Source organism: Syntrophobacterales bacterium, from assembly GCA_019429105.1.
In the GTDB taxonomy this organism is placed as follows: domain Bacteria; phylum Desulfobacterota; class Syntrophia; order Syntrophales; family UBA5619; genus DYTH01.
In genome coordinates this window covers 1-57,671 of sequence record JAHYJE010000022.1, presented here as the reverse complement: position 1 = coordinate 57,671, position 57,671 = coordinate 1, and the positions used below count along the sequence as shown (strand labels likewise).

Sequence of the window (57,671 nt, the reverse complement as noted above, 5' to 3'; positions counted from 1 at the left end):
AGCGGATGCCTATATCGTAAGCCTGAAGCAGCGCCTGCGGAAACGCCCCCGTTTCGAGGAGGAGATCACACAGTGGGCGCTGGATGCGATGGAATCGGACGATCGAGTCATCGAGGCGGAGGCCAATATCCCGAATGAGGATGAAAAGGTGAAGGAACTGATCGGTCTTGTGGACGACGGACCAGACCGGAAATTCAACACCCTTCTTAGGGCCATCGAACAGATCCGCCGGGAAAACCGGGACGAAAAAATGATAATTTTTACCCAGTACCTGGAAACCCTCCGCTTTCTTCAGGATGAGCTGGGGAAATACTATCCGCCAGAAAAGATCGTCGCTGTGAAGGGCGGCCCACTGGAGGATAAGATCGCCTCCTGCGAGAACTTCTGGAATGAAAACGGGGCGCAGTTTCTCATTTCAACTTCCGCAGGCGGCGAGGGGATCAACCTCCAGGTCTGCCGCATCCTCTTCAACTACGACCTGCCGTGGAATCCCATGGCGGTGGAGCAGCGGATCGGCCGCATTCACCGATACGGTCAGACCGATACGGTTCAGGTCTATAACCTGGTCGCCGAGGATACGATTGAAGAGAAGGTTTACACCATTTTAGAGGAAAAACTCTTCGAAATCGCGCAGATCATCGGCAAGACCGATCCGGTGACGGGGGAGGTCTCAGAAGATTTCCGGTCGGAGATTCTCGGCTACTTGGGCTCGTCCGCCAACTACAACGATCTCTACAAGGAAGCCCTCATCAATCGGAATTACCAGAGGACTGAACTGGAGATTGCCGAGGCCATGAAAAAGGCCCAAGAAGCCAGCGAGGCACTCCGACAGCTCACCCAGGACCTGCACGCCTTCAACCTGGAATTTTACCGGGAACTCAAAGGGAAATTCACACTGGAAGACCTTCGCTGCTTTACCGAAAAGGCCATACTTCGCTTGGGGGGGACTTTTATCCCTTCCGGGGATCTCATCAGCATCACCGTGCCGCCGGCCCTCAAGAAATATCCCGACGTCTCCCCCAGCTATACGAATGTAACCTTTTCCCGCAAGCTCGCCACGCGGAAAAAGGGCATGGATCTGCTGGGACTTGGCCATCCTCTCATTGACGCCCTTGTGGATTACTTCGGAAGCGAAGCCGTGAACGGAGACGTCCTGTTGGCTCGGTGTGAAGGAACACCGGCCAAGGTGACGGCGCGCTACCTGTTCACGATGGACTTTGAAGACGGGTCCCGGCGGGAAAGGTATGAAACTCTCGTTCTTGAAGGCGCTGCGCCTGCCGACGACCTGTCATTTCTTCGCCGCATGGGCTGGGAGACAAATAGTACAAAACCTCCCAAAAACATCGAGGATCAATTGCGGATCCTTGTCCAGAATCAGGATGCCAAAATCCGCTCGATCTCCGACGGCGTCCTCAACGTAAGGGCGCGCTGCGTAGGAATCGAAGCGATCAATTGATTTTATGTCAGGAGGCCGGATAATGGCTCGTGTCGTGCCAAGCCAGGTCGTGGAAATGATTGATCAGATGTTTCTGTAGGCTAAAGACGAAAAGTGGAACAGTATTTTATGACCCTTATGCACCGATGCTATATTTTCAACAAACCCTTCCCCATGAGATAATTGCCGTTCCCGTTGACTGAATACAACAAGGTAACCATTCTCTTCAGAACATCGTCAGTGCTTTTGCCCGCTTCAAACTGGATCAGAAATTCCCTCGTCAACTCTGATAGTCTGCTGATCTGTTCTTCATTGATTACAAAAACCAGATCTCCCATCTTCATGGCTGCCAGTTTCTGCTGGAAAGCCTTCAAGGCTTCATTGAAAATGAAATGAGCAAAGAGAAACTCCTGACTGAATTCGATATTGAACACGCGGTGTAATATCCCTTGTACCGCACTAAAATAATACAGTTTTTCCTCGATGCTGGAGACTTCCTCCATTTTTTTTACGGCATATTTGATCTCATTGACGACGATATCTTTCATTTTTCTGCCGGCAGCCATCTTCGATCTCCTTCCTTAACAGCTTAAAAATCCGCCATATCGGGGGATTGTTGTTGAATCATCACTATTCCAAGAGAGCGGAATCTTGGGTTGTTCCTTACTCGGATAAATATCATCGTTAGCAGTTGGAACAATTGAGTTTTGTATTTTTACTGCTTCACGGAATGGATAAACGAGCACCGGCTTGCTGATAGATTTTACGGTGCTGAAAAAGGCGTTGAATTTCAAATCCAAGGCATCCGCCACTTTCAGGAGGGTCTTCAGGGTAAAATTGGGATTCCCGTTCAATAGTTTTGTGACGGCAGCCGGGGTCACACCCAGCAACTCGGCCAGTTTGGCCCGTGTCATTCTTTTTTCTTTCATCCTTAGACTGATTTGCTCGGTCAAATCGAGAATGACTTCCTCCAGACGGAAATCGGGGTCATCTTCCAATGCCGTCAGTTTTTCATTGAACCACTTTTCCGTATCCATGATGGCGCTTACCTCTTTTCCTTGCTTTGAATCTTTAGGCTTTGCTGATACGCTTTTTCCCATTCTGCTGCCTTGCCAATTTCTATCTTGAGTTTTTTCTGTGATGGTTTAGAGAAACCATGCGTTAAAATGAGCGACTGACCCTTGCCAAAAAAACTTAAGATTCGGACCCCTGTCCTCGTTTTCAGTTCGTATATTTTGCCTTCAAGATGCTTAAACTTTTCTTCATTGACTGGCGGTCCTGATGCACCAATATGTTTGAATAAGGCGAAGATCTGTTTTTCTGACTGCTTATCAAGAACGGAAAGAAACTCGACCACCAAACAACGTTAATCCAAATCCAACGCATACAGGGTATATAATTTACCTTTGCTGAGCGTCTTGAGGATCATTATTAACCTATAGGTAAATATTTGTAAAGGAAAATTTTAGCCTCTATTCTCAGAAAAATCTCCTGTCGACTGTTCCTAATATATTGCCTGACAAGGCCACCTGTAACTTTCGTCGGACGGTTCTTTGTATTTGCGTGTATTTGTGCCGCCTTTACTTGAGACCATCATAGGAAATGCCCGGAATATTTCCCATGATGGAGGCGACTATAGGTCAATAACTGCAATTTTTCAACAGTTTTCGCTAATCTGAATTGCCTCAAATAAACAGTAACCCGAAAGGCATTTGAGGGTGGAATTGCTTTATTGTTGTGCTTTCTCAACTTTCAAACCGAAGTTAATGCAATCATCAAAATCGTTGTGGTGTGGACTTGTATTTGTTGTCTTGCAGTTCCGTTTAATCAAGCCCGTCAAAACTTTCAGGAAGCTGTCCTTGCACCCGACCCCTTGAAAAATTGACTTCCGAAAATTGCACGTTTCAACCCGGAGGACACAGGGATAATAAACCTGTAGGAGTTTATTTACTGCCAAACAAAAAACAATCCTATTTACGGAATCATGCCGCTCTCATGAGGAGCGTTCACCCTTTAATTTGACTTATTTTCTCCAAGCCTGACATCCCGGCGTTTACTGCTGCCCGGAATCTTTTTAAGCTGTATTACTAAACGAAGCGCTTCGTTCACCGCTTCATCATTCGGGAAATCTCTTGCCACATCAGGTGATAGCAAAACCAGGTTTGTCCCCTGCTCATAACGCTTGGTGTATTTTCCGCGCACCCCTTCCTTGAGCAGGGATGAAAGATCGTATTCGGGACGAAGTTCGTCATTTTTTTCGTCTATGGATTTAGTTTTCATAAGCTTCACGCTCCTTTCGAGTCAGTTCCCTTGTGCTGATAATACGGGTTCGATCTCCTCTGTCTGTGTGGGGAACCATCAAAAGCCGGTTGGCAATAGATGCCCCAATTGTTATATAGCGGTCTTAATCAAAAGAGTGATCCGGATCGTGGATCGTAATGCTCAGTTTGTTCCTTAAAACGGTAGTTGCCTCGCTGAAGGCAACACGATGTTTTCGGATGTTCGCTTTGGCTTTGGCAATATCCTATTCGAAGTCAATCATGGCATCAATATTCTCTTTTAACTTCCGTAGTTTGGCAGGTATTTTAAAGCATTTCGATTGGAAACTTCAGGAAACTGTCCACTTTTCACGGCGTCCTTCTTTGCAAAAAGGAGTACGCTCTATTTCCAGTAGAAATCAAGCATTATTTTAAAGGGTAATGTTTTGTTACGTATAGCAGGAAGTTATGCAATAACCGGATGAACCCCTTTTTCCAAGAAATGATGATTATTGTGCCCGTTTTTGAGTGGGGACCATTTTTACGACAGGCAGAGGTGTTTTTCTAAAGCAGGCTGGCGGGCTGGTGGTTTGAGGGAAAATATCGGTTGCGGTTTGACCGCTTGGCATGCTAAACCGCCAGATAAATTCAGAGGGTTTACCTGAAGGATGAACCATTATAAATAAGCGATTTATGCACGCATTTTTGAGTGAAAGGTAAAATTCAGGCAGCAGGAGGGCGCCGTGGCCAAAATAGTTAAAGAACTGCAGGGGAATATCGCGATCCTGACCTTGACGAACGGGGTTACAAACGCGATAAATCTCGAACTCGTGGAGGAGTTGTCAAAAAACATTCAGGAAAGCAGCAAGGAAGCGCGTGGCCTGCTTTTGTGCGGTGGGGAAAAGTTTTTCTCCATCGGCTTTGACCTTCCGGCCCTGATAACAATGAGCAGAGCGGAATTGTCTGATTTCTTTTATAAATTCAATGACCTTGCGCTTGCTTTATACACCCTGCCTTTTCCGTCTGTCTGCGCCCTGGCCGGTCATGCGATTGCCGGCGGAAACATCCTTGCGCTTGTCTGCGATTTCCGGTTTGCCTGCTCCGAAGCAAGAAAAACAGGGTTAAATGAAATCAGGCTGGGGCTTCCGGTTCCCTACCTCGCCGATATGATTTTGCGTCAGCTCGTTGGTGATCGGGCGGCAACCGAAATGCTGTACGGCGGGGAGTTCATCTCTTTAACCGACGCAGCCGAGATTGGACTGATCGATGAGACATATCCGAAGGAGCGGTTGAAAGCGGCCGCGCTGGAGAAAATCGCCGGACTTGCAACCCTCGATGCTCATGCGTTTTCCGCAGTAAAAACGAATCGGACAGAAGGGATCAAGAACAATTACGAAAAAAACGCTCGGGTTAAAAACGAGTTTTTCATCGATTGCTGGTTTAGTGAAGCGACCCGGAAAACGCTTCTTGCTGCCGCCCGGAAATTTTGAAAATCGCAAATGCTGAATCTGCCCCGGTAGAGCGTTAATATTTATATTGAAACAAATACAGACACATAACTATGAAAAAGCAAAAAGTTGTTATCCTCGTAAGCGGGGGAATGGATTCGGTAACAGCGCTCTATGACGCCTCCAAGAAATATCGCGTCATCTGCGGTATGAGCTTCGATTATGGCGCGAAACACAACGCCCGGGAGATTACGTTTGCCGCATTTCACTGTCAGAAACTGCGAATACCCCATTTCGTCATTCCCCTTGATTTCATTGGCGATCTGTTTACTTCCGATCTCCTGACCTCGGGTGGGGAGATTCCCGAGGGGCATTACGAAGAGGCAACGATGAAACAGACCGTGGTTCCGTTTCGCAACGGCATCATGATGGCGATTGCGGCGGGATATGCCGAAAGCGTCGGGGCCGAGGGGATTGTAATTGCCGCGCACCAGGGGGACCATGCAATCTATCCGGACTGCCGGGAGGAGTTTATGGCTTCCATGGGGGAGGCGATTCGGCTGGGCACTTACAGGCAAATCGAGGTGATCCGTCCGTTCATTGCCATGAACAAGGCCCAGATCGCAAAACGTGGTGAAGAGCTGCGCGTGGACTTTTCTTATACCTGGTCATGCTACAAGGGGGGAGATATCCATTGCGGTCGCTGCGGAACCTGCGTGGAGCGCCGGGAGGCGTTCATCATTGCGGGGGTTAAGGATTTAACTGTTTATGCCCACGAGGGGCCGCTTCCCGCCAAACCCGGCAATTAACGAAAGAAGCCATGCGCATCTCAGAGACCTTTTATTCCCTGCAGGGCGAGGGAATTTTGACCGGCCAGCCTTCCGTTTTTATCCGCACGGCAGGCTGCAATCTTCACTGTCGCTGGTGCGACTCGGCATATGCGGCCGGGCAGGCCCGGGGAGAGGAGCGAACCATTGACTGTCTCGTTCAGGAGGTTTGTCGTTATCCGACCAGATTCTGCGTAATTACGGGCGGCGAACCAATGCTGGCCGAAGGCATCCACGAGCTTACCAAACGACTGGTTGCCTGCGGCCGGCATGTGACAATCGAAACGGCCGCCACGCGTGCCCCGGACGGAATTGCCTGTTCGCTTGCGTCTTTGAGCCCCAAACTTTCCAACTCGACGCCGGACGTGGGTGTTGCGGAGGCCGTCCGCATCCGCCAAGAAGCGCAGCGCCTGCAGCCTGATGCGCTCAGAGACTGGATTGACCATTATAATTATCAACTTAAATTCGTAGTCTGTTCACCTGCGGATATAGATGAAATACTGGATTTGCTGGAAAAACTGGGGAGAAACATTCCGCCGGAGCGGGTGCTGCTGATGCCGGAAGGCGTCGAGCCAGCCTCCCTGACAAGGGCTGCCGAAAATATAATTCCGGCCTGCAAGGAGCATGGTTTCCGTTTCTGCGACCGATTGCAGATTCGGCTTTACGGAAACAAGAGGGGAACGTAATAATTATGACTTATCGCATTTGCAAGACCATCGAGATCGAGAGCGGACATATGCTCACCAAGCATCATGACAACTGCAGGTATCCGCACGGCCATTCCCGCCAGGTCGAACTTATTCTGGAAGCCGACGAGCTCGATGCAAACGACATGGTGTGTGATTTTTCGGTTTTGAAGATTGCCCTGAAGGGGTTTCTCGATTCTTTCGATCACGCCATGTGCATGAATACAAAGGATCCGCTGTATGAAACCTTCAAAAAAGCATACGGCGACAGGGTGATCGGCTTTGACGACACCGACCCCACGACGGAGGTGATCGCCGGGATGATATTTGCTCAAGCCCGGGAGGGTCTCGAAAAGTACGCCCGAAAAAAGAGGCAGCCCTATTTTCTGGCCAAGGGGGTAAGACTGGTGCGGGTGAGAGTCTGGGAAACATCGACCAGTTGGGCGGAGTTTGAACAATAAATCATTGAAAGACAGTCAGCCGTATATTTTTTGGAGATTTTCATGTCGGAAGAGATGATGAGCACCAAAGAGCTTTCCAGTTATTTGAATATCCACGAGAAACAGATTTACGCGCTGATCCGTGCCGGCAGAATTCCGGCAACCAGGCTCACCGGGAAATGGCTGTTTCCGAAAAAGGTAATCGATCAGTGGATAGAGGATAATTCGAAGGATGGATTGGCGCAGGTAAAAAAGAAAGGGGAAAGGATTGCCGGCGCCCTTTTGGCATCGGGCAGCAATGACCCTGTGCTTGACATCCTCCAGACCTGCCTCAAAAAGTCTCACCCGGAGTTCTACATATTTTCAGCGAATACCGGCAGTACGGAAGGAATGGAATCGCTGGACAGGGGTTTTACAGACATAGCCTGGTCGCATCTGTTTGATCCGGAAACCGGGGAATACAACATCCCGTACCTTGCCAAACTGCTTCCCCATATCAAGGCGGTGGTTGTCAATCTGTTCTACCGGGAGCTGGGATTCTTGACGGTGTCCGGGAATCCCCTCAACATAAGGGGCTTTGAGGACTTGACAAAGCCCGGCCTCCGTTTTCTGAATCGGCAGGAGGGTTCCGGCACCCGCCTGCTCACAGATTTTCATCTGGCAAGATTGAATATCTCTCCAGGGTCCATCGTCGGGTATTATGATGATGTCTATACCCATATGGAAACGGGACTGGGGGTTTTTTCCGGCGAGGTGGATACCGGCATTGCCACAAAAGCGGTGGCCAGCATTTTTAATCTCGATTTTATCCCGGTTGTCAAGGAACGTTTTGATCTGATCTGCGACCAGACGGTATTCTTTCAGAAGGGTGTTCAGGCGCTGGTCGCGGAATTGGGCGGCGACGTTTTCCGCAGGCGCGTCTCGCATTTGGGGAGCTATGATTTTAGCGATGCCGGGAAAATACTGTATGCAATGTCTTGAAAAACGCCTTTTGTTAGCGTAAGGGGCGGTGTGTTCTGGCCATTGCTCCGCGGGCGGGCATCCATAGAGGAAGCTTGACAAAAAAGAGTTGGTATAATCAGCGCAATTGTTATATCAGTCAAACCCGCATTGAGAAGAAGCATCGAGAATGTTTATTGCGGTTGCCCGTATTTACGATTTTTTGGGCGCCTTGACCTGAAGTTTGTCGGCGATAATAAATAGAAGAGGGGGAGCGTGGATGGCAACAAAAAAGGTAGTGAAAAAACAGGAGAAGTCATCCTTTGGGCGCCGCATGAAAGACGCCCGCGAAAAAATGGGGATCAGCATCGAGGATCTTGCCCTGGAGACGGGATATGTGCATGAGAATCTGAGCGCGGTTGAAGAGGGAAGAAGTGTGCCGCCCGTTTCGCTTGTCCTCCAGTTGAGCCGTGCGTTGAAAATGAACATGGATGAGCCGGAGTCCAATGGACAGGGAACCACCTCCAAAAGGCGCACCAAGGGTCACAAGATGCGGGTTGATTCCTATGCCTATACGGTGCTGAGCAAGCCGGGGACGGACAAACACCTGCGCGGCTATCTGGTGAACGTCGATGCCAACACCGAGCATAAGGGGGTCGAGTACCACCATGAAGGCGAGGAGTTCGAATATGTGCTGAGTGGCGCCGTGACCGTTCAGGTCGGAGAAAATATAACAAAGCTTTCCAAGGGGGAAAGCATCCACTTCAATTCCGGGTTGCGCCACAAACTGAGTAACCCGAATTCAGAGCCAGCCGAGCTTCTTGTTATCATTTACGTTCCCTGAATTGGAGGAGAAAAAAGATGGCTTTTGAACTGACCCAGGAACAGGAAATGATTCGGCTGATGGCGCGGGATTTCGCCAAAAAAGAACTTGAGCCGTTTGCCGGAAAGTGGTCGCAGGAAAAGATTTTTCCGGAAGCGGCAATCAAAAAAATGGGGGAGTTGGGACTTTTGGGAATGATGATCCCCGCCGAGTACGATGGCGCCGGCGCCGGAGCGGTCAGTTATTGTCTTGCCCTTCAGGAGATTTCCTATGCCTGTGCCTCAACGGGAGTCACCATGTCGGTGACAAACCTCTCTTCCGATCCCGTTTTTAAATATGGCAGCGAAGAGCAAAAGCGGCGTTACCTGATGCCGCTGGCAAGTGGAAAAACGATTGGGGCATTCGCCGTTACCGAGCCGGATGCCGGTTCGGACCCCGGTTCAATGACAACCCGCGCCGAGGACAGGGGGGATCACTACATAGTAAACGGTTCCAAGGTATTTATAACAAATGCCGGTTATGCCGGGGTTATTAACCTTATCGCCCGGACCGGCGCTGATAAATCGAACCGCGGGCTTTCGGCTTTCATCGTGACCCCGGATATGCCCGGTTTCAAAATCGGCCGCAAGGAAGACAAGATGGGGCTGTGCGCCTCCAATACCGTCGAGCTCCTTTTTGACGACTGTATTGTGCCAAAGGATAATCTCATCGGCAAGGAGGGATTGGGATTCAAGATTGCGATGGTGGCCCTGGACAGCGGGCGCATTGGCATCGCCTCGCAATCCCTGGGGATTGCCCGGGCCTGTCTCCATGAGGCTATCGAATACGCAAAGACCAGGAAGCAATTTGGCAAAAGTATCGGTTCTTTTCAGGCAATTCAGTGGATGATTGCCGATACTGCCGCGGAAATCGAGGCGGCCCACTGGCTGACGCTGGCAGCGGCGGAAAGGAAGGATCGGGGAATTCCTTTTACACGGGAAGCGTCGATAGCAAAACTGTTCTCCTCGGAGATGGCCAACAGGGCGGCATACCGGGCCCTGCAAATCCACGGCGGGTATGGATACATGAAGGAGTACAAGGTAGAGAGGCTTTACCGCGACGCCAGGGTAACCGCCATTTATGAGGGGACTTCCGAGGTGCAGCGGCTTGTGATCGCCCGCGAGGTCATGGCGGACTAACGCTTGTGGATAATGAAGTCAAGATGATAAATGCTGATTGATCCTTTAGATACGAGCAGGATTGCCATAATTGGACCGGGACGTCTCGGAACGTCCTTTGCGTACAAGTTTGGCAGAGACGGCAAGCGTGTTGCCATCTACTACAAGGACGTTGACTTCTGCCGGGCCATTAACCGGGAGCATATCAACCCGAGGCATCTCACCGAGGACATCGCCCGGCGCCTCGGCGGCATGGATCTGGTGCCCCGCCTCGCTAAGACTGTCAAGGCGACGAATGATCTCGGCCGTATCGTAGATGAGAGCGACTTTATCTTTCTTTCTGTCACGATGGACCGTCTGCCCGAGATACTCGATCAGATCGAACCGATTTTGCAGCGCAAGATAACCAATACATGCTTTATTTCACCGATAAAGGGGCTTTCCGCCGTAGAAAAGGTCTGCCAGCTTATAACCCCCTCGCAGCTTATCGCCAACCGTTTCTACCGAATGAGCGAAAAGATCTCGATTGTTTCTTTGGGGGGGCCTTTTTTCGACATGGATGTCGCGCTGGGGAATCCCGTCTGTCTTACCGTGGCGGGGCCGAAGCAGATCTGCGCCACCATCCGCAAGGAGTTTCTCGGCGCCAATCGCCGGGAGCTGACCTCTCTGTATAATTTTGACATAGTCGGGGCGGAGGCCTGCGGGGCGCTCAAAAATATCGTGGCAAATTTAAAAGGGGTTACCGATTGCCTTGGGTTGGGCGATTCGATCCCGGGGACCATTTTCTCCCGTTCCGGAGTGGAGATTCGCGCTTTGTCAAAGATTCTGGGGGGCAGCTTTCAGGCCTTTCAAAGCCAGGCCGGCGTCGGCGACATGTATGTAACCCTTGCGTCCGAAGCGAGCAAAAATCATCGTTACGGGAGCTATTTCTACGAGATGTTCAACGGCAATCCGGTTGATACCCACTTAAGCGTACTAAGAAGGATAGACGGCAAACCGGAAGGCCCCAATACGATCTTGAACGTTCACAAGTTTCTGGAAAAGCGCAATATGTACAGCCCGATTTTTCACTGTGCGTACAAGATTTTCAACGAGGAGCGCAGCCGGGAGGCGATAAAGGAGCAGATCATTAATGCCACCCAGTTTGACCGCCGGACCAGGGAGTACATCGGTCCCGTTTCCCGCTTGCTTTATCGCCTTTTCCCGAATCTTTGGTACCGGCGGCACCGGGGGTTGCTTTCCAAACCGTAACTTGAAGTTTCTCTGTATTTTTTACTGATCGCCGAACCAGTTCCATTTTTAGGCAAAAAATTTTGCCATAAAAAAAATGTTGACAGAAATTGTTTGATTGTGTTAGGCGAGAACCGCATATCGAATTAATAATGTTCGGGGATAGACGCATGGATTCAAAAAATGTAATGCTTTTCTGGTGGTGGCAGACGATAAGCGTCTGCCCTTAATCCTTTAAAAAGGGGTGTGGGCAGGGGGAGACCCTACCCATTGCTCTTGATAAGTCACAAAACAAAAGGCCATGGGAGGATCCCGTGGCCTTTTGTTTTGTCTTGTCAGGAGCTTTTATCAACCAACTTTAAAAAGGAAAGGAGAAAATTGTTATGCAGACCAAAGTCGTTCTTGAGGATTACGAAATCCCGAAACAGTGGTACAACATCCAGGCGGATTTGCCGAAACCGATGAGTCCCCCCCTCCATCCGGGAACCGGAAAGCCGGTAACCGCGGAGGATCTGGCGCCGATCTTTCCGATGAACCTGATCGAGCAGGAGGTCAGTCAGCAGCGCTGGATCGATATTCCCGGCGAGGTGCTCGACAAGTATCTGCTTTGGAGACCGAGCCCGCTTTACCGGGCGCGCAATTTCGAAAAACTCCTCGATGCCCCGGTGAAGATTTATTACAAAAACGAGGGAGTCAGCCCTGCCGGTTCCCACAAACCGAATACGGCGATAGCCCAGGCATATTACAATAAGGCCTTCGGCATTAAGCGCCTTTCGACGGAAACAGGCGCCGGCCAGTGGGGAAGCGCCCTTGCCATGGCCTGCCAGATGTTTGGTCTGGAATGCCGGGTATTTATGGTTAAAGTCAGCTACGAGCAGAAACCTTACCGGCGTTTGATGATGAACACATGGGGGGCGAATTGTTTCGCGAGTCCGAGCAACCTGACTGAGGCGGGGCGGCAGGTATTAGCCGAGCATCCCGATTCCCCCGGAAGTCTCGGAATTGCAATCAGTGAGGCGGTGGAAGATGCAGTCTCTCATGAAAATTCTCGCTATGCCCTGGGCAGCGTTTTGAATCATGTCCTGCTCCATCAGACAATCATCGGTCTCGAGGCGCAAAAGCAGTTTGAGAAGATCGGCGAGTATCCCGATGTCGTCATCGGCTGCGCGGGCGGCGGCAGCAATTTTGCCGGGATTGCCCTGCCTTTTGTTTGTGACGAGATACACGGCAAGCAGTTGCGGATACTTGCCGCGGAGCCTGCCCTCTGTCCGACGATGACGCGGGGGCCGTTCGCCTATGATTTCGGCGATCTTGCCAAAAAAACGCCGCTTTTGCCGATGCACACTCTGGGCCACGATTACGTGCCTGCCCCCATTCATGCCGGCGGACTCCGCTATCATGGGATGGCGCCGATCGTCAGCCACCTGTTGAACCTGGGACTCATTGAAGCGCAGGCGTACAACCAGCTCGATACCTTCGATGCCGGCGTTAAATGGGCGAGAACGGAAGGGTTTATCCCGGCGCCGGAGACGACCCACGCCATTGCCGCCGTTGTTGCGGAGGCCCGGCGGGCAAAGGAAGAGGGAAAAGAGCGAACGATTCTTTTCAACTGGAGCGGTCACGGGCTGGTCGATCTGGCGGCCTATGACGCCTATCTCAATGGCCGACTTGATGCCTATGAGTTTTCTGACGATGAGATGAAAAGGGCGCTCAAGGCGATCGAAGGCCTTCCCAAGCCTTAGAAAAAGGTAGAAATTCCGGGACCAGCTACAAACAGTCGGTCCCGGAATTTTTTTGCCATTTATCTTTTGTAAATGCCCTTGTGAATGGACTGCCGGCTTTCGGGAAAGCGCTTCTTTAGTGGCAGCTTTACCCAATAATGTGATAAGGAAGAAAAAACAGGGGGGCGCGATGGAACGTAAGGATGAAAAAACAAGCGATTATAAAACCCTGATAATCAGATGTCCGCGCCTCGGCGGGGAAGTTCCCTTTGCCTATTGTGAAAAGGAGGGGGGCGATCTTCCCTGCCGAATGGTTGTGGGCTGCTGGGAGGGAATATTTTTGGTCGAGAATCATCTGCGGGAAACACTGTCAGAGGAAGCGTGGATAAGACTTAACAGTCAGCCGCCCAAGGATAAACTGACAAATATCCTCGATATTGTTGAGAAGGCAAAAAAACGGATAAAATAAATTAATTATCAACAGGATTGGGAGTGGAAACGGAGCTGTTCGATAAAAAAACCCCGGGAACAGACAACCGACCGCTGGCCGATCGGATGCGCCCGCGGAGTCTTGATGAATACCTTGGCCAGGGGCATCTCCTTGCTGGCGATACCCTTTTGAAAAGGGCCATTGCGGAGGATCGCCTTTTTTCGATAATATTTTGGGGGCCGCCCGGTTCAGGAAAGACAACCCTGGCCCGAATATTGGCCAAAGAGACCAAATCCCATTTCATCAGTTTTTCCGCTGTGCTCTCCGGAGTAAAGGAAATACGCTCTGTCGTTGAGGAGGCATCCGGGCTGCTTCGTCTCAGCGGCCGCCGGACGATTCTCTTTGTGGACGAGATTCACCGCTTCAACAAGGCCCAGCAGGACGCCTTTTTGCCCCATGTCGAAAGCGGCCTGATAACCCTGATCGGCGCGACCACGGAGAACCCGTCGTTTGAGGTTATCTCGGCGCTATTGTCCCGGATGCGGGTTCTTACCCTCAAGCCGTTTACCGTCGAGGAACTTTCCGGGATCATCAGGAACGCCCTGACTGACGCCGAGCGCGGGCTGGGCGCCCTCAATCTGGAGATCGAGCCGGACGCCCTCCTGCAAATTGCCGATTATGCCGATGGCGATGCCCGAACTGCGTTGAACAATCTCGAAGCGGCAGCTTCGCTTGTGGACAAAGGCTTGGAAAGTAACGGCCTGATCACCCGTGCAGTTGTCGAGCGGGCGATTCAAAAAAAGGCGCTCCTTTATGATAAAGATGGCGAAGAACACTACAATCTGATCTCGGCGCTGCACAAAAGCCTCCGGGGCAGCGACCCGGACGCGGCAGTTTACTGGCTGCGGCGGATGCTCATGGCGGGCGAAGATCCCCTTTATCTCGTCAGACGGATGATCCGCTTTGCCTCGGAGGATATCGGGAATGCCGATCCCCGGGCGCTGGGCGTGGCAATCGATGCGATGCAGGCGTACCATTTTCTCGGTTCGCCGGAGGGGGAACTGGCGCTTTTCCAGGCGGCCGTTTATCTTGCCACGGCAACGAAGAGCAACGCCCTTTATGAGTGCTACGGCAGAACTGGACATGCCATAGAGAAAACCGGCGCTCTTCCCGTGCCGCTGCATATCCGCAACGCCCCCACTGGTTTGATGAAGGAGTTGGGCTACGGGAAGGGATATCTCTACGCCCATGATTTTTCGGATGCATTTGTTGCCCAGGAATATCTGCCCGACGAACTCCGCGGCGAAAAGGGGCGCTTCTATAAGCCGACAGACCGGGGTTATGAGAAGATCATCCGGGAACGAATCGAACAATGGCGGCTGATGAAGAATTCCGATGCCGCAAGACGAGAAAAAGGTAAAAGGTGAAAGGTAAAAAGTGAAAAGTGAAAAGTGAAAAGTGAAAGGGATGTCCCTTTTTTCGGGAATTGTCTGGCAGCGGAGACTTTTTTATCGGAGTTGGCATATTTATTGGTTAAGTGGAAGTTAAAATGGACAAAGGGACACGGGTTAATAACAAAAGGGGAGGTTCAAAGAACCCCCCCTCATTCAGGAGTTGGAAAGCTTGTTGGCCTTCCTTTTCTATTTCAGCGCTGTTTGATCGTGCCCGCGATCAGTCAGCATGTATCTTTGTAGATTTATACAGCATTAAGTGTGCCATAGATAGGTAATGCCGATAAGGCAATGAAATAATTTATAATTATAGTATGGCGATCGATACTGTCTTTCCCTGCTTTCCCAAAAGGGAGGCAATAAATGTCGCCCCGGATGATTTTAATAATAATTAAAGTGAATGATAACAGTTACTTTTAGAAGGAGGGCCTTTTTGTCAGCAATCGACAAAAATGTCGAAACGTCTTTATTCCGACCGCTGTTCGGTGAACCGTCAACCAATTAAGGGGGTTTCTAACTTTTATGGAAAGTTTTTATGAATTCTGAAGAAAATATCACCCGTCTGCGGGGCGCTCATCGGTTCAAGTTCCGGTTTATCCAACCTTTCGCTGTCATCCTGGTCAGCGCCATTTTCATTATTCTTATCTTGACCATGGGCTTGAGCGATATGCGGCGCAGTGAACGAATGCTGAGCGGCTTTATCGAAGATCAGGGCCGGCGGATAATTGGGGTAGTGGAAAAGCTGACCGAGGAAAATCTGAAAAACATGATTGCGGCCTCTCAGAAAACTCCGGGAAGCGTCGCCATCTCCCTGAAAGAGCAGATATTTTCTCCCGATACGCTGCTAACCGAAAAGATCATCGCGATGGGCAGGGAAATAGACAATCACTGGAAAAAGGAGCATATCAGCGGTTCATATATAGATGAATTTGCACGCAAAAAGAACATCTGGCTGGTAGCCGTCCTTAATGCCGCTGGTGACGTCATTTTCCAGAGCCGGCTGGTCGCCGAAAACCTGCGTGCCGACGTTCAGGAGAAAAAAAACATAAAACAAAGCGCCGCGGAGCTTATCAAGGGGTTAAACACCCTGAACCGGCAAAAGAAAATCGGCTTTATTGCCATGAGCCGCAAGGATGAAAGCGGAACCATTGTTCTTGCCCTTGACCGGGAGAGTATGCGTTATTGGGGAATGAGGGTTTCCGTGGAACGGGCGATAGAGAAACTGGGGAAGGGTCAGGGGCTACTTTACCTCGCCATAAGCGATGCCAAGGGGCTTGATCTCGGTAGTATCGGGTTCATGTCGGGTGAGGGAAGGCTGGATGATTCGCTGAGAAGCAGCATCCTTTCCGGCGCCATGAGGTTCAAAAGCGCGAAAACAAGCCGTGGAGAAAACAGCGTTCAGGAAATAACAGCCCCTTTTTACCTCGGGAAAGAGACTCTGGGTGTTATTATTCTGGGCCTCGACCGGGGGAACACCGACAAAATATTGATGGAAAACAGGAGGAACGTCTATCTGTTTCTTGTTTTTGTGATCGCGATTACCCTGCTTTCGCTGTGGCTTCTTTACCATAATCAGAACCGGCACCTGGGGCGGGTAGTGGAGATGACCAGACAACTGGAAAAGGCTGAAAGGCTCTCCTCTCTGGGGATGCTTGCCGCCGGCGTTGCCCACGAGATTCGCAATCCGCTAAACGCGATCAGCATGGCCAGCCAACGCCTGAAGAGGGAATTCCCTCCCTCTGAACTGGGAAAGAAAGAAGAATTTGATACGATAACAACGGTCATTCGCGACGAGATCAGACGTTTGAACGGAATCATCGAGGAGTTTCTGACCTTTTCCAAAAGCAGGCGCCTGGAGCTGCGGGAAAGCGCCGTCCAGGATGTTTTGCGGAAGATTGTGAATCTGGCTTCCGCAGAGGCCTCCGCGAAGGGCGTCAGCATCAGGGCCGATTGGCCCGAAGAACCGATCGTGATCCCGATGGATATGGACAAGCTCCAGCAGGCCCTGCTGAATTTTGTCAAGAACGCCGTGGAGTCGATCAGCGGCACAGGCGACGTGACCCTTGCCATCATCAATGAGGAAAAGGGTCTGGTTAAAATCATAATCACCGATACGGGATGCGGATTGACCCCGGAAGAGGTGGAACGGATTTTCAATCCGGAATACACGACAAAGGAAAAGGGCTTTGGCCTTGGTCTTTCGCTGGCCCACGAAATAATCCGCGGACATGGGGGAGAGATACGGGTGAAAAGCCAAAAGGGTGAGGGGACGGTATTCGAGATATTTATGCCGACAGAAAGGCTCAAGGAAAAGGCGGCGGCAAAATAATGAAAAAACTAAATATACTGGTTGTTGATGACGGGCGTTCGCAGCGAGAGATGTTGAGGGATTTCCTGAAAAAGGAGGGGCACTCGGTCGGTGAAGCGGAAAACGGGCCACTGGCCATTCAGCAGGTCAGGGATAGACACTTCGATCTGCTGCTGCTCGACTATAAAATGCCCGGGATGGACGGAATGGAGGTTCTTCAGTCGGTAAAAAAGATAAATCCCGAGATTGATGTGGTTATTATTACCGCGTTCGGGACGATCGAGACGGCCGTGGAGGCGATGAAGGCGGGCGCACTGGATTATATCACGAAGCCGGTTGAATTCGATGAGCTGCTCCTTTTGGTGGGGCGCGTCTCGGAACGGAGGACGCTGATCAGGGAAAATGAAATTCTCCGCGATCACCTCGGTCAGAAAGGCGTCTCCACGGATAAAATAGTCTTCCGCAACGAAAAGATGGGCGCCCTGATCAATATGGCGGGAAGGGTTGCGGCAAGCCGGGCGACGATCCTGCTGCAGGGGGAAAGCGGGACGGGCAAGGAGCTTTTTGCCCGCCTGATCCACAATCTGAGCCCGCGGTCGGAAGGAAGAATTATTGCCGTTAATTGCGGTGCCTTGAACGAGAATCTGTTGGAGAGCGAGCTTTTCGGCCACGAAAAGGGGGCGTTTACCGGCGCTGCTGCGCGGCGGATCGGCCGGTTCGAGGAGGCGGACGGGGGGACGCTTTTTCTCGACGAGATCGGCGAGCTTTCGCCGCAGGTGCAGGTGAAGCTGCTGCGATTTTTGCAGGAGCGGGAGTTTCAGCGTCTCGGCGGCAATCAGACCCTGCATGCCGATGTCCGGGTGATCAGCGCGACCAACCGCGATCTGGAAAGGATGGCGAAGGGAGGAGGGTTTCGGGAAGACCTCTTCTACCGGCTCAATGTCGTTACAATGCAGTTGCCGCCGCTTCGGGAGCGCAAGGAGGACATCCCGCCGCTCATCGACCATTTTCTTGTGCGCTATGCCAGGGAAAACTCCAGAGAAATTGAGGGGACAAGCAGCGAGGCGCTGGATATGCTGCTCAAATACGACTATCCCGGAAACGTCCGGGAACTGGAAAACATCATAGAAAGAGCGGTCGTTATTGCCCGGGAAGATATTATCTCCGTTGCCGATCTACCTTTTGGCGAGGGAATCGAAGAAACGGACGGGGGAAAAAAGACGGAGGATGGGGTTCTGCGTCAATCGGTTGAGGAGCTGGAAAGAAAGTTGATTGCCGAGGCGATGGAAAAAACCGGCGATCATCAAAGCCGCGCGGCCGCGCTTTTGGGCATCAGCGAAAGGATGCTCCGCTATAAGCTAAAAAAATACGGTCTGAAGGCGGGGCAGTGATAAGAGGGCGCGGATTTTTTCCAAACGGCGTTCCTCCTCCCGGTAGAGGCGATGCGCCTCCTCGATGGAGGTCTGCGCGAATATTACGATGTTGCCGGGCAGGGCTTGGGCCACTTTCTTGAGATCTGCCGTGATGACGGTGGCGATTTTGGAATAGCCCCCGGTTGTCTGTTCCACCAGAAGAATGATAGGTTGGCCGTCGGCGGGAATCTGAATGTTTCCCGGCACAACAGGTTCGGTTATAATGCTTTGGGGCGCATCCGGGTCATGCTCGATGAGGGGTCCCCTAAGTCTGTACCCCATCCGGTCGCTTTGCGCCGTTACTTCATAGCGGGCTGTAAAAAACAGGTCGAGAGCTCCCTTGAAGGAGCCTTCCTGTGGTCCCGGGATTGCCGCCAATACAAGCTCTTTTGGATATTCAGGAATAAATTCAGAAGGTAGGAGGAGAGGCTGTTCCAGCAGGGCGGCTTTTCCCTTTTTCAATATATCCCCCTTCACCAGCGCCCGTCCCTGGAAGCCGCCGAAGCCGGCCCGGACGAAAGTGGAGCGGCTTCCCATGACAACCGGCGCAGCAAACCCGCCGTTCACCGCAAGATAGGCCCGGCATCCCTTTTCCGCCAGGGGAATCCTGATGACATCCCCTTTTTTTATCCGTAGGGAACGCCACGCCGGGACTGGAGTTTTGTTGATTGTCATTCCCATTTCCGCGCCGGCGATCGCGATATCGGCCGCCTCCATCGCCTCAAGAATGGGTCCCATGACCGTTATTTCCAAAACGCCCATATTTTCCTGATTTCCGACAAGCAGATTGGCAATGCGACAGGCAGAGGAGTCAAGCGCCCCGGAAGGGGGAACTCCCCTGTCGAGAAAGCCGAAACGGCCGAGATCCTGGATGGTCGTGAGCGCTCCCGGGTTTTTGACGATAAAAATATCCATCAGGAGTGCTCCTTTTTGTATATTCTATCGAATTCATTCGCGGATATGGGTTCAAAGCGGATACGGTCCCCCGCCTTGTAAAGAAAGGGGTTTTCTCTCTCCGGGGCGAACAGCCTGAGCGGCGTTTTGCCGATTATCTGCCAGCCACCGGGACTTTCGACGGGATACATGCCGGTCTGCATCTCCGCTATTCCCACGGAGCCGGCGGGAATACTGACGCGCGGCGTTTCCCGGCGGGGAGTTTTCAGCCTTTCGTCCATCCCTCCGAGGTAACAGAACCCCGGTGTGAAGCCGATCATGTAAACGGGATATTCGCGGGAGGAGTGGAGCTGGATGATTTCTTCGGTTTTGAGCCCCGTATGCGCTGAGACGATGGCGATGTCTGGCCCCCATTCGTCGCCATAGCGGACGGGAATGGAAACAAGCTGCGCCTCCGGCCGGAGCGCGTGGTTGTGGTAATTTTCGATGCTGCTTATTTCCCTTTTCAATATATCCGGTTCTGTCAGGAGGGGGTCGTAAATAATCGCGAAAGAGCGGTAGGCGGGCACAACGGCTTGCACGCCCTGCGGCGGATTATGGCGAAGCAGCGAAGAGATTGCGAGCACTTTTTCGTTTACGGAAAGAGCGATGCCCTCGCCGTAATCAACCAGCAGCGCCCGGTCCCCGCTCATTCTGAAGTGCGGTTCTTCAAAAAGATGAGGCATAGTTTTCAAAACACTTAATTTAAAGACCTGACCCCAATCCCTTCGGCTTCCAGCGCCTGTCTGATGGCGCGGGTATGCTGGACAGCGGAGGGGTTGTCGCCATGCAGACAGAGGGTGTGGATTTCCATCTGGAGCCGGGAGCCGTCAACGGCGATTACCTCGCCGTCAATGGCCATCCGCAGGGCCTGCTCGACGCTCCGTTTAGGATCCTCGATCACGGCGCCGGGACGTTTGCGCGAAGTGAGTTTACCGTCCGGGTCGTAGGTGCGATCGGGAAACGCTTCGAAGGCGACCCTGATCCCCGTTTCAGCGGCGATTTTTTGCGCCAGTGCAGCCTGGGCGCCGCCGAGGACTACCCAGATAAGATTGCAATCGACCGCGGCGATTGCCTCCGCGATTGCCCGGGATAGATTTTCATTGCCGACGCTCATGTTGTAGAGATTGCCGTGCGGCTTTACATGCTGCATCTTTGCCCTGTGCAGACTGCAAAAACCTTTTAACGCGGCAACCTGGTAGATGACAAAATCGCGAACCTCAGCGGAGGTGCAATCCATGTTGCGCCGTCCGAATCCGACCAGATCGGGGTATCCGGGATGCGCGCCTACGGCAACGCCGTTTTCCCGGGCAAGCTTGACTGTTTTGTTCATGACCTGCGGATCGCCGGCATGGTACCCGCAGGCGATATTCGCGGAACTTATGTGCTTTATCACCTCGCCGTCCATGCCAAGGGTGTAGGCGCCGAAGCTCTCGCCCATGTCGCAGTTGATGTCAATTTTTTTCATTGCCGACTCCTTTGCTGAATCAGGAAATGTCGCTTGTCCTCATCCATTGTTCCAGCCGCGCTTAAAGTTACAACCCAAAGGCGCTACTTGCCGATCATCCGGTTCGGTAGATAAAGGGCGATTTCCGGAAAGACCGTAAGCAGAACGGCGGCCAGCAGCATGATCAGAAAAAAGGGAAGAGCCGCCTTGGCGATCGTTCCCAGGTCGTCATTGTTCAGCCCGCTGATGACGAACAGGTTGAAGCCGACCGGCGGCGTTATCTGGGCGAGCTCGATCATCAGGACAAGATAGATGCCGAACCAGACCGTGTCGAATTTTGCGGCCTGTATCAACGGAACGACGATTGGCGTCGTCATGACGATCATCGAAAAGCCGTCGATGAGGCAGCCGAGAACGAGATAAAGGGCTGTCAGAATGACGATCAGCATGTAGGGGGAAAGCCCCATTTCGGTAACCAGCGTTGTCAGCGCCCGGGTAATTCCCATGTAGCCGATAACGTTGGAAAGGTACGCCGCCCCCATGACGATCAGCATGATCATGGAGCTTGTTTTTACCGTGCCGATGAGACTCGTTTTGAAAACCCCCCAGTCCAGGCTGCTGGTGATCAGGGCAAAAAACAGGGCGCCGATGACGCCGATTGCCCCGGCTTCCGTCGGCGTCGCCCAGCCCATGTAGATGCTGCCAAGGACGAAGAGAACAAGAATGACAACCGGCAGAATGGCCGGAATGGCGAGAAAACGCTCCTTCCAGGTGTTTTTCTCAGCGCTGCGCGGCGCCAGCTCGGGCGAGATCAGGCAGCGCAGGATGATATAACCGCTGAACAGGGAGGCGATCAGGAAGCCGGGGATAAAACCGGCAATGAATAGCTTGCCGATGCTGACATCCCCGATTATCCCGTAAACAAGCATCATCATGCTGGGCGGGATCATGAACCCCAGTGTTCCCGCTCCGGCCAGCGAGCCCATCGACAGGCTGTGGTTGTACCCCCGTTTTTCCAGCTCGGGGATGGTTATCTTGCCGACGGTTGCGGTAGTGGCGGCGGACGAGCCGCTGACGGCGGCAAAGAACGTGGAGGCAAAAATATTCACGTGGATGAGTCGTCCCGGAATGGAGTCCATCCACGGAGACAGCCCCCGAAAAAGGTTTTCCGAAATACTGCTGCGGAAGAGGATCTCCCCCATCCAGATAAAAAACGGCAGTGCCATCATTGCCGAGCCGCTGGTGTTGTTCCAGGCGATATTGGCCAGAATGGAGCCGAAGGAAACGTCGGTGAAGATAAAAAAGCTCCCCATGCCGACCAGAAACAGGGCTATCCCTATCCAGAGCGATCCGCCCAGGAAAACGATCAGCAGGGCTACAATGACTGCGGAAACTGTTCCTATATCAACGTTCACCGGGGTATCTCCTTTTGACCGAAAACAAAGAGTTTTTTTCGCTGTTTGGTTTATCGCCCCAGTTCATCGGTTTCCTCCAGGATGACGAGACCCTCCGTGTCATTTCTTAAAATTGCGATTCCCTTGAGAAATTCCGATAAAAACTGCAGCATGAACAAAAAGGAACCGAGGGGAAGGAAAATCTGCGGGATTGCCAGATAGCTTTCGGTAATCTGCATGGACTGTGTTTTATTGACGACGGAATCCCAAAAGAAAACAAATGTATAGCGCGTAAGCGCCGTGCAGAAGAGAAAGCCGGCGAGCGAACAGGCCATGTTGTAAATTACCCGCCGTTTGCCCCGCAAAAGGTGCGTCATTACCAAGACCCGGATATGCCCACGTTCGCGCAAGGTATAGGCAAGGCCCATGAAGGTAAGCATCGACATCAGATATCCCGAATACTCGTCGGAAATATAGATGGTTTTGCCGAGAACGGACCTCGTGACGATTTCCGCAACCACAATGATTAGAGCAAGGGCGACCAAAAAGCCGGAAATTCCGCCGCTTAAGCCGGAAATCCGATCAATGGCGGTGATAATTTTTTTCATGGATAATCTTTCGTTACTTCGTGTTTCGCCGTCCTGACAAGCCGGCGACAGCTCATCCCGGGGTTTTCACTATGGAAGGCAAGACCGACAAGCCTGTAAAATTTTCCAGGCTTGCCGATCTTGCATTTGAAGAAAAACAATTAATTAATGTTATCAGCGCTTTACCTTCTTCATGAACTCGTCGTAAATCTTTTTGCCATCCGCCGGTGCGCCTTTGAGCCAATCGGCGCGGATGCCTTCGGTAATTTTTTCCAGCTCGCCCACCATTTTGGTGGAGGGCTTCACCGTTTCAATGCCATTTTTGTTGCTGATGGCTTCCTGTTCTTTGTCCCAGGTCTTGACGTTTGCCCACATTGTGCCTTCCATCTCGCGTCCGATCTTTACGAGCAAGTCCTGCTGGGCCTTGGGAAGCTTGTTGAACGCCTTAAGATTGACGGTAACCATGTTGGTCGCGATGGTGATATTCAGGGGTTCAAAGTACTTGAGCACCTCCCAGAACTTGCCGTCAACGGCGGTCGGCGTCGAGGTCATGACGGAATCGATGAGGCCGGTTTGCAAAGAAGTATATACCTCGCTGAACGGAAGCGCGAAGGGGGTTGCGCCGACTGCCTCCATCACCAGGGCGCCGTTCTTGTCGTAGGTTCTGGTCTTCAACCCTTTGAGTTCCTGAAGGGTGGTAATCTTTTTCTTGGTCCAGAGACCGGCGCCTGGCCAAGGGGCGACGTAGAGGATTTTCTGCCCCCATTTCTGGGCGCTTTTGTCAAAGTAAGGACGGGAGATGTCGAGCAGAAGCCGCAGTTCGTCGAAATTCCGCACGAGGAACGGGAGGGTGACGATCTGGAAGGACTTCTCGTCCCCCGCGACGCCGCTGATGAGCATGTCGGAGACGGGAACAAGTCCGTCGCGCACGGCCTTCAGCAGATCCGGGCCCTTGTAGCCCAGGGCGCCGCCGGTGCTGACCACCATTTCCAAGTCGCCGTTTGTCGCCGTTTTCACTTTTTCAGCGAAATCCGTGAGGCCGACGCTGTGGAGATTTTTGGGAGGCCATACCGAATTGGCGTTCCAAACCGTTTTGGCGAGGGCGGGAGTAACAGTCACCCCCAAGATAAAGGCACATACCAACAAGACGCGAACAGCTTTTTTCATACAATTTTCCCCTTTCTTTTATGGTTTTACAAGGTTTTTATTTACAGCTCCAAGTAATTTTGAAGGCTGACCGAAACTTGATTCGTAACATTTATGCCGGCAATCGCCGCCAAACGGCAAAGCCCCAATGGCCGTTTCACCGACTGGTTTCCGGTGCAACGTGCCTGGTTTTGATAACCACCCGGACCACGGGAGGTTTGCCGCTTACGAAACGGATCTCCTTGGGGTAGCGAAGCGAGGGGGTGAAAGCCCGCTGGACATCCAGTTGCGACAAATCAACCGGCTCGGTGATGATTCGGACCCGTTTGCCGCTGAGAGTTTTGGGAATTAGCACCCGCGTCTCCCTGGGCGTCACCGTAATCGACTCTACCTCAATGCCGGCAGGAGGTTTGTTATCGGTAATGGCCTCGATTGGCACACTCACCGGGAGGAGACGCGAGGTTGACACGATGACCTTCTCCGGTCTTATGCTGGTCACGCTCAGATTCGGCGCATTTTTTACCATTTTCCCCGTCAGTAATATTTCCTGCTTGCCCGGACGGATTTTTTCAAGATCAAGCGATATTTTCAGGTCGGCAGGATTAAGGAGCTGCAGTGCCTGGGCTTGTCCCATCAGCATTACATTGGCTTCCGCAATTTTTGGTTCTTCTATAACCAGCTCCATGGGCGCGTTTAAGTACTCGATCGGCACTGCGAATTCCCGCCGGATTATCTCCCGCTGATAGCCGAAAACAACCCACAAGATGCAGGCCAGAACGATGGCGAGAACCTTCTCGCGGGTATTCTCCTTGAGCCAGCGGAGGAAGGGTTTCTGACGGGAAAGGGCGCCGTTCTTCTCGAAAAAAGCTTCCAACTCGACTCGCAGGGCAGACGCATTGGCAATTTTTCTAATTTTTTCTCCGCTGGCGAGGGAAATATCGCCGCTTTCTTCGGAGACCACGATGCAGATGGCATCCGATCTTTCCGAGAGTCCCAGTGCTGCGGTATGCCTGAGACCAAGGTTGCCTTGAGTGGAGGCATTGGCGGAAAGGGGAAGGTGGCATCCGAAACGCATGACCCGATTGCCTTCGACAAGGACGGCGCCGTCATGACCCGAGGAATGGGGATCGAAGACGCTGTCGAGCAGAGCTTTGCTGATTACTCCCGCTAATTCGTTGCCACCGGTAAGGTGACGATCCAGCGGATCCTTCCCCTGAATGACGATCAAGGCGCCTATTTTCTTGCGTGCAAAATCGGCCGCTGTTTCCGCCAGGATATCGGCGCTTTCGTTGAAGGAGGCTGCCGGCGAGAACATCTTGCGGAAGCGCCCGAGCATGGCGAGCCGCTCAAAAAATCGGCGCAGATCCTCCTGAAAAATAACGACAAGAACGAAAAGCAGGATGGCAAAGAAGGACTGGAGAAAGACGGTGGTCAGATAGAGTTCGAAGAAACGGGCGATGATATAAATAGCGCCTAATAGCGTGATTCCCAAAAAAACAAAACGCGACGCCCGATCCTTGAACCAGATGAGGATTGCCGAGATCATGAACGAGATGATCGCGATATCAAGTATATCCAATAAACGGATCATTTTTATAATCTTCAGGGTATATTCGAGCATGGCGAATCCCGTTTGGGTTCCCTTCATGTGAAAGATGGCATTTCCCCGGGTAAGGCAGTTCCTTCCCGTTCTTTTCTCACATGCATATAACCAAAAGCCCTTATAAGTGTCAAGAAATTATCCGTTGCGGGGAAGAATATCTGTTTCAGGAGGCTATTTGTCCTGCGATAACGCCTCTGGATTTACGCATGCATGTTTTTATTGTATTTTTTATGCGGTCTCGGATATATTCAGCGGCAAGGGCGAAAGGTCGCCGCTGCTATAAGGGGAAGAGGCTATGCTCGATCAGGTGCAGGGAAAAATGCTGGACAGCGTCGCGCAGATGATCGTGAACGCGAAACGCGTTGTCTGCTTTACCGGAGCGGGAGTCAGCACGGAATCGGGGATTCCTGATTTCCGCAGCCCAGGCGGCATCTGGACGAAGTTTGATCCGGATGATTTTACGATCGACAAGTTTATGAAAAGCCCGCAAACCAGACAAAAGCAATGGGAGCTGCTGCTGGCGGGCGGTTTGCTGACGGATGCTTCGCCCAATAGGGCGCATCGGGCCATTGCCGAACTGGAGAAGAGCGGCAAACTGGCCTGTATCATAACCCAGAATATTGATGGTCTCCACCAGAAGGCGGGCAACGACCCTGCCCGGGTTTTTGAACTCCACGGAAATGCCCGTACAGCGCGTTGTGTTGGCTGTCGTACCCGCTACCCCATTGAAGAAATTCTCTCTATGAATCCTGATAGAAAAGAAGCGCCCGTCTGTAAACAATGTGGCGGCATTTTGAAGCCGGACGTCATTTTTTTCGGAGAGGCGCTGCCCGAAGAAGCGTTGCGGCAGGCGGCATTTCACGCCGGCTGCTGTGATCTTTTCATCGTTGTCGGTTCTTCCCTTGTCGTTTATCCCGCCGCTTCCCTGCCCCAGCATGCAAAAGCGGGAGGGGCAAAAATGGTCATCATTAATTTTACTCCCACCCCGCTGGACGAACTGGCCGATCTGGTGATCCATTGCGCGGCAGGAGAAGCGCTGGAGAGGATCATTGCCGCAAGCGGGCTGTCTTCCTTCGCAAACAACCAATGATAATGATTTAGCCATGTGTCTTTTGCTTTTTGCCTGGAGGGTTCACGCCGATTATCCGCTGGTGCTTGCCGCCAACCGCGATGAGTTCTACGAGAGACCCTCCGCTCCGGCCGATTTCTGGGACGCCGAGCCGGAGATTCTTGCCGGGCGCGATCTAAAAGAAGGGGGAACCTGGCTCGGGATTACGCGAACCGGCAGGATTGCCGCCTTGACTAACTACCGCGATCCCGCCTCGTTCAAGGCAAGCGCCCCTTCGCGCGGCGGGCTGGTAAGCGGGTATCTTCGCGGCGATGAAAATGCAAGGAACTATCTGGAGGGGCTGGCACTGGATGCCTGTAAATACAACGCTTTCAATCTGCTGCTCGGGGATTGTTCCAGTCTTTATTATTTTTCGAACCGAGGAGCGCAGAAGTGTTTGGAACCGGGAATCTACGGCATTAGCAATACTCTGATCGATGTTCCCTGGCCGAAGGTTCTGCTGGGGAAAAGGAAACTCGCAAAGCTGCTCGCCGGCAAGGGGAAGCCGACGTCAGAGCGGCTCTTCGAGCTTTTGTCCGACCGCACCCGACCGCCCGATGACCAGCTTCCCGAAACGGGGGTCGGGCTGGAATGGGAGAGGGTTCTCTCTTCCCTTTTCATTCAGAGCCCCTTCTATGGGACGCGCTCATCGACGGTTTTGCTGGTCGATAATAACGGGAGGATGACATTTGCCGAGCGGGTGTTTAACGAACACGGCGCCCCGTGGATGACGACGAAAACGGCGTTCAGTTCCGCATAACGACTGCAAGGTAGTTGCTGCCCGTAATGCTATTTTCCAATGCAGAATTTGGAAAATATTCTGTTCAGGATATCTTCGTTTGAGGTTTTTCCGACTATTTCTCCGATGAAGTCCAGTGCTTCCCGGATTTCCAGGGCGACGATTTCGGCGGGCATGCCGTTGACAAGGCCAGAGGCGGCTCTGCCAAGGCATACTTTCGCATTCTCCAGAGAGGTTTTTTGGTGTGAGTGGGCAATAGTCGCAGAAGGAACTTCCCCTGCCTCCGTGTTGACCGCGAGTTTGCGGATGGCGGCGGAGAGAATATCGATTCCTTCGCCATACTTTGCCGAAATTCTCAGAGCCGGCGACAACCCTTCCGGTAAAAGGCCTGTCAGTGATTTTTCATCCGCCCGGGGGGGCAGATCGGATTTGTTGAAAACCAGCAGAACCTTTTTCCCGGATATCTTTTTTAACAGCTCCCGGTCGTCGGTCGTTATCTCCCTGCTTGCGTCAAGCAGAAAGATAATGGCATCGGCGCTCTCAGCTTTCTCCCAGAGAAAGGCGATGCCCTCCTTTTCAATGTCATCCTGAGGGACGCGCAGCCCGGCGGTGTCGGTCAACCGCACGGGAATTCCCTCCATATCCGCGGTTTCTTCGATAAAATCCCGTGTCGTTCCCGGGGTGGAGGAAACGATGGACCTTTTTCCTCCCAGGAGTCTGTTCAGCAGACTCGATTTACCGACATTGGGAGCTCCTGCAATCACGACGCCGAACCCCAACCGCTCTATTTTACCCCATTTGTAGGTAGCGACGAGAGACTCTATCTTATCGATGACGCGATTTATTTTCAAAACATGATCGTCCGCTGCTCCCTCCATTCCCTCCTCGGCGGTGAAATCGAGCGCGGCCTCGATGGCGGCGACCATGTCCAGTAGTTCTTCTCTTATTTCCTGTATTTGACTGGAAAGGCCCCCTTGCAGACGGTTAAAGGCGGCCTTGAAGCTCCTGCCTGTCTGCGCTTTTATCAGGTCATCAACAGCCTCGGCTTGCGCAAGATCCAGACGGTTGTTCAGAAAGGCCCGTTTTGTGAACTCACCGGGGGCTGCCGGCCGGGCTCCTGCCCGTAAAACCGTCTCTAACAGGGATTGGGTGATAAAGGGGCCGCCGTGACAGTTTATTTCCAGGGTGTCTTCGCCGGTAAATGAATGCGGTCCCCGAAAGAGGGTTAGCAAAACCTCGTCGAGCACCTCCTTTGTCTCCGGGGACACTATTTGGCCGTGGTAAAGATGATGAGAGTGAAAATTATGCGGTGGCAAGGGTCTGAAAATCCGGAGGGCAATGTTCTCCGCGTCCGGTCCGCTTATCCGGATTACGCTGATGCCGCCAATACCGGGGGGGGTCGCAATGGCGGCAATGGTGTCGCTGAACATCATGATTTTATTTGCCGTTGTGCATATTGATAAACAGGGAAATTTGCCTGCGCGCAATTTTCTGGATTGTTTCGCAACCCAAGCCTCTGTGCCCTTGAATATTTATTCCTCATCGCGCAGGTTGGCCGCAACGTCGTTTACAGCGGCTTGTTCCTGCCTGGCCGGGACGATGACGATCTTGCGATACTCTCCCTCGCCGCGACTGATGGTCGTAAGCGCCTTGTCATTTTTCAAGGCGATATGGATGATGCGGCGGTCGTGGGGGTTCATGGGGCCAAGCGTTACCGGCTTGCGTGTTTTTTTGACCTTTTTTGCGGTTTGCAGGGCCGTTGTCAGCAGGGATTCTTCCCTCCTTTTTCGGTACTCCTCGGTGTCTATGACAATCCGTTTGCCGTCGTTTATGGAGTGGTGAACAGCCTTGTTCACTATATACTGAATGGCGTCGAGATTCTGCCCCCCCTTGCCGATCAGCAGGCCATCCCCATCTCCCTGAATCTTGAGGATCACCATATCCGCTGCTTCCTGCAACTTTACCCGGGCAGGGATATTCATTCTTGACAATATTCCTTCGACAAGTTCCAGCGCCTTTTTCGCTTCCGGTTGGGCGGGGGTGGGGGCATCCGCAAGGTCTGCGAAAGCAATTTCTTGTGTGGCCGACCGTTTTTGGTTACAACCTTCCTCAGAACTATCTGACGGGGAATTCCTTTCCGGATTACGTTTCTTTTTTGCAGCCCTGACTTCGGTTTTATTTTCCATTCTCTTTTCCCGCATTGTCGGGGAAGGGAAGGGCGCCAATGCTGGATTTGCGTATGCTGCGGGCAAAAAAACAGGCGCAAGCGGAGGGGCGTCATTTATCAGATCATCGAGCTCCCGGTCGATATGCAGAACGCCGGCCCTGATCAGGGCCTTTTTGGAGCCAAATCCTAAAAAGCCTGGATTTCCCTCGGCAATGATCTCTATCTTCAGTTTTTCCCGTGTTGTCTGAAATTCCCTGCAAGCCTTTTCTATTGCTTCGTCTATGGTTTTGGCTTCAATATCAATCGCTTCCATCTTGTGACTCTATCTCCATTTTGAACATTAGCCACGCTTTTGAACCATCTTTCTCACGCCAGTTTTTTGTTGGTGTACATCTGCTGGCCGATGCTGATTACGTTATTGAGAAGCCAGTAGATAACCAGTCCCGATGGGAAATTTAGAAACATGAAGGTGAAAATAATCGGCATAAACATCATTATTTTTGCCTGCATGGGGTCGGCGCCCGTCGGGGTCATCTTCTGCTGCATGAACATCGTTGCGCCCATAATCAGAGGCGTTAAGTAGTAGGGATCCTTTGCGGAGAGATCCTGAATCCACCAGAAAAACGGGGCATGACGCAACTCGATCGCGTACAGCAACCCCTTGTAGAGGCCGAAGAAAACGGGTATCTGCACGACCATCGGCAGGCAGCCGCCCATCGGGTTCACTTTGTGGGTTTTGTAGAGAGCCATTGATTCCTGGCTGAGCCGGGCCTTGTCATTCTTGTATTTTTCACGCAATTCCGCCATTTTGGGCTGTAGCTTCTGCATCTCCTTCATCGAGCGGTAGCTCTTGTTGCCCAGCGGCCAGAAGATCAGCTTGATCAGGATCGTCAGCAGGATAATCGCGATTCCGTAATTGTGAATATAGCCGTAGATGAACTTGAGGGTAAGCAGCATTGGAATGGCAAGCCATTTCAGCCAGTCTCCAAAATCGATGGCGTTCTCCAGCTTGATGCCCTGTGCCTTCAAAACATTGAAATCCTTGGGCCCAAGAAACAATTTGTACTTGAAGACGGAGGGCTGCCCTGGTGGAACCACGTTCTTTGGCCCCAGCATACTTACAGAAACCAGATCGCCTTGAGTTTTAACCAGCCTCATGCTTGTCAAGGAAGGGTTTTGCGGGATCATCGCGGCAATGAAGTATTTGCTTTCGAAGCCCCCCCAGGAGACATAGGGTCCCATTGTTTTGTCCGCATCCATCTTCTTGACCGCGGGACGATCTATTTTATCGGCCACATAGGAAACCGGTCCATCGTGGCCGTAACTGTCGGTCGGCGCCTCCGGATCCACAAACTGGTGCCAGGTCAGGGCCGCGTTTTGATTGATTGGAGCATCCCGGAGGTTGTGCACCTTAACTTCCAGATCAAAGGAGTAACTTTCGCGATTGAAGGTGAATATCTTGTCGATGCGCAGATCGCCGGGATAGGATTGGGTGAAGACGAGACTGCGGTTTGCTTCCCCTTTAGTCAGATCGAGCAGACTGCCCTGCGCCTCAAAGAAGGCGTTATCCGGAATATTGATCGTTGAGTCCGGAAAGGTTACGGTAAAGGGCAGGGGCATTCCTTCAGTTACATGAACCAGCTCGATTGGCTGGGGCGCTTCGTGAACCGGTTTTGTTTTGCCGATCAGCCCATAGAAGGTTTCGGCAATGTCTTTGGTGCCGGGAATGGATGTTTTGTACTGCTTCAACTGAAAGGATTTCAACGCCGCGCCCCGGGTGGTGAAGATCGCCCGGTAAAGGGGGGTTTCCACGACAACGTCCCGTTCGGAGCCGATGATTGCTGTTGCAGATATTATAGTACCCGGCGCGGTGGTGGCGGCGTTGTTGGTTGCGACTGACGGCAGCACGTTCTGCGGGACCGCAGCGGGGGCCTTTTTATCGGCGCCGGATACGGCGGCGGACTGCTGCTGCACAGGCGGTTTGACCGGGGGCTTGGCGAAAAAATATTGATATCCCATCAAGACAATAACCGATAAAACGACGGCAAGAATTGTTTTCTTGTCCATTAAAACCTCCAAATTTGTAGCGTTATTTTCATTTTACCGGGTCATACCCACCGGGGTTCCAGGGGTTGCAGCGGAGGATGCGCCTGATGCCCATAAACATCCCCTTGAAAGGGCCGTAATGCTGCAAAGCAGTGATCGTGTATTCGGAACAGGTAGGGTAAAATCGGCAGTTGGAACCGATAAGCGGCGAAATGGCTATCTGGTAGATACGCACCAGTATCACCAGCAGTTTTCCGAATGTCACTGAAAAAATGTTTTTTTTAGACATCTGTTCTCGTTAGCAGCCGACTTTCAAGCTCGGCGTAAACATCCTTATATGTCAATTGTGAAATGCCCCTTTTGGCGATTACCACGATATCGTGCGCTGCCGGAAGCCTTTCCTTGTTCAGTCGGAAAAACTCCCGTAAAAGACGTTTGATTCGGTTTCTTTTGACGGCGTTTCCAACTTTCTTGCTTACCGTGGTTCCCAGCCTTCTTGCATTGGTCTGATTAGGGCAGGTGATGATGGTGAAGTTTCTGGTGTAAACCCTTTTACCCTGATCATAGATTCGCAGGTAGTCCTGCCTTTTTCTGATCCGCTCTTCTTGTTGAAACGATTGAGATTCCATTCAAGTTGCCCCCTGTGAAAGGGGCTGGTTATCCCCGCCTGAAACTGTAAATCCCTTAAACCGCCAGCCGTTTGCGGCCCTTTGCCCGCCTTCGGCTGAGGACATTCCGACCGCCCTTGGTGGCCATGCGCACCAGAAACCCATGGGTGCGTTTTCTTTTGGTATTGCTGAATGTGGTCAATGTCTTCTTCATTTTAAATTCTCCCAATCCGATGTTTATTGATTGGGCTCTAAACCATAGTCACGATAATTTGTCAAGCAATATGAAGGCCTGCAACAGGGGATGGAGAAAGGCAGTTGCCAATTTACGGGGGAAGCGTGTTTATTTTTTTCTTGCTTTCGGAACGGGGGATATAATAATCAGCATCCGTCAATGATTCAATTGACAAAATGGTTCGCCGGACATGCAGCGGGTGCCGATGCAGTCAGGAAACAGGATTGAAAACGAAGGAATAGTTGGTGAACAACCGGAAAGGAGAAAAAATGAGGAAAAAGATGGCATTGGGGGTAATTCTATCCGTCCTCACGGCTGTGGCTGCGTTTGCGGCGGAGCCGTCGGGGGCGCTGGTCGAAAAGGCTAAGGCGGAGGGCAAGGTCGCCTTTTACGCGAACATGACCGCCATTGAGCCGATCATCGCTGATTTCGGGAAAAAATATGGCGTCAAGGCTGAGTACACGCGGCTTTCCACAACCAAGTTTGTCGCGACGATCATGACGGAACATGCCGCCGGAAAACTCACTGCCGATGTTCTGCAGGCCCCGGTTCCGGTTCTTGAATTCCTGAAGGAGAAGGGGGTGATTGCCTCCTACGTCTCCCCGGCCGCGGCCGGGTATCCGAAGTGGGCGAATACCGACGGCAAGATCCAGCTCTTCGGGATCGAATACGCCGCCCTCATCTACAACAAGGAACTGGTAAAACCGGCAGATGTTCCCAAAACATATCAGGATTTGACCGATCCCAAATGGAAGGGGAAGATCGTCATGGCCGATCCCGCCACCCATCCGACGACCATTTCCTGGCTGGTGGGTCTGAAGGAAAATGTCATTAAATCCGATGCCGAGTGGATGAAATTTCTCAAGGGACTGGCCGCGAACGACCCCATGTTCGTCGCGTCGTTCGGCCCAACCCCCGCCCCGATTGAAAGCGGCGAGAAGCTGATCGGCATCTCCATGCCGAAATATATTGTTACCAAGGCCCCGGCGCCGCTGGATTGGGCGCATGTTTCGCAGCCGATGATGGGAACGCCGCGCGGGATTGCGATTGCCGCCAAGGCCCCGCACCCGAATGCGGCCCGCCTGTTTGTGGACTACTGGCTCTCCCGGGACGCTATGACCATCATGGCCGCCAAGGTCGGCGAATATGTTCTTACCCCGGGCGTTTACCCGCCGATCGCCGGGATCGACAAGGCGAAGGTCATCCCGATCCGGGAGCTTTCCGATGCGGAGATCAAGAGCTGGGGCAAGGAATTCAAAAAGATTTTTGCGAGGCCGTAAGCGGTTGTCTCGACCTGTTTTTATCTTTCGATGTTCCGGGAGTTTGTGCAACGCTTCCGGAACATTTCTGGAAATGCAATCATGGAAATAACGATCAGAAATCTCTGTAAAAACTACACCGTGGAGAAAAAGAGCTTTGCGGCACTCGACCACATTGATCTGACCATCCCCGCCAACCGAATCTTCACGCTTTTGGGACCCAGCGGTTGCGGCAAGACCACGCTTTTGCGGTGCATCGTTGGTTTGGAGATGCCCGACGCCGGGGAAATTGTCATCGGCGACGAGGTGGTTTTTTCATCGCAGAAGGGCATTTCGCTGGCCCCGGAGAAACGGGGCTTGGGGATGGTCTTTCAAAGCTACGCCATCTGGCCGCACATGAATGTATTCGATAACGTCGCCTATCCGTTGCAGACGCAGAAAGTTCCAAAGGAGGAAATAGCCGAACGGGTGGAAAAGACGCTCCATTTTGTCCAGTTGGACGGATTCGGGAATCGTCCGGCAACGAAACTCAGCGGTGGGCAGCAGCAGCGGGTAGCCCTTGCGCGGGCGCTGGCAGCCGAGCCCAAGGTAATTCTTTTCGATGAGCCGCTTAGCAACCTGGACGCCAAACTGCGGGAGGAAACGCGCAAGGAGTTGCGGAGGTTTCTGACGGAGCTTGCGATTACCGCTGTTTACGTGACCCACGACCGGCTGGAGGCCCTTTCCCTGTCCGACAATGTGGCGGTTATGAAAAGCGGGCAGATTGTCGAGATCGGCACCCCCTGGGAGATCTATTTTGACTCCGACCGCCGTTTTGTCGCCGATTTCATCGGGCGCGTCAATTTCATCGAAGGCAGCATCGCGGAGGCCGGGCGGGACTTCACGGTTGTAAATTCATCAATTGGCCCGATTGTCTGCGAAAAGAAAAAGGACTACCCCGTGGGGGAAAAAGTGACGGTCGGCATCCGCCCCGAGTTCATTAAAACCTTTCGCGATGATCCCGGGGAAGGGGAAAATACCTTCCGGGGAAAAATCGAATCCCTTGTTTTTGTCGGGGATGTCTGGGAGGCGGAGGCGCGGATTGCCGATACGCGGCTTGTGCTGCGCATCGACCCGACCCTGCCCATCGCCGTGGACGAAGAGATTTTTCTGCACCTGAATCGGCGTTACTGCTCGCTTTTGTTCCATTGAATGCCCAGTATTAGGAACCGGCAATAAGGCAGAACATTATGAAAAAACAAGGGGCGATCCTCTCGCCGACGCTGATTGCAATAGTGGGTTTCCTGACGGTTTGCCCGATTCTAATGCTTGCCCTCGGGAGCTTCAGCGAGGGGCTCGGCGCCTTTGGAACCTTGACGACGGCGAAGTATGTCAGCGCCTATACAGACCCTGAATTTGCAAAAATAATAATCAATACGGTCATCTTTACCCTTGGCTCGGCCTTTGTCGCGACGGCGCTCGCGCTCTTTCTGGCCTATCTGAACACCCGGACCAATGTTCCGTTCAAGTTTCTTTTCCAGATCATCTCGCTTGTGCCGATGATGGTTCCCCATATCCTGTTTGCCGTGAGCTGGGCGCTGCTGCTTAACCCGACCAACGGGATGCTCAATATCTTTCTCCGCCAGATATTGGGGTTTGATGCGATATCGTTGAACATTTACACCTTGAAGGGGATGATTCTTGTGGAGGGACTCCTCGATCTGCCGATTGCCTACCTGGTCATCGCCCCGGCGATGTCGTCTTTTGACGTCTCGCTGGAGGAATCGTCCCGGGTCTGCGGCGCTTCGAACTGGCGGACGCTCTTTCGGATTACCCTCCCGGTGCTGCGTCCGGCGATCCTGGCCGCCGCGACGCTGGTTATTGTCCGCAGCATGGCCTCGTTTGCCGTTCCTTCCGTAATCGGCATGCCGGGGAGGATATACGTGCTGGCGACGCACATTTATCGTGTTGTGGCAACTGGTTACGCGACAGATTACGGTTTGGCGGCGGCAGTCGGGATGAGCGCCCTGGTCGCGTCGATTACGCTGATTTTTGTATATCGGCGCTTAACGAAAGAGGGAGAAAAATACGTGACGGTCACCAGCCGCGGCTACCGTCCGAGCACGATCTACCTCAAAGGGGCGCGCTATCCGCTTTTCGGGATTGTTGGAATTCTTTCATTTATTCTGATAGTTTTGCCAGTTGCGGTGCTCTTCTACACATCCTTGATCCCCTATTCAATGGCGCCGAGCGCGAAGGCGTTTGCCAGCATGAGCTGGAGGCACTACTTGGCGGTGCTGAACGATCCGGTTTCGCTTCTTTCCCTGAAAAACAGCCTGCTGCTCGGGGTCGGAGGGGCGACCCTCGGCATGGTACTTTCGTTTTTTGTCGCCTATACAATCGTTAAAATAAGGTCAAAAGCCTCCGGATTTCTTGAATCGCTGAGTTTTCTCTCCTTTTCGTTTCCCGGTATAGTCGTCGGAATCGGCTTCATGTGGTTTTTTGTGCAGACGCCCCTCTATTCGACGATCTGGGCGCTTTTGATCGGCTATATCGCGACGTATCTTCCCTACGGAATCAGGCCGCTTACCAGCGCCTTTGTCCAGATCCACGGAAACCTCGAGGAATCATCACGCGTCTGCGGCGGCGGCCCGCTCTACACGATGCGGAGAATCGTTCTGCCGCTTCTGGTTCCGGGAATTGTTTCGGGATGGATTTTGATGGCAACGATGTTTGTCCGGGAACTGAGTCTTTCCGTTGTCCTGTCCCGCCCCGGCACGGAGGTGCTTGCCGTTCAGATACTGCGATTTGCCGAAGACGGCCTCTGGGGAAGATTGTCAGCCCTGGGCATACTGATGATCTTCATTTCGACGACGCTGGTGCTCACTGCCTCGCTGATTGGCAAGCGGCTGACAAAGATTTGATTAGTTTTATTTTTATCTCGTATTATCAGATAATTATATGAAATGATATTCATGCCACTTTAGCCCTGAAAAAAACATTGACATGATATCATATTGTGTTATCATCTGGCCATGAATGGCAAACACAGGAAAACCCTTGAAGCCATATTTACCAACCCCGTCGACGGAAACATTAAATGGTCGAGGATAGAGGCGTTGTTCGTTGCCGTTGGATGTGTTGTTGAGGAGGGTTCCGGTTCTTCCGTTACCTTTGAGAAAAGCGGAAGACGGGCATACTTCCATCGCCCTCATCCTCAAAAAGAGTCGTTGCGATACCGGGTGACAGACGCCAGGCATTTTCTTGAATCTATCGGAGTAAAGCCATGAACGCTATGAAATACAAAGGATATGCAGCTCGTATCGAGTATGATGCCTATGACCGCATATTTGTAGGTCATCTGGTCGGTATACGTGACATCGTGGGGTTTCACGGAGCGTCTGTTGAAGAGCTTGAAACCGCATTCCATGAGGCAGTTGACAATTATCTTGCTGCTTGCACCAGACTGGGACAACAACCCAATAAACCGGTTTCCGGCAAGATATTGCTGCGAGTGCCGTCTGAAATTCATTCTGCAGCTATAATGGCGGCCGAAAGCGAGGGCAAAAGCCTCAACCAGTGGGCCGCTCATGTTTTGGCCGAGGCTGCGAACTGCAGTTGAATAAGTTCCATTCCATATAACCATGCTGGAGGGAAGTATGCACTGGTTGATAATACCCCCGTTTCCTAGGGTACTGTCTTTGGCGAGGCATTCAATTCCCGGAAAACAGCCACGCTCAGTTCCAGCGCCTGTAGTTGCTTCGCCGCAGTTTAATCGGGACATTCCCCAAAAAGCTTGACACCCCACTTAGGTGCGTATATCCTCCCTCAAATTTTTCAAGGGGAATATGTACGGGGATGGACAGGGAGACGTTAAAATACTGGCTCGCGCTCAGGGCTGTTGAGGATGTCGGCTGCGTGGGTTTTCGCACGCTGCTTAAAGCCTTTCACGCGCCGCGGGGGGTGTTTTCGGCCTCCGGGCAGACGCTCAGGGTAATCCCCGGCATTGGCCCCAAAACGGCCGATAATATCCGCTCGTTTTCATCCTGGGGAAAGATTGAACAGGAGCTGGACCTCGCCGAAAAAGCGGGCGTAGAAATAATCGTCTGCACGGACCCCCGCTATCCCCATAACCTTTTAAATATATACGATTACCCGCCTTTTCTCTACGTCAAGGGTTCGCTCATTCCGGATGATGTCTGCGTGGCGGTTGTCGGCTCCCGGGTCGCCTCTGTTTACGGCCGCTACACGACGGAAAAACTGAGCCGCGAGTTGGCCATGAAAGGGGTTACGGTGGTAAGCGGTCTGGCGCGCGGGATAGACGCCGCCGCGCACCGGGGCGCCCTCGCCGGCAAGGGTCGGACAATTGCCGTTCTCGGTACGGGAATCGACACGATATATCCGCCGGAAAACGTCAAGCTTGCCGAGCAGATCAGCGAAAACGGGGTGCTTGTTACCGAATTTTCGCTGGGTACGCCGCCCAATGCCCCCAATTTTCCCTCCCGGAACAGGATCATCAGCGGGATTTCGTACGGAGTTGTTGTTGTGGAGGCCGGGGAGAAAAGCGGCTCGCTGATTACGGCCAGAATCGCCTCCGAACAGGGGCGTTCTGTTTTTGCCGTGCCGGGGGAATTCGGGGCCTCGGGTTCGCGGGGGACGAATCATCTGATCAAGCAGGGGGCGACGCTGCTCGAGGGCATCGATGACATTCTTGAGGAAATCATGCCCCAGGCCGGGTTTTTCCGGCCGGATACGGGTGAATTGCCTCCCTCGCTGCCGGCGCAACAACCGCTCGCCGGGTCTGACAAAGCCATGAGCCAGGGAGCGAAAGAAAGGCTCGCTTCGCCTGCGGAAAATCCGACCATCACCGATGGCGAAAGCCGGCTGCTCTCATTGCTTTCTTCAAGGCCGCTTGACATCAATACGCTTATTGAAAAATCCGGTCTGTCCGCCCGGGCCGTACAAAATTCACTACTTACTCTCGAGCTGTCCGGTTTGATCAAGCAGCTTCCCGGCAAGAATTATTCACTTAAGGAGTCATAAATTTGAAAGAAAAAAATCCGGTTAATTCGTTAATTATCGTTGAGTCCCCCACCAAGGTGAAAACCATCGGCAAATATCTCGGCAAGGGGTTTGAAATAAGGGCCTCCGTCGGCCATATAAAGAACCTTCCCAAAAACAAGCTCGGGATCGATACCGAAAATGGATTCGAGCCGACCTACACGGTTATGGAAACTAAAAAAAAGGTGGTGGCCGAGCTCAAGAGGGCCGCGGCGCATGCGGATCGCATCCTGCTTGCCCCCGACCCGGATCGCGAGGGGGAGGCGATCGCCTGGCACGTCGCCGAGGAAATCGGCAGCAAGAAGGTTGTCCAGCGCGTGCTTTTCAACGACCTGACCAAGGAGACGATTCTCCACGCCATAGCGCACCCTCGCGAACTCAATTTCGATTTGTACGAGGCTCAGCAAACAAGGCGCACCCTCGATCGGCTGGTCGGCTATCAGATAAGCCCGATTCTGTGGGAAAAGGTGAGGCGGGGCTTGAGCGCCGGCCGGGTGCAGTCCGTTGCCGTCCGGATTATCTGCGACCGGGAAGCGGAAATTAAAAAGTTCAAGCCGGAGGAATTCTGGAATCTTACCGCTGTTCTCGAAGGGGAAAATCCTCCCCCGTTTGAGGCGAAGCTGCTGAAGGTGGATGGGAAAAAGGCCAAGGTTCCGGATGGGGCAACTTCCGCAAAAATCGCCGCCACCGTAAAAGAGGCGGCTTTTATTGTTGCCGCTGTCGAAAAAAAGGAGGTCAAGCGGCAGGCGCCGGCCCCTTTTACGACGAGCAAACTGCAACAGGAGGCCGCCCGCTGGCTGCATTTTACCGCCAAAAAGACGATGTCAACTGCCCAGAAACTCTACGAGGGGATCGAACTGGGCCGGGATGGTCAGGTTGGACTTATCACCTATATGAGGACCGATTCCGTCCGCGTCGCCGCCGAGGCAGTCAGTGAAGCGCGGGATTACATAAAATCATTTTATGGCGATTCTTACCTGCCGGCAAAGGCCAAGGCCTTCAAGGTCAAGGATGCGGCCCAGGATGCCCACGAGGCAATCCGGCCGACGGCGGTTTCCCGCTCGCCAAAAGAGATCAAGGAATTCCTCAGCCCCGATCAGTTCAAATTGTACCAGCTCATCTGGAACCGCTTCGTCGCCTCCCAGATGAACCCCGCCCTGCTCGACCAGACTACCGTTGACATCGAGGCCGCGAATTGCCTCTTCCGGGCGCAGGGGGCGATCATGAAATTCCCCGGTTTTACCGTTCTTTACACGGAAGGCAAGGATGACAACGGGGAGGACAAAGAATTCGGGAAGCTGCTGCCGGAGGTTCGCAAGGGGGAAACCCTCAAGCTTCTTGCTCTCAATCAGGAACAGAAATTTACTCAGCCGCCGCCCCGTTTTTCGGAGGCGACGCTTGTCCGGGAACTTGAAGAGAAGGGCATTGGCCGCCCCAGCACCTACGCGGCGATTATCAGCACGATTCAGGACAGGGAATACGTCAAGCTGGAAAAGAGCAAGTTTTTTCCTACTGATCTGGGGGTGCTCGTTACGGAACTGCTCGTGAAGAATTTCCCCCGGATTCTCGATGTTGCCTTTACCGCGTCGTTGGAAACCCAGCTTGACCAGATTGCGGAGGGTCAGACCAAGCGTCTCGAGATGCTGAACAGTTTTTATGCCCCTTTTCTGGACGAGCTGAAAAAGGCCAGTGCGGGGATGCGCAACATAAAGCGGGAGGAGATTCCGACCGATATCGTCTGCGAAAAATGCGGGAGCCCGATGGTGATAAAGTGGGGGAAAAACGGCAAATTCCTTGCCTGTTCCAATTACCCGACCTGCAAGAACACGACGAATTTCACCCAGGATGAAAGTGGGAAGATTATCCCGGAGACAATGGTTGCCACAGAGGCTCAGGCAGAGATAAACTGTGAAAAATGCGGGAGTCCGATGGTCGTAAAGATGGGGAAAAACGGCAAATTCCTTGCCTGTTCCAATTACCCGACCTGCAAGAACACGACGAATTTCACTGAAGACGCCGACGGGAAGATCATCCCGGAAAAGGCGCCCACGACGGACGAGACCTGCCCGCTATGCGGCAAGCCGCTGGCGGCCAAACGGGGACGTTATGGAGCATTCTTTGGCTGTTCGGGATATCCTGAGTGCAAATTTATCCTTAAAACCACTTCCCGGGCAATACCGGGAGGGGAGACGGAGGCGGGGGAGGAAACCGCTCAGGTTTGCGAAAAATGCGGCAAGCCGATGGTTGCAAAACGGGGGCGTTTTGGGACATTTCTCGGGTGTTCCGGATATCCCGAGTGCAAAAATATTGTCAGGACGCCCCGGGGCGCGGCAAAAGAAAAGGCTCCCGTCGAGCTTACCGATGTCCTCTGTGAGAAATGCGGCAAGCCGATGGCGGTGCGGAAGGGACGCTACGGTAAATTTCTCGCCTGCACCGGCTACCCGGACTGTAAAAATATCCAGAAATACAAGGCGCCGGAGGCGTCAGAGGTCAGCAGTGACGAATGACAAGCTGGGCAAGGACGCACCAGTCGCTGTAATCGGCGGGGGACTGGCCGGTTGCGAGGCGGCATGGCAACTGCTGCGGCGGGGATGCCGGGTGCGCCTTTACGAAATGAAGCCGGAGCGTTTTTCTCCGGCGCACAAGTCGCCGCTTTTGGCCGAACTTGTCTGCAGCAATTCGCTCCGCTCCGACGACCCGCACAATGCCGTAGGCCTCCTGAAAGAGGAGATGCGGCAGATGGATTCGTTGCTTCTTGCCGCGGCCGCCGTAACTGCCGTCCCGGCGGGAAAGGCGCTCGCCGTAGACCGAACCGCCTTTTCCCGCTATATTGAGGAAAAACTTTCTGAAAATCAAAATTTGGAGATAATCCGCGGTGAAATAACCGAGATTCCGCCTGCGGGGATAGTCGTCATCGCCTCCGGGCCGCTTACCTCCGATAGCCTTGCCGCGGCGCTCTCCCGCCTGACCAATGCCGGCAGCCTCTCTTTTTATGACGCCATTTCGCCGATTGTCGAAGCGGAATCAATCGACATGACGAAGGTATTCGCCGCTTCCCGTTACGGTCACGGCACGGCTGACTACCTGAACTGTCCCCTGTCTCGCGCCGAGTACGAGACATTCTGGAAGGCGCTGACCGAGGCCGAAAATGTACCCCTTCGGGAGTTCGAGGAGAAAAAGTTTTTTGAGGGCTGTCTGCCGATCGAGGTCATTGCCAAGCGCGGGATTGAAACCCTTGCCTACGGCCCGATGAAGCCCGTCGGTCTGCTTGACCCCCGCACCGGCCGCCAGCCTTACGCGGCGGTGCAACTGCGCCGGGAGGACAGGGAGGGCATCCTCTACAACATCGTCGGGTTTCAGACGAAAATGACCTGGCCGGAACAGCAGCGGGTGCTGCGCATGATCCCCGGTCTGGAAAATGCCGAGTTCGCCCGTTACGGAAGCATCCATCGCAACACCTTTATTGACTCCCCCCGCCTGCTTTTGCCGACGCTCCAACTGGGCGCCGACCAGCGGATATTTTTCGCCGGGCAGATTACAGGCGTCGAAGGGTATGTCGAATCGGCGGCGATGGGGCTTGTGGCCGGGATTAATGTCTCCCGCCTGCTGGCCGAAAAGGAATTGCTCCTGCCCCCGCCGGAAACGGCCCTGGGCGCGCTCATCGGTCATCTGACAAATCGGGAAAGCAAAATTTTCCAGCCGATGAATGTTACCTTCGGCCTCTTCCCGCCGCTGCCGGGCCGAATCCCCAAAAAAGAACGGGGCGCGCTCTACTCCCAACGGGCCCTCGCCGCGCTTGCCTCGTGGCAGGAAAGCCTTGGGCCGCTTTCCCTGTTGACTTAAAAGGGACATTCGGGTAGTAACACAACGCCAGTGCAATCCGTTCATAAACACACAGCTTGATTTTATGGGGCACGGTAAGCTTATGTTTCGATCCGCGATACTTGTAGCATTTTCGGTTATGGTAACTGCCTTCATGGCCGTATCTGCCACTATTTTACCATTTATTTCCCCCGGAGAAGAGAAGGTCCACCTGATTGCCAATATCTGGGCAAGGATGCTGCTTAGGCTCTCGGCCGTCCGGGTTGAGGTGGAAGGGGTGGAGAACGTCTCTTTGGACAAACCACAGATATTTATGTCCAACCACCAGAGCGATTTCGACATCCTGATCGTTTTGGCGCATATCCCTGGACAGTTTCGCTGGATTGCCAAGAAAGAGCTTTTCAAAATTCCCATTTTCGGCAAGGCGATGAGAAATGCCGGCTATATCGAGATTGATCGGCAGCACCACGAAAACGCGATGAAAAGCCTTGACGAGGCGGCAAAAAAGATTCGGGATGGCAAATCGGTGGTCACCTTTCCCGAGGGGACGAGAAGCCGGAACGGTGAGATAAAGAATTTCAAACAGGGGATGTTTTACCTCGCCATCCAGTCGGGCGTGCCCATCGTTCCCATCTCGATTATCGGCGCCAGCGAGATCATGCCGAAGCGGAGTCTTCTGATAAAACCGGGAACAATTAAAATGATTATCGGTAAGCCTGTCAATGTGTCTCCATATAAGATTGAAACACGGGGGAAACTGATTGACCTGGTTCGCGGCATCATAATCAGAAATTTTGAAAAGGGGGCATTGTCGGAGAAAACTGATGAATAGTGACTCTCCATTTTCAAAAAGATGGGCGGAAATAGCCGGGTTGGTCTGCATCGCCTGCGCCCTTTTTCTTTTTATAACCCTCCTTTCCTACTATCCACTCGATCCCTCGCTCCGCCATTTTTACGGCCCGGAGGAGATCGCGGTTCGCAATTGGGCAGGAACCGTCGGCGCTTATGCTGCCGATGCGGCGATCTGGCTGATCGGGTTCGGCATCCTCTGGCTGCCGGTTGCCTTAATGTTTTTCGCCGTCCGCTTCCTGCAAATTCCCCAGTTCAGTATTGGGATTGATGCTGTATCCGCTGTCATTGGCCTCATCTTCGCCACCTCCGGGATCTTGGAAATGACGGCAGGGGACATCTCGTTTTATGGCAATTCCGTGGATACGGGAGGTCTGCTCGGTTCAAGAACATACGAATTGTTTAAGTTATCGCTGCATCCGGCCGGATCGGCGATTCTTTTTTTCCTTGTTTTTCTGGTGGCCCTGATCGTCCTGTTCGACTTTTCTTTTGTCGCTTTTGTGAAGAAGTCGGCAGCTTCGCTTTTGAATCTGAAAAATGCAGGCGCCTTTTTCTTTCTGCTTAAGGGTAAACTATGGGGAGATGGGGAAAAGGCGGCAAGGGCGGATTCGAAAACAGACCCCCGGATTGCCGAGATCAAGAGCGAAAAGATAAAAGAGAAACTGGCCAAGGCTGAACAGACGCATCTTGATTTTACAGCTCCCGGCAAATCAAGCGGGAAATACAAACTGCCGCCGTTAACCCTTCTCGAACAACTGCAAAAGAAAGATACCCGGGTGAAGAAAGAAACCCTGCTGGAAAACTCCCGCTTGCTGGAAAAGAAACTTTTTGACTTCGGGGTTGAGGGAAGGGTGATTGAGGTAAAGCCGGGGCCGGTTGTGACGATGTACGAACTGGAGCCGGCGCCGGGCGTCAAGATAAACAAAATAACCAATCTTTCCGATGATCTGGCGTTGGCGCTGCGTGCCCAGAGCATCAGAATAATTGCTCCCATCCCAGGCAAAGGGGCAATCGGCGTCGAGATTCCCAATCAGGAGAGGAACCCCGTCAGCCTGCGGGATGTACTTGACCACCCGGCTTTTCAGGGCTCCACCTATAAGCTGCCGATCGCTCTCGGCGAGGATATATTGGGAACGCCGGTTATTGCCGATCTGCTTCGCATGCCCCATTTGATGATCGCCGGGACGACCGGTTCCGGAAAAAGCGTCTCGCTCAATGCGATGATCTGCAGCATCCTCTTCAAGGCTTCGCCCGAAGAGGTAAAGTTCATCATGATCGATCCCAAGCGTCTGGAAATGTCCGGCTACGAGGGAATTCCCCATCTGCTCCACCCGGTTGTCGTCGATCCGAAAAAGGCCTCGCTGGTTTTGCGCTGGGCGGTCGAAGAGATGGAGCGCCGCTATCAGGCTATCAGTGAGGTGGGGGCAAAAAGCATAGATACGTACAACCTGATGCAAACGACAAAACAGCCGGCAGCGAAGCCTTCAAACATGGATGCTGAGGGGGAAGGAAAGGGGGCCGAAAAAAAAGATTCCCTTCCCGAGCAGCTTCCCTACATTGTTATTATAATTGATGAACTGGCCGATCTGATGATGGTGGCCCAGCGAAATGTAGAGGAGTCGCTGGCCCGCCTGGCCCAGATGGCGCGGGCTGCGGGCATCCACATTATCCTTGCCACCCAGCGGCCCTCTGTTGACGTGATAACGGGCGTCATCAAGGCCAACTTCCCGACGCGCATCTCCTTCAAGGTATCATCGAAGGTTGATTCCCGCACCATCCTCGATCAGCTCGGCGCCGAAAAGCTGCTTGGCGCCGGGGACATGCTCTTCATCCCGCCGGGAAGCTCCGTGCCGATGAGAATCCACGGCGCCTATGTGTCTGATCAGGAGATTGAGCGGATCGTTGATTTCGTAAAGCAGCAGGGGAAGCCGGCTTATGACGAGTCTCTCGTCGAATTGAAGTCGGTTGAGGCAGAGGAAAAGGCGGAGGGAGAATTCGACGAGAAGTACGACGAGGCGGTGGAACTGGTTACGAAGCAGGGACAGGCGTCGATCTCGCTGGTGCAGCGTTATCTGAAAATCGGCTACAACCGCGCCGCCGGCATCATCGAAAAGATGGAAGCGGAGGGGGTTGTAGGCCCCGCCGACGGCGCGAAACCGCGGAAGGTTTTGGCGAGGAAGCTGCCTTGAGCAAGGGGGCTTCAAATGTGAGGGGTGAGAAGCCAGGCGTGAAGGGAAAAAGGGTTCAGATAATCAGTCTCGGCTGTCCCAAGAACCAGGTGGATTCCGAGGTGATGGCATCTCTCCTGGAAAAAGGCGGGTTCCGGCTGACGGAACGGCGGGAGGATGCCGCCGTCATCCTGATCAACACCTGCGCCTTTATCCTGCCCGCAAAAGAAGAGGCGATCGAGGAAATTCTCTCAGCCGCTCTCTGGAAAAAGGGCGCTGCGGGCAGAAGGATTGTCGTTGCCGGCTGTCTGCCGCAGCGCTACGGAAGCGAGCTTGCGGAGTCGTTGCCCGAGGTTGATCTGTTTCTCGGCATCTCGGATGTTCCCGAGATCGCCCGCCGCCTGAGGATGCTTTTTGCCGGGGAAAAAGGGAAAAACGGCTGCGCCGTTATCGGCAAGCCTACCTTTTTAATGAACGCGGCCCATAAACGAATTATTTCCACTCCGGCGGGGAGCGCCTACCTGAAAATCGCCGAGGGATGTTCAAACAGTTGTTCGTACTGCGTTATTCCGTCCATCCGCGGCAAGGCGCGCAGTCGCGGGATTGACGATCTCGTCCAAGAGGCGGAGGAACTCGCTTCCCAGGGGGTGCGCGAGCTGATCCTGATTGCCCAGGACACCACCGCCTACGGAAGGGATCTGCGGGACAAGACGTCCCTGAGCCGACTGCTTCGCGCGCTTGCCGAAATCGCCGGCATTTCCTGGATACGGCTTCTCTACCTCTACCCGGGCCGGATCACGCCGGAGCTTCTGCGTACTATTGCCGATGAGAAAAAGATCTGTAAATACATTGACATCCCGATACAGCACAGCGATGATTCGATCCTCGCGGCGATGCAGCGCGGGGGCAACAGCGCCCAGCTCCGCAGTGTTATTGCCCGGGCCCGGGAGATTATCCCCGGCGTTGCGCTGCGTACCTCGCTGATCGTCGGATTTCCTGGCGAAACCCCCCGCCGTTTTGAAAATTTGCTCTCGTTCGTCCGGGAAATTCGTTTTGACCATCTGGGCGCCTTTCCCTACTGCCGGGAAGAGGGCAGCAAGGCGGCAGGCCTTCCCGTCCGGATTTCAGAACGTGAGAAGCGGCGGCGGCGGGATATCCTGATGGAAGAACAGGCATTTATCTCGCGGGAGATCAACAGCCGTCTGATCGGCTCCGTGCAGGAGGTTCTTGTGGAAGGGAAAAGCGAGCGGGACGACTTCCCGATGACCGGCAGGTGCCGACGTCAGGCCCCCGAGATTGACGGCATTACCTACCTCAGGGGAGGCAAGGCCAAAATAGGCCAGATCATCCCCTGCCGGATAACCGCCGCTGACGATTACGACCTTTTTGCTGAAATCATTGCCTGAGACGGCCACAAAAAAGGCGCGCAGCCTATTTAAGGCGCGCGCCCTGACGATCAATTTCCGGCAACTGCAATAAATTACCGTCGGATAAATGTCTTCTCTACTCGATGACCATCATGAGCTGGTCCGTATCGACCGAATCATTGGCTTTTACCTTGATTTCCTTGACGGTTCCGCCAACCGGGGCGTAAATCGGATTTTCCATCTTCATTGCCTCGAGAATGATCAGCTCATCGTCTTCATTCACCTGATCTCCAACATTGACAAGAACCTCGAGTATTTTGCCCGGCATCGGGGCCTTTACTTCTTCACTCATTGACTTACCTCCATGTTAAAATTATTTTCGAGTTATTACGAATATCTTGCGTCGCATATCCACTGCAATCTAAACTTCTCCAGCGCTCTGAGAATGTTTTCCCGAGTACTCGAATATTTAATTCTTATACGCACTCATCGCTCAAGTCAAGGCGAAAATCATATCGGCGTCAAACCTGCACTGCTTCCAACAGAGGATTGCCCGCAGGGATGATATTGACGAAGAAGCCGTCATTACAGGCATTTCGGAAAAAGAAAAAATCTTGAGCAGCAGTGAAATGAGCCGGTTTGAGGTCTGCGCAAAATTACATTGACAAAGACGCCCAGAGGTTATAAAGAGACGCCCGCTATGAATAATCCATTCACCATTCAGACAACGGTACCGGCGATCGCCGCCGTGATTGCCGGAAAAATGGCCGCCCTTCTTCGGGAAGGCATAATTAGGCCCCCCACATAGGGGGTCTGACGGCGATGTAGTTTTATAGCAAGAACAAATTGAAACTTAATGCGATCCGTTATCAGGCCTCGGGCTGGTAACGGATTTTTTTATCCGGGGATTTTCTCAAAGGGGGAGGCAAACAGTCATGGCAACAGCAGAAATGTTGCTCTACGATACAACATTGAGGGATGGAACCCAGGGAGAGCAGATCAACTTCACGGCCGAAGAAAAATTGCGCATTGCCCAACGTCTGGACGCTAATGGCTTTCACTATATCGAAGGGGGTTGGCCCGGCTCAAATCCGAAGGACATGCGTTTTTTTGAACTGGCAAAAGGGGTTGAATTCAAGCAGACCAGGCTTGTCGCCTTCGGCAGTACGCGCAAACCTGCCAGCAAACCGGAAGATTGCCCCAATCTGCAGGCGCTTCTGGCCGCAGCAACGCCCACGGTAACGATTTTCGGCAAGTCATGGGATCTGCATGTGAAGGAGATTTTGCAGACATCCCTTGCGGAAAACATTGCCATGGTCCGCGACTCCATCATTTTTCTTAAATCCGTGGGAAAGGAAACGATTTTCGACGCCGAGCATTTCTTCGACGGCTATAAAAATAATCCCCGGTACGCCTTGCAGGTTATCGAGGCGGCTGCCGCAGCGGGCGCTGACATGATCGTTCTGTGCGACACCAATGGCGGCGCCATGCCCCAGGAAATAACGGAAATAATTCACTCTGTGGGCGAAGTGATTCCTTCGGAGCGGCTGGGCATTCATGCCCATAACGACAGCGGCGTGGCTGTAGCCAATTCGCTGGCTGCAGTTTTATGCGGCGTAAGGATGGTGCAGGGAACGGTGAACGGTTTCGGCGAACGGTGCGGCAACGCAAACCTGATTACCATTATTTCCAACTTGCAGCTCAAAATGGGCAAACAGTGCATGACGGAGGAGCAGCTTCGCCAATTGTCCAAGTTGGCCCATTATGTCAGCGACTTGGCAAATATCCCTCCCGTTCCTTACAGCCCCTACGTCGGGCGCAGCGCCTTCGCCCACAAGGGGGGTGTCCACGTGAGCGCTGTCGTGAAAAATGCCAGCGCCTATGAGCACATCAAGCCGGAGCTGGTAGGCAACCATCAGCGAGTTCTGGTTTCCGATCTGGCCGGAAAAAGCAATATCGAATACAAGGCGCGGGAGATGGGCATCGATCTGGGAACCGACGAGCTGACGAGTCGGAGGATCGTGACGGAAGTAAAAAGGATGGAAGATGAGGGATATCGGTTTGATGCAGCCGAAGGATCGCTTTCGCTGCTGATAAAAAAGGCAACCGGGGAATTCAAGGCGCCCTTTGCGCTCGAAAGTTTTCAGGTCATCAACTCCAAGACGAAGGAGGCGCCCTCCCAGTGTCACGCCACCGTCAAGATAACGGTCGGCGCTGAAGAAGAGCTGACGGCGGCGGAAGGCAACGGCCCCATCAACGCCCTCGACCACGCCTTAAGGAAGGCATTGACAAAATTTTACCCTCAGATTGCCGAGATGCATCTGGTGGATTTCAAGGTAAGGATTATCGAGAGCAGCGAAGGCACCGGCGCCAAGGTAAGGGTTTTGCTGGATTCCCGTGATGGCCATGATCTCTGGAGCACGATCGGCGTCTCAACCAATGTAATCGATGCCAGTTGGCATGCCCTGGTGGACAGCATCCAATACAAATTGAGCAAGGACAAGCTGAACAAACATAATCCGACCAGCAAAAAAGCTCGTAAAAGCCAGAAGCTGGCGTGAAATGTTGATTGCCGGGTGGTTGTGAATATGTCCGGATATCTTTCCTATGGTGAGCGGATGAATGAAATCATAAATGAAGGGGACACTGTCCATATAATGACAGTGGGCTGTTGAGGGTAGTTTCATACGCAGTCTGGATGACTGCAAAAAACAGCAAGGCAAAGTCAAACCTTTGGAATCTTGAGCTCTTTGCTTCTGTGGGATGATGCTCCGTCCACCGCCATGACGATGAACTGATCTGGGTGTCAATAAAATATCAACCTTGAAAAAATGCTTGCTTCCTGGTTGTGATAACCAATCGCTTTCCATACGGTGTTCTATACAGCATTGAGTCCGATCGCATCTACATCCTTGCGGTCATGCATCTTCATCGGCACCCGGACTACTGGAAGTCCAGACGATAGATATGAAGAACCAGCGGAAATAGAGATTATTCATCTACATGCTTAATTTTTTAGCGGAGATTGTTTTTTCATGGAGCAGGCCGGAGCGTTGAAGTAAGGACAACTTCCTGAAAGTGTGGACAAGCTGGATTAAGCGGGACTGCAAGACTTCAAATACAAGCCGACGATTTAAACCAAACATATAATTCAATGACTTCCGTTTGAAAAGTGTGATGCTTTGAGGGCCTATTTTACCTTCGTATAGAATCAGATTGTTTATGCTCATGCAGTCATTGTTTGACGTATTTTGAATAGTATGCAATACCGCTTAACAATAGGAGTTGAATTAAAACATGGCTATTCCATCCATAATAGACAATTCCACTGAAAACGTTCTGCTGAAGACAATTCTCAGCGATTTACTGCAATCCGGTACGTACAAACGTTTCTCTGTTGCAACTGGTTATTGGGATCTTCCGGCCATGCGGGAAGTACTCCCAGCGCTCAAGGACTTTTTATCTCAACGGATGTTCAATGAAATACGCCTCTTGATTGGCGAAGAGCCGAAAATTCGCGTCGGCCAGCTTGATTCCGCTTTCCCTGAAAAATACCTCAACGCTGATCTTTCAGAACTTCCCTTCTCTCAAGAATATCGTGAAGTCGTCAGCTTCATGATCGAGGCACTACAGAAGGGTACACTCAAGGTCAAACTCTACAAGGGCGATTTTCTTCATGCCAAGTGCTACATCGTCGGTGCCGAAAATGAAAATGCCATTGGAATTATAGGCAGTTCCAACTTCACCCGCGCCGGTCTCATGGGCAATACCGAGTTGAACGCAGTTGAGGATGACCACCGGATTGTCAACTTCCGTCCTACGGCCCAATGTCAGAACCCAAGTCATTTTAGTTGGTTTGAAAAGATGTGGAATGATCCGGCCAGCATTGACTGGAATGAGCGCTTTACCTTGGAGGTGCTGGGACTTAGTAAATTTGGAGATATAAGCTATTCCCCATATGAGATGTATATCCGCATCTTGTATGAGATATATGGTGACGACATCGAAATTGAAGAAACGCTGAAACATGAGGAACGATTTGAGAGCCGGACGGACCTGACACTTTTTCAGGAGGAGAGTTACCGCAAGGTCAAATCACGTTTGGATAATCCCAAGATCGGAATGTGCCTTGTGGGCGACAGCGTTGGGTTGGGAAAATCTTATATAGCGCGGCGGGTTATTGAGGAGTATGGCTATTTTCAGCGCAAGAATGTTGTCGTTGTTTGTCCCGCCTCACTACGTGACGACTGGAAACAACACCTTGAAGAGATCACGGTCAATGCTCCGGTCTTTTCCATTACTGAATTCGGCAACGAACATAGCCTGGAAGGTGTCCGTAATGAACTTAAACGACGCAAAGAGGCATCCAAGGCAGCAAGCGCCATTGACCTCTTGGTAATTGATGAAAGCCACAATCTGAAAACCCAAGGCAGCCAGTCATTTCAGAACCTCCAGGAAACCATCACCAGTCCTGACTTCTGTAGCGCTGTTCCCCGTGTTTTGCTGCTAACCGCAACCCCGGTCAACAATGGCATCAAAGACTTGGCTAACCAAATAATCCTTTCCAAAGGCGGCAACGGACAATTCTTCTCACACTTCGGCATTCAGGACTTGGAGTCGTTCTTCGGCAACATACAGCGTCAGTTCAGCGCCAACGGCAGGGATGAAACTTTCGCTGACCTTTATCCCATTCTGCATAAGATCATGGTCAAACGCACCAAACACCAAGTCAAGAAAGATTTCCCCGATGCGACGATAAACGACGGCCAGCCGATTAAATTTCCGGAAGAGCGCCTTGAGAGCATCCTCTATGAGCTGGACGGAAAGGAGATCAGGAAAACCATATACAAACGTCTTGCAAATCTTGCCGATGAAAATCCATCTCTCTATGCGGCATTTACCGAAGAACGAGACCAGACTGATGAAGAGCGGCAGGAACAAGAGGGAATTCTGGACTTCTTCAATTTTGCTAAGGCAACGGCAAGGCAGAGCAAAAAGGCGGTCGAGTTCGAGTCGATCTTCCATTTTATCGATCGAGCCATCAATGGTCTCAAACTGATCCCCTATAGCTATCTTTCAGAAAAGAAGCAGCGTACTTCCGATGAAGAGCTTCAGGCACGCGCCCGTGGAAGCCTGACTGGAGTCATGAAGGTCACGATGTTCAAGTCTTTCGATTCATCTATCCATACTTTCCGACAAAGGATCGAGCGCTACTCAGACTATCTTGCAACCTTTGAAACCATCTTCTTCGATCAGTCGCGCATTGTACGCCCGGAAATCATTCAGAAGGCGTTGACACGCCATGATGAACAGCCTGATGACGACATCATGGATCTTATCGAAGAAGAGGTTGCGCACTTCACTGACCGGGAACTGCGGAAGCAGGCGCGTGACGCCGCCTACCCAATAAAAACGCCCTACGCTTCCATCCGTCACGATGATTATTGGATAGATCGGGTTAGGACATTCATCCTGCAGGATAAAGAGATTATCGCCCTGATTCTTGAAATACTGGCAGAGATCAGACAGGACAGTAAACTGGAGACCCTGAAACAGTTATTGCGCGGCGAGCTCAAGGGAAGCAAAGTTCTCATCTTCTCCTATTTTGCCACCACCATCGATTACCTCAAACAGCAGATTGGCGATGCATTCCTGACTGAACTCGGTATCAATCGGGAACAGATTGCATTTCTGAAAAGCCGAAATGGAGAGTACAAACAGGAGTATGTGCGCCGTTTTTCTCCTGTTGCCCAGCAGCAGATGGTTATAAATGGCATGGTCAATGACAAACCTGAATTGAAGCTGCTCTTCTCCACCGACGTGTTGAGCGAGGGGCAAAACCTTCAGGATTGCGGCGTTATTATCAACTATGACCTGCACTGGAATCCAGTCAAGATGATCCAGCGCAACGGCAGAATCAGCCGCCTCGGTTCAACCTTTGACGAGGTTTTCATCAAAAACTTCCGCCCCGAAGCCCAGCTTGACAAGTTCCTGAGGTTGATGAAGAAACTTCAAGAGAAGATACGGATCATTGGCGGCAGCGTGGGGATAGACAGCAGCGTTCTTGGTGAACAGATCAGTGACCGCCAGTTCGGACTTATGGAAGATATTTACTCCGGCGATACAAACAGGCAGCGAAGCGCCACCGAAGAACTGGAGCGGCGGAACGACTTGGCTTTTGATGAAGTGTTCGAGAATGATCTGCGTGATTTTATGCGTAGCGCTTCCGACGTGGAGCGGGAGCGCTTGCGTTCCATGAACTTCAACAAATGGTGCGGCATCCCGACGGTAGCCGGGAAAGATAAGCTGCTGGTGTTCAATATCGGTGAAGGTGAGTTTGATTACCTGACGCACGATGGCGCAAAAATTGGCCGTGCGGACAACCAGCTTACAGCTTTACGACGTATCCGCTCTTTTGATAGGCGACGGCAGACAGAACGGATCGGTTTTACCGAAAAGCAGGCCTTGATCCGGCAGGCTGAGGAGCTTTTTGCGTCTGAAAGATCAGTTCAGGAAACCATGGATGGCGGCGACTTTGGAGAGTTTTTGGGCGTAAGAAAAGGTGGCGGCGCAAACCCCATCGTACAGGCAAAGACCGACCTTTTGCGCCTGTTGTCAGAGAATGCAGAACGCTACTCTCAAGACAACATACGACGTATGCAACGTCTGCTCACCGGTCGCAACCTGTCGGTGGATAACCGTCTGCGGGCTTATTTGCGACGAAACGATAACCGGGTGTCGCTTGATTTTCTGGACTCGCTGGCTATACAATCGGTTCACTTGGTCAAGCAACTCGAACCGCACAATGCGCCTGATCCGGTTATATGGTTCGGGTATTATTCCGCTGAATCAACAATGAGATAACCTGATGATACGGCAGTACGTCAAACCGGTCGCGAAACTGGACTACAATACATTGTGCGAATCCCTGATCCGCACTTTCGGCATGACCGAGACGGTCAAATGGGACAGCTCCCTTTCAACCGCTCAGCAACAACAGCTTTTCGGCGGAGAACTTCTCCGCATCGTGGCAGATCATCCTACCCTGGCTCAACAGCACGACATCCGTGCCCTCTGCTGGCCCAAAGGGACTGTATCCCAACTGCTTTTTCTCTTTGTCCGGCTAAGTGACGACCGCCTCCCCAAAGCGCAGATAGAGCGGATTACGCGCCGTTTTGTGGGCGGCTTGGAGGCCGAGCGTTACACCGTCTGGTTTTTCGGCAATCCGTCACAAACCATGCTTAAGGTTGTACTGGCCGGCCGCGAAGGTAAAAAGACAGTCTGCAAGACTCTGACGCTGGAGGCAGGGCAGTGGTACAAGACCTACGACTTCATCCTGGATACGGTTGCCAAACAAAACGCCATGCCTGCCCAGAGGGATATGTTCGCTGTCGGCGAGCCTTCCCTGCTTTGGAAGGCCCTCTGGCAAGCCTTTGATATCTCGATCGTTAACAAGAACTTCTACCTTGACATCAAAGTTGCCTTTGATTCACTGATAACGGCGCTTTCCAAATGCAAGGGGATTCTGACCAGACCGGAACAACGCGCCCAGTTTGCAGTCCGCCTGCTGGGTCGGCTCATATTCTGCTGGTTTCTGAAGAAAAAGGGGATTGTAGGGAGCGATGCCCTTTCCAGCGCCACGGTTACAACCTGCGCCAATTTCTACCACGAGCTTCTGGAACCGCTCTTTTTCGATGTTTTCAACACCCCGCAAAATGCCCGTAAGGCAGGCCTGCCAGCCTGTATTGCCGGGTTGCGTTTCCTGAACGGCGGCCTGTTCGAGCCACAAACTGATGATTGCCGGGGTAACTTTCAACTGCTGATCCCCAATGACTGGTTTGCAGGATTCTTCGGTGATACCCTGGAGCGCTATAATTTCACAGTGGATGAAAACTCGTCGGCAAATTCCGAAATAGCCATTGACCCGGAGATGCTCGGGCGGATATTTGAAAACCTGCTGGCCGAACAGAATCCACAAACCGGCGCATCGGCCCGCAAACAGACCGGTTCTTTCTACACCCCCCGCCCGATCGTGGATTATATGGTTGAGGAAAGCCTGATCGCGTATTTGGGGAGTGGGTGTGCAGACTTTGTTCACACCGGCGAGCTGCCCACCGATCTGAAATCACAACCATCAGATTTGCTAAACAAGCTGAATAGCCTGAGGACCATCGACGTTGCCGCCGGTTCCGGCGCCTTCCCCATGGGGATGCTGCAAAAGATCGTCATGCTCAAACAGGCGCTTAATCCCAAAGCGTCCCTCTATGACCTGAAGCTGAAAACCATTGAAAATAGCATCTACGGCGTGGACATTCAGCCGATGGCGATCGAGCTTTCACGGCTGCGCTGCTGGCTGTCGCTGATCGTGGATGAAGAGCCGGACAAGGTGCAGCCGCTCCCCAATCTGGATTTCAAGTTTGTGTGCGCCGATTCACTGATAGACTTGGGTTACCAGACATTACAGGAGCAGTGCGAAAAGCGGTATGGTTTCCTTTTTCTTCAGGAGTTTGATGATAAAATAAATGAGTTGAAGCGTATCAGGCATGGCTATTTTGATACAACGCACAACCATAATCGTAAACAACAGTTGAAGCAGGAATTTCTGAAAGTCCAGGATGAAATATTCAGGATTTCACTTGATCTGGTGAAACAGAAGCTGATCAGCCCGGAGTTTGCCAATCGAATCACTGGCTGGAACCCTTTTGATGACAGCAAAGCGGCGCCGTTTTTCAGCCCTGCATGGATGTTTGGCGTTGAAGATGGATTTGATATTTCAATAGGAAATCCGCCGTATGTAAGGGCGGATGCGGGAGAAGAACATCTTGCCCAGCGGAAGCGAATTATCGAATCGAAGCAATATGTAACACTGTGGGAAAAATGGGATCTCTTCATTCCGTTCATAGAGCTTGGGTATAAAATTCTGAAGCCGAACGGCGTCACCACCATGATAGTTTCCGATGCCTATTGCCATTCCAAATATGCCCAGAAATCACAGGAGTGGTTCCTGCGCAACAGCCGCGTGATGCGCTTGGACTTCTTGAGCAAGATCAAGGTGTTCGATGCAGGAGTACATAACATTGTTTATTTCTTTCAGAAGACGGACGGTACAACCAACAAACCTGAGCGATGTGTGCATGAGATTGAATTTGGGAAGATAAAGAAACTGCCGACTGATGAGCAGCAAAATCTATCAATTCGAGCGTTTTTTCCGGACGATATAGAACAAGAAAACTATACGGTTAAAACGGTTACTCTAAATAAGATTTGTTACATTAGCTATGGACTTCGTCCAAATAGTGATGAAAACGACGCCAAAGGAGAATTTGTCACTGCAGATGTTGTTTCGTTACAAAAGGATTGTATTCATTGCAAGGCATATGTGGAAGGGAAGCATCTTGCAAGATGGCTTCCTGTTCTCAACGTATGGATCGAATGGGGAACAAATCGTGCTCCAGCTAAATTCTGTCGCCCAACATTTCCCGAACTTCATGAAACGCCTGAAAAACTTTTGGCCCAGAAGAACTCAGGGCCTGATCCTCTTGCGGTTTATCCCTACAACGATACATAACTAAATAAACAGTTGACAAATATGCCTGACTCTGTTACTTGTTTTTCAAAAACATGAACAGGAGGTGGGCCATGATTCCGGAAGATCGAGTTTATGATGGTAGCTTTCCCATACCGAAACTGTTGATCGATAAAGAGGATATAAGCGGTTTTATGAAAGAATTTAAGGGCTTCCACTCCCAGTTTGCCGATTGTTTTTCCCGTGAGGAGCCGCGGGAGAACTTTTATCATTACATGGCAGGCCAAATGAGCCAACTGGAAAGGAAATCGATTGAGCCAATTGCCCTGAATGTGGAGAGCGCCAAAGTACGGGCGATGCAACACTTTTTGAGTGATATCGTCTGGGAAGAGGAGCTCATTCTTTCCAAGTACCACGGCATGGTAGCAGAAGATCTGGGGGATGCCGAGGGGGTGCTTCTTTTTGACGAATCGGGCTTTGTAAAAAAAGGGAATGATTCCGTCGGGGTTTCCCGGCAGTACTGTGGCAGCGTTGGAAAAGTGGAGAACAGCCAGGTCGGCGTTTATGCGGCCTACGCCTCTCGCCACGGGTATTGTTTTTTGGATAACCGCCTGTTTATCCCTGAGAAGTGGTTCGGCGATGATTACGCCGAGCGCAGGAAGAAGTGCCGACTTTCCGACGAGGTTTCTTTCAAGACGAAGCCTCAGTTGGCGGTGGAGATGCTGGAGAAAATTGTCGCCGCAGGAGTGATTCCCTTTCGATACGTGGCGGCGGATTCGATTTACGGGAACAGCCCGGAGTTTCTGCATGCTGTGGAAAAGGTTCCCGGAGTGGCGTACATCGTGGCTCTTCCCCGTGACACCCTCTGCTGGCTGCATGACCCAGCGATCATGGAGAAGTCTTACCGATACGGTGGAGAAAAGAAGACAAAACAAATCCTTTCGGAAACCGAGAAAAAACCCCTCACCTTCGAGAAGATCGCCAAGGGAACGAACGACTACTTCTGGTATCATCGTATGGTCTCCGAAGGAGCAAAGGGACCGATAACCTATGAGTTTATGA

Annotated in this window: 51 protein-coding genes (1 of these 51 running past the window's edge); 31 read left to right on the top strand and 20 right to left on the bottom strand. The window is 52.3% G+C overall.

The genetic code is table 11. The features are described from left to right. Window positions 1–1,456 carry the 3' portion of a DEAD/DEAH box helicase family protein gene (locus K0B01_09125; GenBank protein ID MBW6486295.1) on the top strand. 1,328 nt of this gene lie to the left of the window's left edge, so 1,456 of the gene's 2,784 nt are visible here — the last part of the coding sequence; its start codon lies off the left edge, out of view; the stop codon is at window positions 1,454–1,456. A 128-nt stretch (window positions 1,457–1,584) separates the two neighbouring features. Here K0B01_09125 and K0B01_09120 read toward each other — a convergent pair whose 3' ends face one another. From K0B01_09120 to K0B01_09095, 6 genes are all read right to left on the bottom strand, one after another. Further along, a complete protein-coding gene (locus tag K0B01_09120; GenBank protein ID MBW6486294.1) occupies window positions 1,585–2,001 on the bottom strand; it encodes a hypothetical protein in 417 nt (138 codons plus the stop codon). Window positions 2,002–2,016: 15 nt separating this feature from the next. Continuing rightward, window positions 2,017–2,535, bottom strand: coding sequence for a helix-turn-helix domain-containing protein (locus K0B01_09115; GenBank protein ID MBW6486293.1), 519 nt, complete (start codon window positions 2,533–2,535; stop codon window positions 2,017–2,019). After that, entirely contained in the window at window positions 2,481–2,795 is a 315-nt protein-coding gene (locus K0B01_09110; protein ID MBW6486292.1) for a type II toxin-antitoxin system RelE/ParE family toxin, read from the bottom strand. The genes K0B01_09115 and K0B01_09110 overlap by 55 nt, the downstream gene beginning before the upstream one ends. Before the next feature lie 653 nt (window positions 2,796–3,448). Then, entirely contained in the window at window positions 3,449–3,715 is a 267-nt protein-coding gene (locus K0B01_09105; GenBank protein MBW6486291.1) for a hypothetical protein, read from the bottom strand. Beyond that, window positions 3,705–3,797: a BrnT family toxin gene (locus tag K0B01_09100; GenBank protein ID MBW6486290.1), complete on the bottom strand. Its 93-nt coding sequence runs from the start codon at window positions 3,795–3,797 to the stop codon at window positions 3,705–3,707. Before K0B01_09100 ends, K0B01_09105 begins: the two co-directional genes overlap by 11 nt. A 42-nt stretch (window positions 3,798–3,839) precedes the next feature. Continuing rightward, window positions 3,840–3,956 (bottom strand): BrnT family toxin, encoded by a 117-nt coding sequence (locus K0B01_09095; GenBank protein MBW6486289.1) that lies wholly within the window; start codon window positions 3,954–3,956, stop codon window positions 3,840–3,842. 480 nt (window positions 3,957–4,436) lie between these two features. Between K0B01_09095 and K0B01_09090 the strand changes: the two genes are divergently transcribed. The 13 genes from K0B01_09090 (at window position 4,437) to K0B01_09030 (ending at window position 18,544) form a co-directional block, all read left to right on the top strand. Beyond that, the gene (locus K0B01_09090) at window positions 4,437–5,183 is read left to right on the top strand and encodes an enoyl-CoA hydratase/isomerase family protein (protein ID MBW6486288.1); all 747 of its coding nucleotides are present in this window, start codon (window positions 4,437–4,439) and stop codon (window positions 5,181–5,183) included. A 71-nt stretch (window positions 5,184–5,254) separates the two neighbouring features. Further along, on the top strand, window positions 5,255–5,950 hold the full coding sequence (gene queC, locus K0B01_09085) for a 7-cyano-7-deazaguanine synthase QueC (protein MBW6486287.1): 696 nt from the start codon (window positions 5,255–5,257) through the stop codon (window positions 5,948–5,950). A gap of 11 nt (window positions 5,951–5,961) precedes the next feature. Continuing rightward, the gene (locus K0B01_09080) at window positions 5,962–6,654 is read left to right on the top strand and encodes a 7-carboxy-7-deazaguanine synthase QueE (GenBank protein ID MBW6486286.1); all 693 of its coding nucleotides are present in this window, start codon (window positions 5,962–5,964) and stop codon (window positions 6,652–6,654) included. 5 nt (window positions 6,655–6,659) lie between these two features. Further along, window positions 6,660–7,115: a 6-carboxytetrahydropterin synthase gene (locus tag K0B01_09075; protein ID MBW6486285.1), complete on the top strand. Its 456-nt coding sequence runs from the start codon at window positions 6,660–6,662 to the stop codon at window positions 7,113–7,115. Window positions 7,116–7,157: 42 nt separating this feature from the next. Then, a complete protein-coding gene (locus K0B01_09070) occupies window positions 7,158–8,075 on the top strand; it encodes a helix-turn-helix transcriptional regulator (protein ID MBW6486284.1) in 918 nt (305 codons plus the stop codon). Between the two features lie 238 nt (window positions 8,076–8,313). Further along, the gene (locus K0B01_09065) at window positions 8,314–8,877 is read left to right on the top strand and encodes an XRE family transcriptional regulator (GenBank protein ID MBW6486283.1); all 564 of its coding nucleotides are present in this window, start codon (window positions 8,314–8,316) and stop codon (window positions 8,875–8,877) included. Window positions 8,878–8,894: 17 nt separating this feature from the next. Continuing rightward, complete coding sequence (locus K0B01_09060) at window positions 8,895–10,034, top strand: acyl-CoA dehydrogenase family protein (protein MBW6486282.1); 1,140 nt, start codon at window positions 8,895–8,897, stop codon at window positions 10,032–10,034. 30 nt (window positions 10,035–10,064) lie between these two features. Next, entirely contained in the window at window positions 10,065–11,264 is a 1,200-nt protein-coding gene (locus K0B01_09055) for an NAD(P)-binding domain-containing protein (GenBank protein ID MBW6486281.1), read from the top strand. Between the two features lie 362 nt (window positions 11,265–11,626). Further along, window positions 11,627–12,985 (top strand): TrpB-like pyridoxal phosphate-dependent enzyme, encoded by a 1,359-nt coding sequence (locus tag K0B01_09050; protein MBW6486280.1) that lies wholly within the window; start codon window positions 11,627–11,629, stop codon window positions 12,983–12,985. A 169-nt stretch (window positions 12,986–13,154) separates the two neighbouring features. Further along, window positions 13,155–13,433, top strand: a complete 279-nt coding sequence (locus K0B01_09045) for a hypothetical protein (GenBank protein MBW6486279.1) — start codon at window positions 13,155–13,157, stop codon at window positions 13,431–13,433. Between the two features lie 86 nt (window positions 13,434–13,519). Further along, complete coding sequence (locus tag K0B01_09040; protein ID MBW6486278.1) at window positions 13,520–14,821, top strand: replication-associated recombination protein A; 1,302 nt, start codon at window positions 13,520–13,522, stop codon at window positions 14,819–14,821. 559 nt (window positions 14,822–15,380) lie between these two features. Then, the gene (locus K0B01_09035) at window positions 15,381–17,174 is read left to right on the top strand and encodes a hypothetical protein (protein ID MBW6486277.1); all 1,794 of its coding nucleotides are present in this window, start codon (window positions 15,381–15,383) and stop codon (window positions 17,172–17,174) included. Continuing rightward, complete coding sequence (locus K0B01_09030; GenBank protein MBW6486276.1) at window positions 17,174–18,544, top strand: sigma-54 dependent transcriptional regulator; 1,371 nt, start codon at window positions 17,174–17,176, stop codon at window positions 18,542–18,544. The genes K0B01_09035 and K0B01_09030 overlap by 1 nt, the downstream gene beginning before the upstream one ends. Here the strand turns inward: K0B01_09030 and K0B01_09025 are convergent. From K0B01_09025 to K0B01_08995, 7 genes are all read right to left on the bottom strand, one after another. Further along, window positions 18,512–19,480 (bottom strand): biotin-dependent carboxyltransferase family protein, encoded by a 969-nt coding sequence (locus tag K0B01_09025; protein ID MBW6486275.1) that lies wholly within the window; start codon window positions 19,478–19,480, stop codon window positions 18,512–18,514. The two genes, K0B01_09030 and K0B01_09025, sit on opposite strands and share 33 nt — an antisense overlap. After that, window positions 19,480–20,151 (bottom strand): 5-oxoprolinase subunit PxpB, encoded by a 672-nt coding sequence (gene pxpB / locus K0B01_09020; GenBank protein ID MBW6486274.1) that lies wholly within the window; start codon window positions 20,149–20,151, stop codon window positions 19,480–19,482. Before pxpB ends, K0B01_09025 begins: the two co-directional genes overlap by 1 nt. 47 nt (window positions 20,152–20,198) lie before the next feature. Further along, on the bottom strand, window positions 20,199–20,966 hold the full coding sequence (locus K0B01_09015) for a 5-oxoprolinase subunit PxpA (protein MBW6486273.1): 768 nt from the start codon (window positions 20,964–20,966) through the stop codon (window positions 20,199–20,201). An 83-nt stretch (window positions 20,967–21,049) separates the two neighbouring features. Then, entirely contained in the window at window positions 21,050–22,360 is a 1,311-nt protein-coding gene (locus tag K0B01_09010) for a TRAP transporter large permease subunit (protein ID MBW6486272.1), read from the bottom strand. Window positions 22,361–22,410: 50 nt separating this feature from the next. Beyond that, complete coding sequence (locus tag K0B01_09005; protein MBW6486271.1) at window positions 22,411–22,947, bottom strand: TRAP transporter small permease; 537 nt, start codon at window positions 22,945–22,947, stop codon at window positions 22,411–22,413. A gap of 153 nt (window positions 22,948–23,100) precedes the next feature. Beyond that, complete coding sequence (locus tag K0B01_09000; GenBank protein ID MBW6486270.1) at window positions 23,101–24,093, bottom strand: TRAP transporter substrate-binding protein; 993 nt, start codon at window positions 24,091–24,093, stop codon at window positions 23,101–23,103. A 136-nt stretch (window positions 24,094–24,229) separates the two neighbouring features. Next, a complete protein-coding gene (locus K0B01_08995) occupies window positions 24,230–25,720 on the bottom strand; it encodes a diadenylate cyclase (GenBank protein ID MBW6486269.1) in 1,491 nt (496 codons plus the stop codon). A gap of 250 nt (window positions 25,721–25,970) precedes the next feature. On the opposite strand from K0B01_08995, the gene K0B01_08990 reads away from it, so the two are divergent. After that, window positions 25,971–26,765 (top strand): NAD-dependent deacylase, encoded by a 795-nt coding sequence (locus tag K0B01_08990; GenBank protein MBW6486268.1) that lies wholly within the window; start codon window positions 25,971–25,973, stop codon window positions 26,763–26,765. A gap of 13 nt (window positions 26,766–26,778) precedes the next feature. Beyond that, window positions 26,779–27,543, top strand: a complete 765-nt coding sequence (locus K0B01_08985; GenBank protein ID MBW6486267.1) for an NRDE family protein — start codon at window positions 26,779–26,781, stop codon at window positions 27,541–27,543. A gap of 29 nt (window positions 27,544–27,572) precedes the next feature. Here the strand turns inward: K0B01_08985 and mnmE are convergent, their stop codons facing one another. The 6 genes from mnmE to rpmH form a co-directional block, all read right to left on the bottom strand. Then, on the bottom strand, window positions 27,573–28,955 hold the full coding sequence (gene mnmE / locus K0B01_08980) for a tRNA uridine-5-carboxymethylaminomethyl(34) synthesis GTPase MnmE (GenBank protein ID MBW6486266.1): 1,383 nt from the start codon (window positions 28,953–28,955) through the stop codon (window positions 27,573–27,575). Window positions 28,956–29,054: 99 nt separating this feature from the next. Further along, window positions 29,055–30,002, bottom strand: a complete 948-nt coding sequence (locus K0B01_08975) for a Jag N-terminal domain-containing protein (protein ID MBW6486265.1) — start codon at window positions 30,000–30,002, stop codon at window positions 29,055–29,057. 53 nt (window positions 30,003–30,055) lie between these two features. Next, window positions 30,056–31,756 (bottom strand): membrane protein insertase YidC, encoded by a 1,701-nt coding sequence (gene yidC / locus K0B01_08970; GenBank protein ID MBW6486264.1) that lies wholly within the window; start codon window positions 31,754–31,756, stop codon window positions 30,056–30,058. 28 nt (window positions 31,757–31,784) lie between these two features. Next, window positions 31,785–32,024 (bottom strand): membrane protein insertion efficiency factor YidD, encoded by a 240-nt coding sequence (gene yidD / locus K0B01_08965; GenBank protein MBW6486263.1) that lies wholly within the window; start codon window positions 32,022–32,024, stop codon window positions 31,785–31,787. Further along, window positions 32,017–32,364, bottom strand: coding sequence for a ribonuclease P protein component (gene rnpA, locus K0B01_08960; GenBank protein ID MBW6486262.1), 348 nt, complete (start codon window positions 32,362–32,364; stop codon window positions 32,017–32,019). The genes yidD and rnpA overlap by 8 nt, the downstream gene beginning before the upstream one ends. Window positions 32,365–32,419: 55 nt before the next feature. Then, complete coding sequence (gene rpmH, locus K0B01_08955) at window positions 32,420–32,557, bottom strand: 50S ribosomal protein L34 (GenBank protein ID MBW6486261.1); 138 nt, start codon at window positions 32,555–32,557, stop codon at window positions 32,420–32,422. Window positions 32,558–32,847: 290 nt separating this feature from the next. Between rpmH and K0B01_08950 the strand changes: the two genes are divergently transcribed. The 11 genes from K0B01_08950 (at window position 32,848) to rimO (ending at window position 47,122) form a co-directional block, all read left to right on the top strand. Then, window positions 32,848–33,858: an extracellular solute-binding protein gene (locus tag K0B01_08950; protein MBW6486260.1), complete on the top strand. Its 1,011-nt coding sequence runs from the start codon at window positions 32,848–32,850 to the stop codon at window positions 33,856–33,858. An 81-nt stretch (window positions 33,859–33,939) separates the two neighbouring features. Next, complete coding sequence (locus K0B01_08945) at window positions 33,940–35,028, top strand: ABC transporter ATP-binding protein (GenBank protein MBW6486259.1); 1,089 nt, start codon at window positions 33,940–33,942, stop codon at window positions 35,026–35,028. Between the two features lie 38 nt (window positions 35,029–35,066). Beyond that, the gene (locus K0B01_08940) at window positions 35,067–36,740 is read left to right on the top strand and encodes an iron ABC transporter permease (protein MBW6486258.1); all 1,674 of its coding nucleotides are present in this window, start codon (window positions 35,067–35,069) and stop codon (window positions 36,738–36,740) included. A 111-nt stretch (window positions 36,741–36,851) separates the two neighbouring features. After that, entirely contained in the window at window positions 36,852–37,106 is a 255-nt protein-coding gene (locus K0B01_08935; GenBank protein MBW6486257.1) for a type II toxin-antitoxin system HicA family toxin, read from the top strand. Next, on the top strand, window positions 37,103–37,438 hold the full coding sequence (locus tag K0B01_08930) for a type II toxin-antitoxin system HicB family antitoxin (protein MBW6486256.1): 336 nt from the start codon (window positions 37,103–37,105) through the stop codon (window positions 37,436–37,438). Before K0B01_08935 ends, K0B01_08930 begins: the two co-directional genes overlap by 4 nt. 236 nt (window positions 37,439–37,674) lie before the next feature. Further along, window positions 37,675–38,859, top strand: coding sequence for a DNA-processing protein DprA (gene dprA / locus K0B01_08925; GenBank protein MBW6486255.1), 1,185 nt, complete (start codon window positions 37,675–37,677; stop codon window positions 38,857–38,859). A 2-nt stretch (window positions 38,860–38,861) separates the two neighbouring features. Continuing rightward, entirely contained in the window at window positions 38,862–41,384 is a 2,523-nt protein-coding gene (topA, locus tag K0B01_08920) for a type I DNA topoisomerase (protein ID MBW6486254.1), read from the top strand. Window positions 41,385–41,388: 4 nt separating this feature from the next. Next, complete coding sequence (gene trmFO, locus K0B01_08915) at window positions 41,389–42,720, top strand: methylenetetrahydrofolate--tRNA-(uracil(54)-C(5))-methyltransferase (FADH(2)-oxidizing) TrmFO (protein MBW6486253.1); 1,332 nt, start codon at window positions 41,389–41,391, stop codon at window positions 42,718–42,720. A gap of 82 nt (window positions 42,721–42,802) precedes the next feature. Next, the gene (locus tag K0B01_08910) at window positions 42,803–43,531 is read left to right on the top strand and encodes a 1-acyl-sn-glycerol-3-phosphate acyltransferase (GenBank protein ID MBW6486252.1); all 729 of its coding nucleotides are present in this window, start codon (window positions 42,803–42,805) and stop codon (window positions 43,529–43,531) included. Next, window positions 43,524–45,737 carry a DNA translocase FtsK 4TM domain-containing protein gene (locus tag K0B01_08905; GenBank protein ID MBW6486251.1) on the top strand — a complete coding sequence of 738 codons (2,214 nt, stop codon included), beginning with the start codon at window positions 43,524–43,526 and terminating at the stop codon, window positions 45,735–45,737. The genes K0B01_08910 and K0B01_08905 overlap by 8 nt, the downstream gene beginning before the upstream one ends. Before the next feature lie 38 nt (window positions 45,738–45,775). Beyond that, window positions 45,776–47,122: a 30S ribosomal protein S12 methylthiotransferase RimO gene (rimO, locus tag K0B01_08900; GenBank protein ID MBW6486250.1), complete on the top strand. Its 1,347-nt coding sequence runs from the start codon at window positions 45,776–45,778 to the stop codon at window positions 47,120–47,122. Between the two features lie 97 nt (window positions 47,123–47,219). On the opposite strand, the gene K0B01_08895 is transcribed toward rimO, so the two are convergent. Next, the gene (locus K0B01_08895; protein MBW6486249.1) at window positions 47,220–47,435 is read right to left on the bottom strand and encodes an acetyl-CoA carboxylase biotin carboxyl carrier protein subunit; all 216 of its coding nucleotides are present in this window, start codon (window positions 47,433–47,435) and stop codon (window positions 47,220–47,222) included. Between the two features lie 583 nt (window positions 47,436–48,018). Between K0B01_08895 and cimA the strand changes: the two genes are divergently transcribed. The 4 genes from cimA to K0B01_08875 all read left to right on the top strand — a co-directional run. Further along, entirely contained in the window at window positions 48,019–49,644 is a 1,626-nt protein-coding gene (gene cimA, locus K0B01_08890) for a citramalate synthase (GenBank protein ID MBW6486248.1), read from the top strand. A 736-nt stretch (window positions 49,645–50,380) separates the two neighbouring features. Continuing rightward, on the top strand, window positions 50,381–53,947 hold the full coding sequence (locus K0B01_08885; protein MBW6486247.1) for a DEAD/DEAH box helicase family protein: 3,567 nt from the start codon (window positions 50,381–50,383) through the stop codon (window positions 53,945–53,947). Window positions 53,948–53,951: 4 nt separating this feature from the next. Continuing rightward, complete coding sequence (locus K0B01_08880) at window positions 53,952–56,651, top strand: Eco57I restriction-modification methylase domain-containing protein (GenBank protein ID MBW6486246.1); 2,700 nt, start codon at window positions 53,952–53,954, stop codon at window positions 56,649–56,651. A gap of 71 nt (window positions 56,652–56,722) precedes the next feature. After that, window positions 56,723–57,671, top strand: a 949-nt coding sequence (locus K0B01_08875) for an IS701 family transposase (protein ID MBW6486245.1), incomplete at its 3' end; no start/stop codon positions are given.

Excerpts from the sequence above, each read along its gene's own strand:
- K0B01_09120 (MBW6486294.1), bottom strand. The coding sequence starts at position 2,001 with ATGGCTGCCGGCAGAAAAATGAAAGATATCGTCGTCAATGAGATCAAA.
- rpmH (MBW6486261.1), bottom strand. The coding sequence starts at position 32,557 with ATGAAGAAGACATTGACCACATTCAGCAATACCAAAAGAAAACGCACC.
- K0B01_09075 (MBW6486285.1), top strand. The coding sequence starts at position 6,660 with ATGACTTATCGCATTTGCAAGACCATCGAGATCGAGAGCGGACATATG.
- queC (MBW6486287.1), top strand. The coding sequence starts at position 5,255 with ATGAAAAAGCAAAAAGTTGTTATCCTCGTAAGCGGGGGAATGGATTCG.
- K0B01_09115 (MBW6486293.1), bottom strand. The coding sequence starts at position 2,535 with ATGGGAAAAAGCGTATCAGCAAAGCCTAAAGATTCAAAGCAAGGAAAA.
- K0B01_09070 (MBW6486284.1), top strand. The coding sequence starts at position 7,158 with ATGTCGGAAGAGATGATGAGCACCAAAGAGCTTTCCAGTTATTTGAAT.
- K0B01_09035 (MBW6486277.1), top strand. The coding sequence starts at position 15,381 with ATGAATTCTGAAGAAAATATCACCCGTCTGCGGGGCGCTCATCGGTTC.
- K0B01_08940 (MBW6486258.1), top strand. The coding sequence starts at position 35,067 with ATGAAAAAACAAGGGGCGATCCTCTCGCCGACGCTGATTGCAATAGTG.
- K0B01_09065 (MBW6486283.1), top strand. The coding sequence starts at position 8,314 with ATGGCAACAAAAAAGGTAGTGAAAAAACAGGAGAAGTCATCCTTTGGG.
- K0B01_09050 (MBW6486280.1), top strand. The coding sequence starts at position 11,627 with ATGCAGACCAAAGTCGTTCTTGAGGATTACGAAATCCCGAAACAGTGG.
- K0B01_09045 (MBW6486279.1), top strand. The coding sequence starts at position 13,155 with ATGGAACGTAAGGATGAAAAAACAAGCGATTATAAAACCCTGATAATC.
- yidC (MBW6486264.1), bottom strand. The coding sequence starts at position 31,756 with ATGGACAAGAAAACAATTCTTGCCGTCGTTTTATCGGTTATTGTCTTG.
- mnmE (MBW6486266.1), bottom strand. The coding sequence starts at position 28,955 with ATGATGTTCAGCGACACCATTGCCGCCATTGCGACCCCCCCCGGTATT.
- yidD (MBW6486263.1), bottom strand. The coding sequence starts at position 32,024 with ATGTCTAAAAAAAACATTTTTTCAGTGACATTCGGAAAACTGCTGGTG.
- K0B01_09000 (MBW6486270.1), bottom strand. The coding sequence starts at position 24,093 with ATGAAAAAAGCTGTTCGCGTCTTGTTGGTATGTGCCTTTATCTTGGGG.
- rnpA (MBW6486262.1), bottom strand. The coding sequence starts at position 32,364 with ATGGAATCTCAATCGTTTCAACAAGAAGAGCGGATCAGAAAAAGGCAG.
- K0B01_08885 (MBW6486247.1), top strand. The coding sequence starts at position 50,381 with ATGGCTATTCCATCCATAATAGACAATTCCACTGAAAACGTTCTGCTG.
- pxpB (MBW6486274.1), bottom strand. The coding sequence starts at position 20,151 with ATGAGCGGGGACCGGGCGCTGCTGGTTGATTACGGCGAGGGCATCGCT.
- K0B01_08935 (MBW6486257.1), top strand. The coding sequence starts at position 36,852 with ATGAATGGCAAACACAGGAAAACCCTTGAAGCCATATTTACCAACCCC.
- K0B01_08945 (MBW6486259.1), top strand. The coding sequence starts at position 33,940 with ATGGAAATAACGATCAGAAATCTCTGTAAAAACTACACCGTGGAGAAA.
- K0B01_08975 (MBW6486265.1), bottom strand. The coding sequence starts at position 30,002 with ATGGAAGCGATTGATATTGAAGCCAAAACCATAGACGAAGCAATAGAA.
- K0B01_09005 (MBW6486271.1), bottom strand. The coding sequence starts at position 22,947 with ATGAAAAAAATTATCACCGCCATTGATCGGATTTCCGGCTTAAGCGGC.
- K0B01_09105 (MBW6486291.1), bottom strand. The coding sequence starts at position 3,715 with ATGAAAACTAAATCCATAGACGAAAAAAATGACGAACTTCGTCCCGAA.
- K0B01_08910 (MBW6486252.1), top strand. The coding sequence starts at position 42,803 with ATGTTTCGATCCGCGATACTTGTAGCATTTTCGGTTATGGTAACTGCC.
- K0B01_08990 (MBW6486268.1), top strand. The coding sequence starts at position 25,971 with ATGCTCGATCAGGTGCAGGGAAAAATGCTGGACAGCGTCGCGCAGATG.
- K0B01_09080 (MBW6486286.1), top strand. The coding sequence starts at position 5,962 with ATGCGCATCTCAGAGACCTTTTATTCCCTGCAGGGCGAGGGAATTTTG.
- K0B01_08930 (MBW6486256.1), top strand. The coding sequence starts at position 37,103 with ATGAACGCTATGAAATACAAAGGATATGCAGCTCGTATCGAGTATGAT.
- K0B01_08985 (MBW6486267.1), top strand. The coding sequence starts at position 26,779 with ATGTGTCTTTTGCTTTTTGCCTGGAGGGTTCACGCCGATTATCCGCTG.
- K0B01_09060 (MBW6486282.1), top strand. The coding sequence starts at position 8,895 with ATGGCTTTTGAACTGACCCAGGAACAGGAAATGATTCGGCTGATGGCG.
- cimA (MBW6486248.1), top strand. The coding sequence starts at position 48,019 with ATGGCAACAGCAGAAATGTTGCTCTACGATACAACATTGAGGGATGGA.
- K0B01_08995 (MBW6486269.1), bottom strand. The coding sequence starts at position 25,720 with ATGAAGGGAACCCAAACGGGATTCGCCATGCTCGAATATACCCTGAAG.
- K0B01_08905 (MBW6486251.1), top strand. The coding sequence starts at position 43,524 with ATGAATAGTGACTCTCCATTTTCAAAAAGATGGGCGGAAATAGCCGGG.
- K0B01_09025 (MBW6486275.1), bottom strand. The coding sequence starts at position 19,480 with ATGGATATTTTTATCGTCAAAAACCCGGGAGCGCTCACGACCATCCAG.
- dprA (MBW6486255.1), top strand. The coding sequence starts at position 37,675 with ATGGACAGGGAGACGTTAAAATACTGGCTCGCGCTCAGGGCTGTTGAG.
- K0B01_08895 (MBW6486249.1), bottom strand. The coding sequence starts at position 47,435 with ATGAGTGAAGAAGTAAAGGCCCCGATGCCGGGCAAAATACTCGAGGTT.
- K0B01_08880 (MBW6486246.1), top strand. The coding sequence starts at position 53,952 with ATGATACGGCAGTACGTCAAACCGGTCGCGAAACTGGACTACAATACA.
- K0B01_09030 (MBW6486276.1), top strand. The coding sequence starts at position 17,174 with ATGAAAAAACTAAATATACTGGTTGTTGATGACGGGCGTTCGCAGCGA.
- K0B01_08950 (MBW6486260.1), top strand. The coding sequence starts at position 32,848 with ATGAGGAAAAAGATGGCATTGGGGGTAATTCTATCCGTCCTCACGGCT.
- K0B01_09015 (MBW6486273.1), bottom strand. The coding sequence starts at position 20,966 with ATGAAAAAAATTGACATCAACTGCGACATGGGCGAGAGCTTCGGCGCC.
- K0B01_09040 (MBW6486278.1), top strand. The coding sequence starts at position 13,520 with ATGCGCCCGCGGAGTCTTGATGAATACCTTGGCCAGGGGCATCTCCTT.
- K0B01_09055 (MBW6486281.1), top strand. The coding sequence starts at position 10,065 with ATGCTGATTGATCCTTTAGATACGAGCAGGATTGCCATAATTGGACCG.